General features: G+C 69.4%; 54 protein-coding genes and 3 pseudogenes (1 of these 57 only partly in view). 21 read left to right on the top strand and 36 right to left on the bottom strand.

Going from position 1 to position 55,455, the window contains the following annotated elements; translation table 11 throughout:
* The 3 genes from AB0J16_RS54940 to AB0J16_RS54950 form a co-directional block, all read right to left on the bottom strand.
* On the bottom strand, positions 1–645 hold a 645-nt coding region (locus AB0J16_RS54940), incomplete at its 3' end, for a reverse transcriptase domain-containing protein (protein WP_358555861.1).
* A gap of 676 nt (positions 646–1,321) precedes the next feature.
* Positions 1,322–1,912, bottom strand: coding sequence for a TetR family transcriptional regulator (locus tag AB0J16_RS54945; protein WP_358555864.1), 591 nt, complete (start codon positions 1,910–1,912; stop codon positions 1,322–1,324).
* Positions 1,913–1,968: 56 nt separating this feature from the next.
* Complete coding sequence (locus tag AB0J16_RS54950; RefSeq protein ID WP_358555867.1) at positions 1,969–2,295, bottom strand: multidrug efflux SMR transporter; 327 nt, start codon at positions 2,293–2,295, stop codon at positions 1,969–1,971.
* A 256-nt stretch (positions 2,296–2,551) separates the two neighbouring features.
* On the opposite strand from AB0J16_RS54950, the gene AB0J16_RS54955 reads away from it, so the two are divergent.
* The gene (locus AB0J16_RS54955; RefSeq protein WP_358555870.1) at positions 2,552–3,553 is read left to right on the top strand and encodes a magnesium and cobalt transport protein CorA; all 1,002 of its coding nucleotides are present in this window, start codon (positions 2,552–2,554) and stop codon (positions 3,551–3,553) included.
* 278 nt (positions 3,554–3,831) lie between these two features.
* Here AB0J16_RS54955 and AB0J16_RS54960 read toward each other — a convergent pair.
* Positions 3,832–4,785, bottom strand: a pseudogene (locus AB0J16_RS54960) (sigma-70 family RNA polymerase sigma factor); the annotation flags it as partial.
* 223 nt (positions 4,786–5,008) lie between these two features.
* Between AB0J16_RS54960 and AB0J16_RS54965 the strand changes: the two are divergent.
* On the top strand, positions 5,009–5,335 hold the full coding sequence (locus AB0J16_RS54965; RefSeq protein ID WP_358555873.1) for a hypothetical protein: 327 nt from the start codon (positions 5,009–5,011) through the stop codon (positions 5,333–5,335).
* Between the two features lie 35 nt (positions 5,336–5,370).
* On the opposite strand, the gene AB0J16_RS54970 is transcribed toward AB0J16_RS54965, so the two are convergent.
* Genes AB0J16_RS54970 through AB0J16_RS54980 form a run of 3 tightly spaced genes read right to left on the bottom strand, consistent with a single transcriptional unit; the run spans position 5,371 to position 7,695 of the window.
* Complete coding sequence (locus AB0J16_RS54970) at positions 5,371–6,015, bottom strand: response regulator transcription factor (protein WP_358555876.1); 645 nt, start codon at positions 6,013–6,015, stop codon at positions 5,371–5,373.
* Positions 6,006–7,094 carry a histidine kinase gene (locus tag AB0J16_RS54975; RefSeq protein WP_358555879.1) on the bottom strand — a complete coding sequence of 363 codons (1,089 nt, stop codon included), beginning with the start codon at positions 7,092–7,094 and terminating at the stop codon, positions 6,006–6,008. Before AB0J16_RS54975 ends, AB0J16_RS54970 begins: the two co-directional genes overlap by 10 nt.
* The gene (locus AB0J16_RS54980; RefSeq protein WP_358555882.1) at positions 7,078–7,695 is read right to left on the bottom strand and encodes a DedA family protein; all 618 of its coding nucleotides are present in this window, start codon (positions 7,693–7,695) and stop codon (positions 7,078–7,080) included. Before AB0J16_RS54980 ends, AB0J16_RS54975 begins: the two co-directional genes overlap by 17 nt.
* Before the next feature lie 111 nt (positions 7,696–7,806).
* On the opposite strand from AB0J16_RS54980, the gene AB0J16_RS54985 reads away from it, so the two are divergent.
* Positions 7,807–10,647: an SNF2-related protein gene (locus tag AB0J16_RS54985; RefSeq protein WP_358556044.1), complete on the top strand. Its 2,841-nt coding sequence runs from the start codon at positions 7,807–7,809 to the stop codon at positions 10,645–10,647.
* Here AB0J16_RS54985 and AB0J16_RS54990 read toward each other — a convergent pair.
* Entirely contained in the window at positions 10,630–11,844 is a 1,215-nt protein-coding gene (locus AB0J16_RS54990; protein WP_358555885.1) for a transposase, read from the bottom strand. The genes AB0J16_RS54985 and AB0J16_RS54990 overlap by 18 nt on opposite strands.
* Before the next feature lie 137 nt (positions 11,845–11,981).
* On the opposite strand from AB0J16_RS54990, the gene AB0J16_RS54995 reads away from it, so the two are divergent.
* Positions 11,982–13,088, top strand: coding sequence for an SWIM zinc finger family protein (locus AB0J16_RS54995; RefSeq protein WP_358555888.1), 1,107 nt, complete (start codon positions 11,982–11,984; stop codon positions 13,086–13,088).
* 70 nt (positions 13,089–13,158) lie between these two features.
* Here AB0J16_RS54995 and AB0J16_RS55000 read toward each other — a convergent pair whose 3' ends face one another.
* The 4 genes from AB0J16_RS55000 to AB0J16_RS55015 form a co-directional block, all read right to left on the bottom strand.
* Positions 13,159–13,800 carry a response regulator transcription factor gene (locus AB0J16_RS55000; RefSeq protein WP_358555891.1) on the bottom strand — a complete coding sequence of 214 codons (642 nt, stop codon included), beginning with the start codon at positions 13,798–13,800 and terminating at the stop codon, positions 13,159–13,161.
* On the bottom strand, positions 13,797–14,927 hold the full coding sequence (locus AB0J16_RS55005) for a histidine kinase (RefSeq protein WP_358555894.1): 1,131 nt from the start codon (positions 14,925–14,927) through the stop codon (positions 13,797–13,799). The genes AB0J16_RS55000 and AB0J16_RS55005 overlap by 4 nt, the downstream gene beginning before the upstream one ends.
* Positions 14,928–14,966: 39 nt before the next feature.
* A complete protein-coding gene (locus AB0J16_RS55010; protein WP_358555897.1) occupies positions 14,967–15,641 on the bottom strand; it encodes a hypothetical protein in 675 nt (224 codons plus the stop codon).
* Positions 15,642–15,978: 337 nt separating this feature from the next.
* Positions 15,979–16,455: a MarR family transcriptional regulator gene (locus tag AB0J16_RS55015; RefSeq protein ID WP_358555900.1), complete on the bottom strand. Its 477-nt coding sequence runs from the start codon at positions 16,453–16,455 to the stop codon at positions 15,979–15,981.
* Positions 16,456–16,546: 91 nt separating this feature from the next.
* Here AB0J16_RS55015 and AB0J16_RS55020 point away from each other — a divergent pair, with 91 nt between their 5' ends.
* Positions 16,547–17,494 carry a zinc-binding alcohol dehydrogenase family protein gene (locus tag AB0J16_RS55020; RefSeq protein ID WP_358555903.1) on the top strand — a complete coding sequence of 316 codons (948 nt, stop codon included), beginning with the start codon at positions 16,547–16,549 and terminating at the stop codon, positions 17,492–17,494.
* Between the two features lie 57 nt (positions 17,495–17,551).
* Here AB0J16_RS55020 and AB0J16_RS55025 read toward each other — a convergent pair.
* The 5 genes and pseudogenes from AB0J16_RS55025 to AB0J16_RS55045 form a co-directional block, all read right to left on the bottom strand.
* A pseudogene (locus tag AB0J16_RS55025) lies at positions 17,552–17,881 on the bottom strand (DUF4326 domain-containing protein); the annotation flags it as partial.
* A gap of 153 nt (positions 17,882–18,034) precedes the next feature.
* A complete protein-coding gene (locus AB0J16_RS55030; protein WP_358555906.1) occupies positions 18,035–18,652 on the bottom strand; it encodes an SRPBCC family protein in 618 nt (205 codons plus the stop codon).
* Positions 18,649–19,008, bottom strand: a complete 360-nt coding sequence (locus AB0J16_RS55035) for a metalloregulator ArsR/SmtB family transcription factor (RefSeq protein ID WP_358555909.1) — start codon at positions 19,006–19,008, stop codon at positions 18,649–18,651. Before AB0J16_RS55035 ends, AB0J16_RS55030 begins: the two co-directional genes overlap by 4 nt.
* Before the next feature lie 160 nt (positions 19,009–19,168).
* Positions 19,169–22,927 (bottom strand): S8 family serine peptidase, encoded by a 3,759-nt coding sequence (locus AB0J16_RS55040; protein WP_358555912.1) that lies wholly within the window; start codon positions 22,925–22,927, stop codon positions 19,169–19,171.
* Positions 22,928–23,052: 125 nt separating this feature from the next.
* Positions 23,053–23,883, bottom strand: a complete 831-nt coding sequence (locus tag AB0J16_RS55045; protein ID WP_358555915.1) for an NAD(P)H-binding protein — start codon at positions 23,881–23,883, stop codon at positions 23,053–23,055.
* Between the two features lie 138 nt (positions 23,884–24,021).
* On the opposite strand from AB0J16_RS55045, the gene AB0J16_RS55050 reads away from it, so the two are divergent.
* The gene (locus AB0J16_RS55050; protein WP_358555918.1) at positions 24,022–24,858 is read left to right on the top strand and encodes a pentapeptide repeat-containing protein; all 837 of its coding nucleotides are present in this window, start codon (positions 24,022–24,024) and stop codon (positions 24,856–24,858) included.
* Here AB0J16_RS55050 and AB0J16_RS55055 read toward each other — a convergent pair.
* Genes AB0J16_RS55055 through AB0J16_RS55065 form a run of 3 tightly spaced genes read right to left on the bottom strand, consistent with a single transcriptional unit; the run spans position 24,794 to position 28,831 of the window.
* The gene (locus AB0J16_RS55055; RefSeq protein WP_358555921.1) at positions 24,794–28,213 is read right to left on the bottom strand and encodes a hypothetical protein; all 3,420 of its coding nucleotides are present in this window, start codon (positions 28,211–28,213) and stop codon (positions 24,794–24,796) included. The two genes, AB0J16_RS55050 and AB0J16_RS55055, sit on opposite strands and share 65 nt — an antisense overlap.
* 50 nt (positions 28,214–28,263) lie before the next feature.
* Positions 28,264–28,449, bottom strand: a complete 186-nt coding sequence (locus AB0J16_RS55060) for a hypothetical protein (RefSeq protein WP_358555924.1) — start codon at positions 28,447–28,449, stop codon at positions 28,264–28,266.
* A gap of 19 nt (positions 28,450–28,468) precedes the next feature.
* Positions 28,469–28,831, bottom strand: a complete 363-nt coding sequence (locus AB0J16_RS55065; RefSeq protein ID WP_358555927.1) for a GatB/YqeY domain-containing protein — start codon at positions 28,829–28,831, stop codon at positions 28,469–28,471.
* Positions 28,832–28,885: 54 nt separating this feature from the next.
* Here AB0J16_RS55065 and AB0J16_RS55070 point away from each other — a divergent pair, with 54 nt between their 5' ends.
* The 4 genes from AB0J16_RS55070 (at position 28,886) to AB0J16_RS55085 (ending at position 32,593) form a co-directional block, all read left to right on the top strand.
* Complete coding sequence (locus AB0J16_RS55070) at positions 28,886–29,509, top strand: TetR/AcrR family transcriptional regulator (protein ID WP_358555930.1); 624 nt, start codon at positions 28,886–28,888, stop codon at positions 29,507–29,509.
* A gap of 119 nt (positions 29,510–29,628) precedes the next feature.
* Complete coding sequence (locus AB0J16_RS55075; RefSeq protein ID WP_358555932.1) at positions 29,629–31,140, top strand: carboxylesterase family protein; 1,512 nt, start codon at positions 29,629–29,631, stop codon at positions 31,138–31,140.
* A gap of 31 nt (positions 31,141–31,171) precedes the next feature.
* Positions 31,172–32,170 (top strand): sigma-70 family RNA polymerase sigma factor, encoded by a 999-nt coding sequence (locus tag AB0J16_RS55080; protein ID WP_358555935.1) that lies wholly within the window; start codon positions 31,172–31,174, stop codon positions 32,168–32,170.
* An 18-nt stretch (positions 32,171–32,188) separates the two neighbouring features.
* A complete protein-coding gene (locus tag AB0J16_RS55085) occupies positions 32,189–32,593 on the top strand; it encodes an SgcJ/EcaC family oxidoreductase (RefSeq protein WP_358555938.1) in 405 nt (134 codons plus the stop codon).
* A gap of 18 nt (positions 32,594–32,611) precedes the next feature.
* On the opposite strand, the gene AB0J16_RS55090 is transcribed toward AB0J16_RS55085, so the two are convergent.
* The 7 genes from AB0J16_RS55090 to AB0J16_RS55120 form a co-directional block, all read right to left on the bottom strand.
* On the bottom strand, positions 32,612–33,007 hold the full coding sequence (locus AB0J16_RS55090) for a VOC family protein (protein WP_358555941.1): 396 nt from the start codon (positions 33,005–33,007) through the stop codon (positions 32,612–32,614).
* A gap of 70 nt (positions 33,008–33,077) precedes the next feature.
* Positions 33,078–33,956 (bottom strand): helix-turn-helix domain-containing protein, encoded by an 879-nt coding sequence (locus tag AB0J16_RS55095; protein ID WP_358555945.1) that lies wholly within the window; start codon positions 33,954–33,956, stop codon positions 33,078–33,080.
* Positions 33,957–33,987: 31 nt separating this feature from the next.
* Positions 33,988–34,410, bottom strand: coding sequence for a nuclear transport factor 2 family protein (locus AB0J16_RS55100; protein WP_358555948.1), 423 nt, complete (start codon positions 34,408–34,410; stop codon positions 33,988–33,990).
* Between the two features lie 200 nt (positions 34,411–34,610).
* On the bottom strand, positions 34,611–35,828 hold the full coding sequence (locus tag AB0J16_RS55105) for a cytochrome P450 (RefSeq protein ID WP_358555951.1): 1,218 nt from the start codon (positions 35,826–35,828) through the stop codon (positions 34,611–34,613).
* Between the two features lie 81 nt (positions 35,829–35,909).
* Positions 35,910–36,512 (bottom strand): TetR/AcrR family transcriptional regulator, encoded by a 603-nt coding sequence (locus tag AB0J16_RS55110; RefSeq protein ID WP_358555954.1) that lies wholly within the window; start codon positions 36,510–36,512, stop codon positions 35,910–35,912.
* Between the two features lie 70 nt (positions 36,513–36,582).
* Positions 36,583–38,187, bottom strand: a complete 1,605-nt coding sequence (locus tag AB0J16_RS55115) for a DHA2 family efflux MFS transporter permease subunit (RefSeq protein ID WP_358555956.1) — start codon at positions 38,185–38,187, stop codon at positions 36,583–36,585.
* A 229-nt stretch (positions 38,188–38,416) separates the two neighbouring features.
* Positions 38,417–38,941, bottom strand: a complete 525-nt coding sequence (locus tag AB0J16_RS55120; RefSeq protein ID WP_358555959.1) for a DUF1707 domain-containing protein — start codon at positions 38,939–38,941, stop codon at positions 38,417–38,419.
* Between the two features lie 85 nt (positions 38,942–39,026).
* Between AB0J16_RS55120 and AB0J16_RS55125 the strand changes: the two genes are divergently transcribed.
* Positions 39,027–39,770, top strand: a complete 744-nt coding sequence (locus tag AB0J16_RS55125) for a TetR/AcrR family transcriptional regulator (RefSeq protein ID WP_358555962.1) — start codon at positions 39,027–39,029, stop codon at positions 39,768–39,770.
* A gap of 102 nt (positions 39,771–39,872) precedes the next feature.
* On the opposite strand, the gene AB0J16_RS55130 is transcribed toward AB0J16_RS55125, so the two are convergent.
* Positions 39,873–40,751 carry an aldo/keto reductase family oxidoreductase gene (locus AB0J16_RS55130; protein WP_358555965.1) on the bottom strand — a complete coding sequence of 293 codons (879 nt, stop codon included), beginning with the start codon at positions 40,749–40,751 and terminating at the stop codon, positions 39,873–39,875.
* 86 nt (positions 40,752–40,837) lie between these two features.
* Here AB0J16_RS55130 and AB0J16_RS55135 point away from each other — a divergent pair, with 86 nt between their 5' ends.
* Positions 40,838–41,281, top strand: coding sequence for a helix-turn-helix domain-containing protein (locus AB0J16_RS55135; protein WP_358555967.1), 444 nt, complete (start codon positions 40,838–40,840; stop codon positions 41,279–41,281).
* A 55-nt stretch (positions 41,282–41,336) separates the two neighbouring features.
* Here AB0J16_RS55135 and AB0J16_RS55140 read toward each other — a convergent pair whose 3' ends face one another.
* Positions 41,337–41,717, bottom strand: a complete 381-nt coding sequence (locus tag AB0J16_RS55140) for a helix-turn-helix domain-containing protein (RefSeq protein ID WP_358555970.1) — start codon at positions 41,715–41,717, stop codon at positions 41,337–41,339.
* Positions 41,718–41,865: 148 nt separating this feature from the next.
* On the opposite strand from AB0J16_RS55140, the gene AB0J16_RS55145 reads away from it, so the two are divergent.
* On the top strand, positions 41,866–42,270 hold the full coding sequence (locus AB0J16_RS55145) for a RidA family protein (protein ID WP_358555973.1): 405 nt from the start codon (positions 41,866–41,868) through the stop codon (positions 42,268–42,270).
* Positions 42,271–42,304: 34 nt separating this feature from the next.
* Here the strand turns inward: AB0J16_RS55145 and AB0J16_RS55150 are convergent, their stop codons facing one another.
* Complete coding sequence (locus AB0J16_RS55150) at positions 42,305–42,685, bottom strand: hypothetical protein (RefSeq protein WP_358556050.1); 381 nt, start codon at positions 42,683–42,685, stop codon at positions 42,305–42,307.
* On the opposite strand from AB0J16_RS55150, the pseudogene AB0J16_RS55155 reads away from it, so the two are divergent.
* The 3 genes and pseudogenes from AB0J16_RS55155 to AB0J16_RS55165 all read left to right on the top strand — a co-directional run.
* Positions 42,612–42,812 (top strand): annotated as a pseudogene (locus AB0J16_RS55155) (hypothetical protein); the annotation flags it as partial. The gene AB0J16_RS55150 and the pseudogene AB0J16_RS55155 sit on opposite strands and share 74 nt — an antisense overlap.
* Positions 42,813–42,815: 3 nt before the next feature.
* The gene (locus tag AB0J16_RS55160; RefSeq protein ID WP_358556047.1) at positions 42,816–43,109 is read left to right on the top strand and encodes an alpha-L-rhamnosidase C-terminal domain-containing protein; all 294 of its coding nucleotides are present in this window, start codon (positions 42,816–42,818) and stop codon (positions 43,107–43,109) included.
* A gap of 122 nt (positions 43,110–43,231) precedes the next feature.
* On the top strand, positions 43,232–44,167 hold the full coding sequence (locus AB0J16_RS55165) for an SDR family NAD(P)-dependent oxidoreductase (RefSeq protein WP_358555976.1): 936 nt from the start codon (positions 43,232–43,234) through the stop codon (positions 44,165–44,167).
* Here the strand turns inward: AB0J16_RS55165 and AB0J16_RS55170 are convergent.
* From AB0J16_RS55170 to AB0J16_RS55180, 3 genes are all read right to left on the bottom strand, one after another.
* Positions 44,164–44,853 (bottom strand): type 1 glutamine amidotransferase domain-containing protein, encoded by a 690-nt coding sequence (locus tag AB0J16_RS55170; protein WP_358555979.1) that lies wholly within the window; start codon positions 44,851–44,853, stop codon positions 44,164–44,166. The genes AB0J16_RS55165 and AB0J16_RS55170 overlap by 4 nt on opposite strands.
* Before the next feature lie 142 nt (positions 44,854–44,995).
* The gene (locus AB0J16_RS55175) at positions 44,996–45,874 is read right to left on the bottom strand and encodes a TIGR03619 family F420-dependent LLM class oxidoreductase (protein WP_358555981.1); all 879 of its coding nucleotides are present in this window, start codon (positions 45,872–45,874) and stop codon (positions 44,996–44,998) included.
* 109 nt (positions 45,875–45,983) lie between these two features.
* Positions 45,984–46,361: a DUF2255 family protein gene (locus tag AB0J16_RS55180; RefSeq protein WP_358555984.1), complete on the bottom strand. Its 378-nt coding sequence runs from the start codon at positions 46,359–46,361 to the stop codon at positions 45,984–45,986.
* Between the two features lie 310 nt (positions 46,362–46,671).
* Between AB0J16_RS55180 and AB0J16_RS55185 the strand changes: the two genes are divergently transcribed.
* Complete coding sequence (locus AB0J16_RS55185) at positions 46,672–47,715, top strand: NAD(P)-dependent alcohol dehydrogenase (RefSeq protein WP_358555987.1); 1,044 nt, start codon at positions 46,672–46,674, stop codon at positions 47,713–47,715.
* A 225-nt stretch (positions 47,716–47,940) separates the two neighbouring features.
* Positions 47,941–48,339, top strand: coding sequence for a nuclear transport factor 2 family protein (locus tag AB0J16_RS55190; protein ID WP_358555990.1), 399 nt, complete (start codon positions 47,941–47,943; stop codon positions 48,337–48,339).
* A gap of 237 nt (positions 48,340–48,576) precedes the next feature.
* Here AB0J16_RS55190 and AB0J16_RS55195 read toward each other — a convergent pair whose 3' ends face one another.
* From AB0J16_RS55195 to AB0J16_RS55205, 3 genes are all read right to left on the bottom strand, one after another.
* A complete protein-coding gene (locus tag AB0J16_RS55195) occupies positions 48,577–50,010 on the bottom strand; it encodes an MFS transporter (RefSeq protein WP_358555993.1) in 1,434 nt (477 codons plus the stop codon).
* Positions 50,011–50,585: 575 nt separating this feature from the next.
* Positions 50,586–51,176 carry a TetR/AcrR family transcriptional regulator gene (locus AB0J16_RS55200; protein WP_358555996.1) on the bottom strand — a complete coding sequence of 197 codons (591 nt, stop codon included), beginning with the start codon at positions 51,174–51,176 and terminating at the stop codon, positions 50,586–50,588.
* A gap of 10 nt (positions 51,177–51,186) precedes the next feature.
* A complete protein-coding gene (locus AB0J16_RS55205) occupies positions 51,187–52,026 on the bottom strand; it encodes an oxidoreductase (protein ID WP_358555999.1) in 840 nt (279 codons plus the stop codon).
* A 214-nt stretch (positions 52,027–52,240) separates the two neighbouring features.
* Here AB0J16_RS55205 and AB0J16_RS55210 point away from each other — a divergent pair, with 214 nt between their 5' ends.
* The 3 genes from AB0J16_RS55210 to bla form a co-directional block, all read left to right on the top strand.
* On the top strand, positions 52,241–53,053 hold the full coding sequence (locus tag AB0J16_RS55210; protein WP_358556002.1) for a MerR family transcriptional regulator: 813 nt from the start codon (positions 52,241–52,243) through the stop codon (positions 53,051–53,053).
* Between the two features lie 7 nt (positions 53,054–53,060).
* Positions 53,061–55,109 (top strand): prolyl oligopeptidase family serine peptidase, encoded by a 2,049-nt coding sequence (locus AB0J16_RS55215; RefSeq protein ID WP_358556004.1) that lies wholly within the window; start codon positions 53,061–53,063, stop codon positions 55,107–55,109.
* A gap of 107 nt (positions 55,110–55,216) precedes the next feature.
* Positions 55,217–55,455 carry the start of a class A beta-lactamase gene (gene bla, locus AB0J16_RS55220; protein ID WP_358556007.1) on the top strand. It continues 706 nt past the right edge of the window, so only the first 239 of its 945 coding nucleotides appear in the window; its start codon is at positions 55,217–55,219; its stop codon lies beyond the right edge, outside the window.

Here is a 55,455-nt window from a genome sequence, read left to right on the forward strand (position 1 = left end):
CGGCGACCCGATCCTGGTGGCCTCCAGCCCAAGTCCAGTAAGGACCCCGGCTTTCAGCGCCTTTCTGATCAGGTTCAGGAAGCGCTCGTCACTGATACGCCTGCGGAGCAGTCGAATGAGGATGTCATGATCGATGTTGTCGAAGAAGGATGAGATATCCCCTTCGATGAACCATCGGATCCCCGTCCAAACCTTCTTGATCTCCTTCAGAGCCGTGTGGCAGCTGCGTTCCGGCCGGAACCCATGGGAGGACTCCAGGAACGTCGGGCCTTCGGTCGACTCATAGATCGCCTCCAGCACCATTCTGACTACTTCCTGTACGACCTTTTCAGTCGGAGAGGCGATCCCAAGCGGCCTGGTCTTGCCGTTGGCCTTAGGGATCTCCACCCTTCTGGCGGGGGAGAACCGGAAGCTCTCGTTACGCATGGCGTCCGTGATCCTCCTGATGGTTTCCCTTGAGAAGCCGTCGAGAGTTGATCCATCAATGCCAGGCGTCATGTTCCCGGGCTTGCTCTTCAGCCTCTCATAGGCAGCAAGGTACAAGTCCTCGCAGTACATGAGGCGGTAGAGATCCTTGTTGACCCATGACGGGTCCCGGTTGAGATGTGCGATTACGCCCAGTCGTTTGAGGTCTGCTCCGACCATCCGGCCGAACCCCTTCCCACTTGACGCTCCATTACCTGCCGCCCTTTCCCTTCGCCACTGATTAAGTGGCCGTATCCCGATCGGGGCGGGTACTACGGCGGCTCCGTCACCTTAGCCGTTACCAGCCTTAGGCGATCCCCGAGTTGTCCTGATAAGGCGTTTGTCCACCCTTAGGTCCCCATTCCGTGCTTTCACCCGCCGCTTGCGGTTGTCCCCGTGAAGTGGCTTCGCGCTACTGGTAAAACTCGTATCGCGATCACGGGCCCCTGGTGTCAGATGGCAACCTGGGGAGGTGGTGCGACCCCAACTGCACTTGGGTTCAGACAGTAAGGCCTTGACCATAGGTGGCCTGGCGCACCCTGCATCTCGCCTACGCCATCTTCGGCTCACAGGGCTGGCCCGGCATGCTCTTGTCCCTCCGGGGTTTCCCCCTCGGGTTAGCCGGTCGCCTCCACTACATCGCCACTAGTAGGACTCCCTTCGAAATACCCTTATCAGCACCACACGGGCGCAATTCACCTGCACCACCAGCCTCACAATCGAACACATTATTGTCCGGTCCATGTCACCGCGATAGGAATCCAATCCCGATATCCGCAGGGGCCGCACCGTTGTCTACCGCCTCCAGGCCCATGTGGTCTTCACCGGCGGTGCCGCGGCCCCTGTCTCTCGTCCTCTATCGGGGTGCGTGGTCGCTGGTGCCGATGAGGGCGGACAGGGCGGTGGTGAGGGTGGAGGTGTCGAGGGGCCGGTCGTGGATGAGAGCGTGGAGGAGGACGCCGTCAATGAAGGCCGCGATGGCCTGGGCGGTGGCCTGGCCGGTGCGGGGGGCGAGCAGGTCGGTCAGGCCGTCGAACCACAGGCGGGCGGCGGGCCGGAGTTCGGGCCGGTGGCTGGCGGCCAGATACAGCTCGTCTTGGATGCGGTGGCGCTGGGGCTCGGCGAGGTAGGCGGTGGTGAGCTCGGCCAGGGCGGCGGCCAGGTCCGTGGCCTCCCGCAGGTCACGGGCCATCTCCTCCAGGCCCTGGCGAGACAGGGCGGCGATGTGTTCCAGAGCCGCTTGGACGAGGTCGGCCAAGTCGGTGAAGTAGTAGGTGGTAGAGCCCAGGGGGACCTCGGCGGCCGCGGCGACCTTGCGGTGGGTGAGGCCGCTGACGCCTTCCCCGGCGATGAGTCCGGCGGCGGCCTCGACGATGGCGCGACGGCGGCCGGACGGATCACGGCGGCTCGACGCGCTCCTCCCGGACTCGCGCGAGGTACCTCGCACGGACTCGCGCGACGTACCCCGCCCGGAGTCGCGCCCAACGCCCCTCTCGGAGTCGCTCAATGCGCCCCTCCCAGGTTCAGCGTGACCACTCCGGCGATCACCAGCGCGACTCCGAGCACCTTGGTCGCCGAGATCGGCTCACCCAGGAGCACTACTCCGATCATCACGATCAGCGCCGTGCCCAGCCCGGCCCACACCGCGTAGGCCACTCCGATCTGCAACCCTCGCGCGATCCCCTGCGCCAGGGCCACGAACGACACCGCATAGCCGGCCAGGCAGGCCACTGTCGGCCACAGCCGGGTGAACCCTTCCGTGCTCTTCAGCAGGCTGGTGGCTACCACCTCCGCCGCGATCGCCAACGCCAGGAACACGTACATCACCATGATCAGACACCTTTCCTGTACGTTTGTACATGTACAAACGTACAGGAAACTCGGCGGCGGCCTTCCATCAGAGCAAGGCAGGAGAAGGGCTGCCGGAAGGAGCTCGTCATCAGGGAGGTCGGCGTGGTGCGTCGAGGTGGGCTCTGTCCTGCTAGCAGACCCGGGCACGCCCTCACGCGCCTGAGAGCGGCGATAACCGTAGGGCAGGCCCCGGGGCTCGGCGAAGAAGTTGGGAGGGTAGTGGGGATAGGTCAGAATGCCTGATGTGATTGTGGACAAAGCGATCTACTGCAATGGCGTCCGCGAGACCATCAGCGGCGACATCAGTGACGCCTTTGGTGACGCCCGAGCCAGGGGCGACTGCTTCTTGTGGATCGGCCTGCACGAGCCCACCCAGGAGGAGTTCGACCTCATCACCCGCGAGGTGAAGCTGCATCCGCTGGCCGTGGAAGACGCCATCCACGCCCACCAGCGGCCCAAGCTCGAACGCTATGACGACACCCTGTTCGTGGTGCTCAAGCCGCTGCTGTACGTGGAGGAGAGCTCTGACATCGAGGTCGGCGAGATCAACCTGTTCCTGGGGAGCGACTTCGTCATCAGCGTCCGCCACGGCCAGGCCAATCCTCTGACCGGGGTGCGCCGGCGCATCGAATCCGATCCCGAACTGCTGGCCGCCGGACCCTCCGGGGTGCTCTACGCGATCTGCGACCAGGTCGTGGACACCTACTCACAGATCTCCCACGAGATCGAACACGACCTCATCGTCCTGGAGCGACGTGTCTTCAGCGGCGAGCAGGCCGATGTCACCGAAGACATCTACTCCCTCAAGCGCGAGGTGCTGGAGTTCCGCACCGCCCAAGATCCGCTGGTGCCGGTGCTGGAGGAGATCGTCAAAGGCCGGGTGGAGTTGTGCACCGCCGTCCGCGACCAATTCCGTGATGTCCTGGACCACCTGCTCCGCGTGGACGCCCAGGTCGACGAGCACAACGAACTGCTCACCAGCGCCCTGAGCGCGCACCTGGCCCTGGTGAGCCGGGAGCAGAGCGCGGCGGCCATTCAGCAGAACATCGACATGCGCAAGATCTCCTCGTGGGCGGCCCTCATCGCCGTCCCGACCATGATCGCCGGGATCTATGGCATGAACTTCGACCACATGCCCGAGCTGCACTGGCTGCTCGGCTACCCGCTCAGCCTGAGCCTCATGGTCATCGCCACGTTCATCGTCCACCGGTTGCTGCGCAAGAGCGGGTGGCTGTGAAACCCGCCAGCTTCTCGCTGGGCAGGCTCCTCATGGCCGCGGTTCTCGCCTGAATCGTCTTGCTGACCATCATCATCCTGCTCGACCCCCGCGGCTCCGGTTCTGTGCCCTGAGCAGGGCGCCCAGCCGGTGCGACGGGCGAGGTCTCCGCGGCCCGGCATCGTCTATCGGCGTAGAGGCGAGGGGTTGGCAACCAGGTCGCAGCGATGCCCGTCATCCCGAGGTGCGGGTCCGCCCAACGGCGCGAGCGTGCCCGCATCCGCAGCGAGAAACGCATCCTAGGCAGGGCGGTCGATCGGCAGGCCGAAGGAGGGGAACAGGTCGGCCCGGTGGAATGCGAGCACTGAGGAGACTCCCGCCTTGGTCAGCGTCAGCACCTGCAAATAGCGCGCGTGAAAGCCACCGTCGCGACCGCGGCCGTACAGGGCGAACGCGGGCTGGCCGTTCGCCGAGGTCTCCACCATGATCCGCAACCCCTCGCCAGGAGCCACCTTCGCCGCGAGCAGGCGAAGTACGTTCTCGCGGCCGTGGAACCAGGTCGGGATCGGGGGCATCTCCCACCTGATGTCCTGAGTCAGGAGGCCTTCCAGAGCGACCAGATCCGCCTGCTCGAAGGCTTTGGCGTACTGGTCGAGCAGAGCACGGCGCCCGGGCTCATCCGGCTCGCTGAACTGCTCTTCGGCTGGTGTGACCTTGGCGAGCTCCGCACGCGCGCGCTGGAGCGAGCTGTTGACCGCCGCAGTTGTCGTGTCGAGCAGCGCGGCCACCTCCGACGCCTGCCAGGCAAGGACATCACGGAGAATCAGGACCGCGCGCTGTCGCGGCGGGAGGTGCTGCAACGCGGCGACCATCGCCAGCCTCAGGCTCTGCCGAGCCCCGACGACCAGAGCAGGGTCAGTGCTCAGCAGGTGATCCGGGAACGGCTCCAGCCAGCTCGTCTCCAGCGCCGGCGCATCCACATCGTCCGGATCGGTGCCAGGAGCACCCAGCGCTGAGGGCACCAGGCGGCGACTGCTGTGCCGCAAGGCGTTCAGGCAGAGCCGTGTGGCGATCCTGTAGAGCCACGTCTTGACCGACGAACGCTGCTCGAACTCCGCGAATCCCTTCCAGGCGCGCAGGTATGTCTCCTGTAGTACGTCCTCTGCGTCGTGCGGCGAGCCGAGCATCCGGTAGCAGTGCGCGACCAGCTCACTTCGGTATCGCGCGAACTCGTCCTCCAGGTTCACACCGGCTCCTCGGCTGGCTCCGGCCGAGCACTCGGAGCGCCGGGTACGACGCTACGTCGCACCCAGCGCAGCTCGACGGTCGTCCGACTCTTGCAGCTCACGAGAGGTCCTCCAGAAAGTCGCTGTCACAAGTACTGACAACGGCGAAGGCCCCGGCTCATCGCGGCGATTAGTGTCCGGCGCCCGGGTTGTCCATACCAGTGACAGCGAACCGATCGAGGAGAGCCTGATGAGCTCAGCAGTGATCCGCTACCAGACCAAGCCGGAATCGGCCGAGGCAAACCAGCGACTGATCGAGAACGTCTTCGCCGAGCTGGCCGCCGCGGCGCCGGCCGGGCTGCGATACACCAGCTTCCGGCTGGCCGACGGAGTCACCTTCGTCCATGTCGTGAACGGCGAAGGCCTGCCTGAGCTGGCCTCCTTCGAGGAGTTCCAGCGCGAGCTCGGCAACCGGCTGGCCGGCAACGTCACCCGCGAGGAGGCCAGCCTGATCGGCTCGTACGCCGGCGCGGTGGTGACCACCTCCGACCCAGGGGTCGTCTATAAAGATCGCTAGATGTTCAGCCGGCCGGGAACGAGTCGGAAGTCGGGTCACGATTCCAGGAAGCGCAGCACGGCCAGCACGCGGCGGCTGTAGCCGGTGTGGTGAGACAGGCCGAGCTTGTCGAACAGCGAATTGACGTGCTTCTCCACAGCACTCTGTGACACGTGCATGGCCTGGGCGATCGAGGCGTTCGTCAGGCCCTGGGCCATGCGTTCGAGCACGTCTCGCTCCCGAGGGGTGAGCCGGGCCAGCGGATCGAGCTGGGTGGTGCGAGCCAGCAGTTGGCGTACGACCTCGGGATCGAACGCCGCTCCCCCGGCGCCCACCCGGTCGAGTGCGTCGAGGAAGTCGGCTACCTGTGCCACCCGGTCTTTGAGCAGGTAGCCGACGCCTTCCACGTCACCGCTCATCAGCTCCGTGGCGTACTTCTTCTCCACGTACTGCGAAAGGACCAGGACCTTGACGGCGGGCCAGCGGCGCCTGATCTCCAGTGCGGCGCGCAGGCCCTCGTCGGTGTGGGTGGGCGGCATCCGTACGTCGACCACCACGATGTCGGGCTCGTGCGCGGCCACCGCTTCGACCAGGGCGGGACCGTCGCCCACGGCGGCGGGCACCTCGTGGCCCTCCTCCACGAGCAGTCGCAGCAGGCCCTCGCGCAGCAGCGTCGAGTCCTCGGCCAGGATCACCCGCACGGCAGCTCCGCCACGATCGTCGTCGGGCCGCCCGCCGGGCTGGCCAGCTCGAACCTGCCGTCGAGTGCCGCCACCCGGCGCGACAGGCCCGACAGCCCGCTTCCCGAGGCGGTCGCGCCGCCCCGGCCGTCATCTTCGACCCGCACGATGATCATTGTGCCCTCCCGGTGCACGTCAACGGTGATGAGCGTGGCTCCCGCGTGCTTGGCGGCGTTGGTCACCGCCTCGCAGACGACGAAATAGGCGGCCGTCTCCACCCCCATCGGCGGGCGCGCGGCCAGCTCGCAGGACACCTTGACCGGCACGCTCGATCGCTCGGCCACCCCCGCCAGCGCCTCGCCGAGGCCGAGGGAGTCCAGGCCGCTCGGGTAGACCCGCCAGGCCACCTCGCGCAGCTCGGCCAGCGCCTGCTGCGCTTCCTCATGAGCCTGGTTGAGCAGCTCGGGACGGCCGCGCCGGGATCGGCCGATCAACATCGACAGGGCGACCAGGCGCTGCTGGAGGCCGTCGTGCAGGTCGCGTTCGATCCGGCGGCGCTCGGAGTCGACCGCCGCCACGATCCCGGCCCGGCTCTCGGCCAGCTCGACGATCCTGCGCTCGAGTCTCTCTGTCGGGTCGGGTCCGAGCACGCGCTGGGCCAGCCGACGTTCGAGTGAGTACACGCCCACCAGGCCCGACAGGTTCAGGAAGAGCAGCAGGATCCCGGCCAGGGTGAAATAGAGCAGGATCGGCAGAGTGGGTGCGATGCCGTCGAAGGTGTCGCCGCTCGCCCAGGCCCAGGCGAGCCGGCCGACCATCACCACCCCGAGCAGGAGCAGCCCCACGACCAGCCCGCCCAGCAGGCCCGCCGGAGCGCGGAGGGCCAGATAGCGCGGGGCCCGCCCGCCCACGTCGAACTCCGTCGCGTCCAGGCGCAGGCGCCGTGTCTCCAGCAGGACCAGCCGCCCGGCCGCCGCCCGCGTGTTGGGAGTGCCCAGGAAGGGCAGCGCCACCACCAGGAACACCACGTCGACCAGGGCGGTGGCGGCGCCCAGCGACACCGCCGCCAGCAGTCGCAGGCCCTCAGCGACGGGACGCATGCCGCCCCTTGCGCCGCTCGGCCACTCGCACGCCGATGAACACGAGCACCGCCAGCACGACCACGCCGATCACGACGTTGGTGCCGACTCCCACGTATGCCTCCACCAATGACCAGTTTTCGCCCAGGTAGTAGCCGGCGAGCACGAACACGGTGTTCCAGATGAGGCTGCCGACGGTCGTCAGCAGGGTGAACGTGAGCAGCGGCATCCGCTCCACCCCCGCCGGGATGGAGATCAGGCTGCGGAAGATGGGGATCATCCGCCCGAAAAAGACCGTCTTCTTGCCGTGCTTGAGGAACCACGCCTCGGTCTTCTCGATGTCGGAGATCTTCACCAGTGGCAGCTTGGCGGCGATGGCCAGTGTGCGGCGGCGGCCGAGCAGCGCGCCCACCCAATAGAGCGCCAGCGCGCCGGACACCGACCCCGCCGTGGTCCACATCAGCACCTCGAGCAGGTCCATCTCGCCCCTGCTGGCGGTAAAACCCGCCAGCGGCAGGATCACCTCGCTGGGCAGGGGCGGGAACAGGTTTTCCAGCGCGATCGCCAGGCCCGCCCCAGGGGCGCCCAGAGTCTCCATCAGCGCGATGAGCCATTCAGTCATGTTGTAGAGGCTAATCAAGATCCAAAGTGGCGGTAATGAGGTGGGCGGCAGATCTGGGCTGTGGTAAACCACAGGGTGATTCGTACCGTACACTGTACGGCCGTGAGCCCAATGACGGATCTGGTACGGCAGGCGGTCGTCTTCGAGCCCGGCGATCCACCCAGAGAGGGGCGGATGGCCTTCCTCGACCCGGACGGGGACGCCACGGTGACCGTGGTCGAGGAGCACGACGGTGAGCTGCGGGTTCTGGAGGCCCGGGCCACCCGCGTTCCGGTCGCCGACGCCGTAGCCGTGCTGGCCAGGGCCAGGAGCGACGCGGGCGCCGATCCGGCGGCACGGTTCTGGGGCGCGGTGGCGCTGGTCGCGCTGCAACTGGTCGCCAGGGGGCGGATCCTGCCGGGGGTTTCGGCGGGCGACTTCGACTCGTGGCGGGCGGGGCCGTTCGACGCGGGCGATGTCCAGCGGATCCGGGAGCTGGCCGACGCCATGCCCGCGGCCGCACGGTCCGTACCTCTCGAAGACCGGGCCGTCCAAAGCAGCACATCGCGCCCAACGGCCGCCGAGTCGCTCCAAGGCGACGGACATGACGCGGGAGCAGCGACGTCGAGCGACGCCGAGTCGCGGCAACGCCACGGACGCGGTGCGACAGAGGTGCGGCTGAGGGACGCGGAGTCGCTGGTGCGCGCTTTCCTGGACGCGGTGGCCGACGCGATGCCGCGCTCCCCCGGCGCCGTCCGCGCCACCGGCACCTCGGCGTTCGCGGCCGTCAAACCGGTCAAAGTGCCCCGGCTGCGTGCCTGGGCCGACGAGGTGTCGGCGGGGCTGGACTCCGGTGTACGCCTGTCGCTGCGTCTGGAGGCCGACAGCCTGGAGCAGGCGGAGTTCCGGGCGGTGGTCCAGCTGCACAGCCTGGCCGATCCGTCCCTGGTGGTGGACGCCGCCGACCTGTGGGCGGGCACCGACCCGGGGTTCGGCCCCCGTGCCAGGATCGACGCCACGCTGGCCATCAGGCGGGCCGCCCGCGCCTGGGCCCGGCTGGAACGCCTGCTCGACAGCGCCGTCCCCGACGAGCTGACCCTGTCCGGCGAGGACGTGGAGGACCTGCTGGCCGGGGCCGCGGAGCGCCTGGGCGCGGCCGGTGTCGAGGTCCACTGGCCACGGGAGCTCGTACGCGGCCTGAGCGCCCGCGCCGTCGTCGGCGAGCGCGACAGTGCTCCGTCCGACCTGCCGTCCTTCCTCGGCGGCCATCACCTGACCAGCTTCGACTGGCAGCTCGCCCTGGGCGGCGAGCGGCTGACCGCGGCCGAGATGGACCGGCTCGCCGAGGCGCACCGGCCCGTCGTACGACTGCGCGACCAGTGGGTGCTCATTGAGCCGGACCTGGCCCGCAAGGCCCGCCAGCGCGATCTCAAGCCGCTGAGCGGCCTCGACGCCCTCGGCGCCGCGCTGACCGGCACCGTGGAGGTCGACGGCGAGCAGGTGCCGATCGAGCCGAGCGCCTGGCTGCGGGAGCTGCGCGACCGGCTGTCGGAGCCCGAGGAGATCACCGTGCCCGCCGGTCTGGACGCGCGGCTGCGTGACTACCAGCTGCAGGGCCTGCGCTGGCTGGCCAGGATGACCTCGCTCGGGCTCGGCGCCTGCCTGGCCGACGACATGGGCCTGGGCAAGACGATCACCCTGATCGCCCTGCACTTGCACCGGGGCGGTGGTCCCACGCTGGTCGTCTGCCCCGCCTCGCTGCTGGGGAACTGGGAGCGGGAGATCTCCAGGTTCGCACCGGGCGTCCCTGTCCGCCGATTTCATGGAAATAGCCGGACATTGGCTGATGAGGGCTTCGTACTGACGACATATGGCACCATGCGGATGGATGCGGCGCGGCTCGCCGAGCACCCGTGGGGGCTGCTGGTGGCCGACGAGGCACAGCACGTCAAGAACCCCTCATCCGGTACGGCCAAGGCGCTGCGCGAGATCCCCGCGGCCGCCCGCGTCGCGCTGACCGGCACCCCGGTGGAGAACAACCTCGCGGAGCTGTGGGCCATCCTCGACTGGACGACGCCGGGGCTGCTCGGCTCGCTGGGCAGGTTCCGCTCGCGCTGGGCCAAACCGGTCGAGTCCGGCGACACCGTGGCGGCCGAGCGGCTGGCCAGGCTCGTGGGGCCGTTCCTGCTGCGGCGCCGCAAGTCCGATCCCGGCATCGCGCCCGAATTGCCGCCCAAGACCGAGACCGACCGACCGGTGGCGCTGAGCACCGAGCAGGCCGGACTGTACGAGGCGGTGGTCCGGGAGAGCATGCGGCAGATCGAGAGCGCCCAGGGCATGGCCAGGCGCGGCCTGATCGTCAAGCTGCTGACCGGGCTCAAGCAGATCTGCAACCACCCGGCCCATTACCTGCACGAGGCCGCGCCCAGGCTGACCGGCCGGTCCGGCAAGCTCGAACTGCTCGACGAACTCGTCGACACCATTGTCGCCGAGGACGGCGCGGTGCTGGTCTTCACCCAGTACGTGGCCATGGCGCGGCTGCTCGACCGGCACCTGACCGATCGGGGCGTGGCCACCCAGTTCCTGCACGGCGGCACCTCGGTGCCGAAACGGGAGGAGATGGTGCGGCGCTTCCAGAAGGGGGCGGCGCCGGTGTTCCTGCTTTCGCTCAAGGCGGCCGGCACCGGCCTGAACCTCACCCGCGCCGACCACGTCATCCACTACGACCGCTGGTGGAACCCGGCCGTCGAGGACCAGGCCACCGACCGCGCCTACCGCATCGGCCAGGACAAACCCGTCCAGGTGCACCGGCTGATCGCGGAGGGCACGATCGAGGACCGCATCGCCGAGATGCTGGCGGCCAAGCGCTCGCTGGCCGATGCCGTACTGGCCGGAGGCGACGCCGCTTTCACCGAACTGACCGACGCGGAACTGGCCGCACTGGTGGAGCTGAGATCAACTACCACCGGTTGAAGCTGGTGGTTTGCTCTCGCGGTCCCGTCTGGCGGAAGGGAGGCCGGTAGCGTGTGGCTGGTTGATGACAGCCCAGCCCGCTATGCCGCGTGTGGCGATGTTGCGGGCTGCGATGTGGTCGGCGTGCCCAGCGAGGCCGCACCTTGTGCAGACGAACCGGCCCCGCGCCGGCCGGGTCGCCCTGCTGGCATACCCGCAGTCAGGGCAGATCTGCGAGGTGTAGGCGGGGTCGACCAGGACGAAGGCGACTCCGGCTCGGGCGGCTTTGTAGCGGGTGAAGGTAATCTGCTGGGCGAAGGCCCAGCTGTGCAGGGTGCGTCGCTGGAGCCGGTGAGCCCTTACCCGGCTGCGGATGCCCTGCAGATCTTCCAGGGCGAGACCGCGGCCGGTGCGTTCGGCTTCACGCACCACATATTTGCTGATTTGGTGGTTGAGGTCGGTCATCATCCGGTGCTCACGACCGGACAGACGGCGCAGCACCCGCCGCGCCGCAGACGTGCCCTTCTTCTGCAACCGTCGGCGCTGACGGTGCCGCCGTTCGCGCAGGGTGCGGACGTGGCCGTTACCGCCGACCGGCCCAGGCAGTACCGCCCGGTCGGAGGTGACCGCCAGGTTCGCCACCCCTTGATCCACCCCAAGAAAGCCGCCGACCGGCTCACGCACCACCGGCTTGGGCAGGGTGAGGGCGATCTGCAGCAGCCACATGCCGCGCCGGTAGATCAGGTCGGCCTCGCCGAGCGGCAGCGTGTCGATGGCTTTGAGGTCTTCTGGTCGGCCGGTGTAGGGGAGGGTGACGCGGCCGGTGGGGGTCCACAGCGACACTGTGCGGGCGTCCCGGTTGAAGCTCATCAGCCGGGCGTCGTAGGGGACGGCGCCGTGCGGGCGGAAGATGTGGGCGCGTTTCTTGCTGGCGCGCCGGTTGGCGTAGGCGCCGGCGACCCTGGCGATCGCCCGCACGGCCGCTTGCGCACCCAGCCCAGCCACCTGCCCGCGCACCTCGTAATAGGCCAGCCGATGCAGCTCCAGCACGGTGAAGACGCGGTGCTGCCAGGCCAGCCGGGAGACGAGGGTGGCCGCCTGGTTGCACACCTGCACCGCCGCGGCCAGCGCCTCAGCCTGGGCGGGCGTGGGTGTGAGCCGCAGTTGCACGATCGTGGGCAGGCCGTGGCGTTTGGTGGTGGAGCGGCGGATCGCCATCGCGCACCTCCTGTCACAGCGGCCTCACTCACCGCACATATTACCGAACGTGACCGAGCCTTTCCATTCTGTTTTCGAAAGGAGGGGTGGCGCTTCCTCCCAGCCCTGAAGGACCGGGCCTCCGCGTCACCATGCAGATGAACGCTGTCAGAGGATTCCCCGCGTTCCCCGCGCAACAGGCCGGCGCCCGCTTCGCCACCTCCTGGTGGGGCCGGGCCTGGATCCAGGCCATGGAGGACACCTCCCTCGACCACACGCTCCTGCGCAAAGGCCGCACCTACGCCAAGAGTGGCCAGGTCGGCCCCATCACGGTCAGCCCGGGCCGCATCGCCGCCGTCACCGAGAGCGAGTACGACACCGTCGTCCACGTCGAACAGCTCGCCGCCCCCGACTGGGAGCGCTTCCTCGACCAGGTCGCCGCCAAGGCGGGGCACATCGCGGCGCTGCTCGACCGCGACATGCCGCACGACCTGGTCGAGGCCGCCGAGGACGCCGGAGTCCCGCTGCTGCCGACGGTCGGCGACCTCGAACCGGAGTGCACCTGCCCCGACTGGGGCCACCCCTGCAAGCACGCCGCCGCCCTGTGTTACCAGGCGTCGTGGCTGCTCGACGCCGATCCGTTCGTGCTGCTGCTCATGCGCGGCCGGGGCGAGCAGGAGCTGATCGAGGCGCTCCAGGGCCGCGACGTCCCAGCCCCGGCCGAGACCGGTACGCCCGCCGCGGTGGCGTTCAGCCTGGGCGTGCCGCCGTTGCCGGGGCCGCCGCCGCTCGACATCGCGTACGCGCCGCTCGAGCTGGAGCCCGTGCCCGGGGTCGACGTGGCCGCCCTGGAGGTGCTCGCCGCCTCGGCCGCCGACCGGGCCCGAGAGCTGCTGCTCACCGGGCGGCTGGCCGTACTGACCGAATACCAGGACCGGGTACGCCTGGCCGCCGCCCACGACCTCGACCTCGGCCTGGAGGCGGCCGTACAGGCCTGGCGGTACGGCGGCGCCGACGGGCTGGAGGCGCTCGAAACGGCCTGGACCCCGCCCAAGAAGGACCTGGCCAGAGCCGGGGCACTCCTGCGGGCCGGCTGGGAGGGCGAGCGCCCGCCGGAGGTCGAGGCCTGGCGCAACCGCTGGACCATCGGCGCCCGGCAACTGCGTTACGGCCGCGACGGCCGCTGGTACCCCTTCACCGACCGCGACGGCCAGTGGTGGCCCGCCGGCCCACCGGAACGCGACCCGTCGGCGCTGGTGGGCTAGCGAGCCCACGCTTGGCTGGAGGCCGCGCGCCGAAGCCGCGGCGCCAGGTCCACGCGACCATGGCGTCGGCCTAGCCGGCATCGCGGACGAGGAGGGCGATCTGCACCCGGTTGGCCAGCCCCAGTTTGGCGAGTGAGCGGCTGACATGGGCCTTGACCGTAGTCTCGCTCATGTTGAGTTCGCGGGCGATCTCGGCGTTGGCCAGCCCTCGGGCCACTGCCTGGACGACCTGCCGTTCGCGCTCGGTGAGGGCGGCCAGACGTTCGCGCGCGGCGCCGACGTCTGGTGCCTGCTGCCCGGCGAAGGCGTCGATCATCCGCTTGGTCACCGACGGCGCGAGCATGGCGCTGCCGTCGGCCACCGTGCGGACGGCAGCGATCAGGTCACGGGGCGCGGTGTCCTTCAGCAGGAATCCCGCGGCCTTGGCGCGCAGGGCGCTGTAGACGTACTCGTCGCGGTCGAAGGTGGTGAGCATGACCACCTTCGGCGGGTTCGGGGAACGGTTGAGCTCCTTGAGCGCGGCCACGCCATCCATGCGGGGCATCTGTACGTCCATGAGCACGACGTGCGGCCAGTGGCGCGCGACCGCGGTCACCGCCTCCACCCCGTTCTCCGCCTCGGCGACCACCTCGATGTCGTGGGCGGCCTCCAGGATCATGCGCAGCCCGGTCCGCACCAGGGCCTCGTCGTCGACGACAAGCACCCGGATCACGTGGGCAGCCTCGCTGACACAAGGAAACCGCCGTCCGGCTCCCGTCCGGCGGTGAACCCGCCGCCCAGCAGTTCGATGCGCTCTCTCAGGCTGATCAGGCCGAGCCCGCTGCCGGGCATCGTCGGCGTGTCATCTGATGGAACGGAGTTCTTGATGGTGACCTCCAGCGCCGAAGGCAGGTAGCGCACCACGACCTGGGTGGCAGCCATGCCCGCATGCTTGTGGATGTTGGTGAGGGCCTCCTGCACCATCCGGTAGGCGGTCTGCTGCACGATGACAGGCACCTCCCGCGTCGTCCCCTCATCGCGCCGTTCCACAGGCACGCCGACAGAACGTGACTGATGGAGCAGCCAGTCGAGATCGGCCAGCGTCGGCTGAGGTTCGAGGGCTTCCTCCTCGATCATCGGCCGTCGCCGGGGAACTTCGGCGAGGATCCCGAGAACGGCTCGCAGTTGCTCGAGGGCTTCCTTGCCCGTGATCCGGATGAGTTCCGCCTCCGCCGCGATCTTCTCGTCCACAGCGTTGATTTCCAGTGCCCCCGCCCGCAGGACCATCAGGGATACCCGGTGCGCCACCACGTCGTGCATGTCCCGCGCGATACGGGCACGTTCCTGCGCGCGAGCCTGCTCGGTACGGGCGGCCTGCTCCCGCTCCAGCCGTTCGGCGCGCTCACGCAGCCCGGCCACCACCTGCCGGCGCGCGCCCACCCACAACCCGATCACCAGCGGAAACCAGACGAACAGCGGCGCGCCGCCCAGAGCGGAAAGAATGTCGGCGCCGGGCCGGGGCAACACCGCCAGAAGGCTCGCGGCCACCGTGAAGACCGTCAGGTGCAGGGGCCGCCGATACGTGGTCGCCGCGACATAGGACGCCACGGACAGCAGGAACCCAGGCGACCGCGCCACCGAGTCGACGGCTACGACGAGCAACAGCGGCCAGAGCCGCCGCGGTACCGCCCAAGCCGCGACGGCGGCCAGGAGACCGACCGCCGCGCCTTGGACGTACGAGGGCACCGAGGCGAGGCCGAAGAAGATGTCCGGTTCTGAGCCCGGCACGAAGGCGGCGCAGAAGGCGGCGGCGGGAAGCGCTGCCGCCACCAGCCGATGACGTATCCCCTCGATCCTCACTCGGTCAGCCTAGACAGCCGTATCCGGTGTGCACGCATCTCACCAGCTCACCAGTCGCAGGGGCTTGCGGTCGGGGGTGGGGAGTCGTTCGGTTGCCAATTCGGGGACGGCCTTGCGCAGCACCTGGATGCCGAGCGGCACCAGTACCAGACACAGGAGGCCCGTCGAGACGACGTCGAGGAAGGTGCTCGCCTTGAGATGGCCGGTCCACAGTGTTCCCGCCCAGAGGAACAGCAGGAGACGCCCCACACCGAACGTGCCCGACCGGTAGGCCCCGATGGCCAGCACAAGCGTTCCGATGTACAGGCAGAAGGCAGCCGTGACGGGAACCCTCCACGGTCCATAAGAGACGTCCACATACGTGTTCATCACGACCTTGGTCGTCTGTTCAAGGCCCAGCTGCCCGATCATCTGGAAGGCTGTCTGATCGACGCCCGCCCAGTACAGGCGAGAGAAGAGGCCCAGGACGAGGAGCGTGCCGCCCACGAGGGCGGACCACGGAGATCTCGCGGCGACGATCCGGGCGAGCGTGATGACCGCGGGACACAGCAGGATGGCGCCGAGGGCGAAGCACGCGTAGCCGGCGGTGACCAGCGTGGGGTTTTCCACGTACGCGGCCAACTGAGACGGCGCGGCGAACGGCTGCCTGTCGAACTCCGCCAACTGCTCGGGGGTAAAGGCTCCCGAGTTCAGCGCCAGGTACCGCAGAAGCAACCCGGCCGACCATACGAGAGGGGCAAGGACAAGCGCCACTCCTCCGATGATCCGTCCTGGAAGCCAGGCATTGTGCTGAAGGAGAGCAGGGGTCTTCCATGTGCTGCCCGGTCGGGCAGTCTGGTCTGCTTGCGGCATGACGACCACCCTGGATCACAGATGGCGCGATCACATCCGTCAATCGATACAGCAGGCGTCTCTTTAGTTGGAGCACTCCCGAGTGCCCTGGACCCCGCCCGAGAAGGACCTGGCCAGAGCCGGGGCACTCCTGCGGGCCGGGTGGGAGGGCGAGCGCCCACCGGAACGCGACCTGTCGGTGCTGGTGAGCTGACGAAGCTCATCCGGACGAGGTGGCCGGGGCCCGGGACTCGGCGCCGGGCGTCTGCTGGATCAGGATCGTGGTGGCGCGTTCGAGGAGCGCGCACAACGCGTCGCGCTCGGCCGGGGTGAAAGCCGCGCCGAGTGCGCGCTCCAGCACGATGACCTCTCGATAAGCACCGTCCAGCACGCGCCGACCCTGTTCGGTCAGCGAGGCGATGAGGACCTTGGAATGTACGGGCGAGGCCTCGCGGACGATGAGTTCCTTGTTCTGGAGGCCGGTCAGGACAGAGGCCATGGTCTGCTGTGTGACGCCACAGGAGCGGGCGAGTTGCGCACCGGACCTGCCGTCCTCGCGCGACAGTGTCAGCAACACGGTGTACTGCGTCATGGTGAGGCCATAGCCGCGCAGAACGGCCTCATGGTGAGCCATCAGAGCCTGCTCGGTGCGGCGGATGCGCGTACAGAGGTATTCCTCGGCGGGGACATCGGTCATTAATCAACAGCTCCCTGTGTTGACTCAGGTACCTGATATTCGTAAGGTTTCTCGGTATCAGGATACTGAGTCAACACAGGGAGCTGTAACGATGAAGGCCGTGATTTTCGACGCCGACGACCGGTTCGCCCTCGCCGACATCGACGAGCCCATCCCCGCTGCGGGGCAGGTCGCGATCCGGGTGCAATACGCCGGAATCCAGTACGGCGATGTGCTCGTCCGCAGCGGCCACTTCCCCGTGCCGCGCCCCTTCGTGCCCGGCTTCGAGGCCGCCGGCCGCGTCGTCGCGGTCGGCGAAGGCGTGGACGCGGGCCGTGTCGGGCAGCGCGTGACCGCCCTGACCAGCGCGGGGGCATACGCCGAGGTCGTGGTGGCGCCAGACCTCCTCGCCTTCGACGCCGCCGGCGTGGACCCTCGGACGGCCGCCGGGTTCGGCTGGGCCACCCCGACCGCCTACGACCTGATCAACACCGTCGGCCGGGTACGTCCCGGTGACAGCGTGCTCATCCATGCGGCGGCGGGGGGCGTCGGCACGCTCGCGGCCCAGTTCGCCAAGGCCGCCGGAGCCGCCCGCATCGTGGGAGTGGTCGGCGGCACCGCCCAGGCCGACTACGCCACGCGCTTCGGCTACGACCTGCTGGTGACACGCGAGGACTTCCCCGGCGCCCTCGCCGACGAGCGGTTCGATGTGATCCTGGATCCCATCGGCGGGCCGACCCGTCTGGCCAGCCTGGAGCGGCTCGCGCCGCACGGCCGCCTGACGATCTATGGCAACATCGCCACCTTCGAACCTGTCGAGATCAACACCAACGACCTGCTCATGAGCGGAAGGTCAGCCCTGACCTACAACAGCAACCTCCTCAGCCAGACCCACCCGCAACGCTTGGCCGACAGCGCCACCCAGGCACTGCGACTGCTGGCCGACCACACGGTCCGCGTGGACGTCACCGCCGAGTATGAGATGGCCGACCTCGATACCGCCATCGAACGGCTGGCCAATGGTGACATCCACGGCAAGAGCATCGTCCGCATCGCCTGACCCGCCCGACCATAAGCCGGCCGGCGGAGGCGCCGCACTGGCAAGCTCCAGAAGGACCTCGCCATGGCACGCCTCGCCCTCGGGGCAAGGGCAGCACAGCGACCGACCGCGCAGTTCGTGAAGGTGTTCGCGTATCCATCGTCGATCGAACCGACGATTGCCTACCTGGAGCACGTCCGAGTCCCCCGGAATCGAGCCAAGAATCCACGACCGATACCGCTGGGCACATAGCTCGTGGGCGGCATGCTCGTCATCGGCGATGCCGTCCGCGAGCGCGTCCGCCACCGTGAAGGGATTGCCCCACCGCGAGGTACGGTCAACGATCACCGCACCGGCCGGCTTCCGCCAACCAGGGGCACGGCGCCGCCGAATCCGAACCGGAGTCATCCCCCACCTCGGATCGACGATGGGCTCCAGAGCGCTGAAGACACTGGCGCACCTGCTCACAGATCGCGACGATGCGGCAAGACTCAGAAGTCAAGCGGAACGAAGTGCCACGGCATGCCCTACGTCGTACCCCCGTCGCGCGGGAAGGGATGCTCAGGCTGGCGGGGCGTAGGCGGCGCTGGTGTTGTCGGCGGCGGCCTTCGCCTGGTCGGCGGGGGCGCCCGCCGCCTCGTGAGCCTCCCCCCACAACCGGCTGCACGTCTTGCTGTAGGTACGGCCCTCCTCGCTTCCCTGCCAGGCGATCGGATCGCCGATGGATTCGCCCGCCAGGTGGAGGGCCAGGCCGAGCAGCCCCTGGTCCCAGCCGACGCCCACGGCGCCCGGTCCGAACCGGTCCCAGAACTCGGGCGGCGCGGCGGCGGTGTGCCGGAGCTCGAACAGCGTGCGCTCGGCGCCGTCGGCCGACAGCCGTACCTCGACCTCGGAGAGCCCGGGGGCGTCGCCGAAGATCCAGGAGACCTTGAAGCGGTGCGGCGGCTCGCACTCCAGGACCTCTCCACCGGCGTTGCCTTCGAGCTGGTAGTGGCCGCCGAGCTGAAGGTCCCCCTTGACGGGCAGGAACCAGCGGCTGATGCGCTCCGCGGACGTGCAGGCGTCCCACAAGTCCTCGATGTCGGCGTCGTAGTGGCGGCGCAGCACGACGGTCTTGAGCTCGTCGCCGTCTTCCAGTTGCCGGTGGACGTATTCGATCTGCTTGATGATGTCGATCATGTGTGCTCGTTTCTCGATGATGGGCCGGGAGCGCGGCGTTCCCGCTTGCCCCGAGCCAGCTCGGTGGCCAGCGCGTCCAGCCGCTGCTCCCAGAACCCGCGAAAGCGTTCCAGCCAGAGGTCGACCTCCCGCAGCGGCCCGGGCTCGACGGCGTAGAGCCGCCGGGTGCCCTCGGCTCGCACGCTGGCGAACCCGTTGTCCCGCAGCACCCGCAGATGCTGTGAGACGGCCGGTTGGGAGATGCCGTGCTCGCTCTGGATGACCGCGGTGACCTCGCCGGAGCTCAGCTCGCCATCGGCCAGCAGTTCCAGGATCCGGCGCCGGACCGGGTCGCCGAGGACGTCGAATGCATGCACATGACGGATTATTTCAAGCCGGACTTATATAAGTCAATGTTGATATTCAAGTGGTCGCCGGGCGGATAGGACCGGAGGGGGGTGGCCTATCCGCCCGGCGGGTCTGTGTGTCACCGTGCCAGGTAGGCGCGGATGATCGCCACGGTCCCGCGGATGATCGTCACCGTGTCGCGTAGGCGCGGATGACCTCCTGGGAGAAGGCGTTGCCATCGACGTCAGCGGCCTTGAGCCGCAGCGAGACGAAGCTCCCGGGCCGCCGGTCCAGCGTGGCCTCGTAGGAGTCCGTGCCGCCCTTCGCGCGCAGGCGGCTCGCCCGCCACGTGGCGCCGTCGTCATAGGACACCTCCAGGGACACCTCCTTCAGCGCGCTCCGCGCCGCCCCCTCCTGGCGATGGAAGGACACGCCGAGCTTGGCCGAGCGGGCCTGGTTCTTCAGGTCGACGGGCGCGTCGATCCCGGCCAGGATGAGCGGGATCACCGTGGCGACCCCCGCGTCCACGTGCTCCGAGCCGAACGTCCACACCGACCGGATACGCGTCGACAGCTTCGCCCAGGTGGCCTCGTTGCGCACGTCGTACTCGATCCGGTACGTGGACTTCTCCACCGGCAGGGGCACGCTGCCCGAAGGCAGGTAGTTGGTCTGCTGGAGCAGTGAGTCGCCCTGGTAGAGGCGGAAATCGGTTTTCATGCCGTGCTCGAACGTGCTGGTGTAGGTGTCGCCGTAGTTGCCGCTCGCGTCGACGAAGCCCTGCATGGAGATGCGCAGTTTGTCGCCCTCCCTGCGCAGCGGATTGCGCGGGTTGACGCCCGGCAGCAGCGGCTGCTTGAACCAGGTGCGCTCCACCCGCTCCCCCGCCTTATAGCTGCGGAACTCCGGCGACGACAGAGCGACGCGTGGAGTGTCCACGTGCGGCCACATCGTGTTGTAGTGCCGCTCGGGACTGCCCGCCGAGGAGCTCCAGCGCAGGTCGGGATCGGGGGTGAAGTACTGGACCTGGGTACGCGGCGTCTTGGCCAGCGGCCGGTTCGTGGAGATCGACGAGGTGTCCCACGGCTCGAACACGAACCGCGCCTCGTTCACCGTCACGTCGTCGGCGAGCTGGCTGTGATAGCCCGCCTCGGTCCTGGCCAGGGACCGGTCGCGCACCACGTACCGCAGCGAGTCCGGCACCCGGCCCTTCTCTCGCAGGTACAGGTCGTACACGTAAGGGCTGGCCACGATCCCCTTGGCCAGGACGGGCACGGGCAGCCGCCGCAGCCGCTCGACCAGCTTCAGACCCTCCTCCTGCGTCAACCGTACGGTCGGGACCGTGAGCTTGACGCCGGTGCCGCCCGAGGTGATGTCCGCCCCCGGACGGTCGCTGTAGATCGCCACCATTCTGGCTCCCGCGGCCGCGGCCGCGTTGGACTGGGCCGAGACGGGCACGCCGTCGGTACGGCGGATGACCGCCAGCTTGCCGCGCAGGTCGCGGGCCTTGATCTCCTCGGCCGTGCCACGTCCGGCGTCGACCGCCGCGAGCAGGGCGGTGCCGTCCAGCTTCGGGTATTCCGTGGCGTAGTCGCTGAAGGAGACCGGGTCGTAGTACTGGGGGTTCAGGTCGAGGCCCGGAGCCGTCAGGGTGATCGCGGGTGCCTCCAGCCGCCAGCGGGTGGCGACGGTGAAGGTGCCCTTGGTGACCTTCCTGGTCGGCTGGATGAACAGCCGCTCCTCGACCTGCCCGCCGGGCGAGATGTTGGTGCCGCCGCGCAGCGCCGTCCCCTTCTCGCCGGCGCGGTACCAGGCGAGCTGCGCCGCGGCGCCCATGTTCCGCTTGGTCTTGTGGTCGGGGGTCCGGATCTCGACCTCGACGGCCTTGCGGGCGTCGAGGACCACCTCGGTGTCCCCGGTGATCTTCATCTCGGGGTCGCCGACGAGGCTCTCGTTCAGTGGCTTGCCCGTCGCCGTGCTGTCCTGGGTGGCGGGCATGGTGAAGATGTGGCCGAGCACGGAGTAGGTGCCGGGCTTGACCAGCAGGCAGGTGCCGGTGCCGGACTTCTGCTCGGTGCACGGCTGGGCCGGGTCGCCGGGCAGGACGCGTCCGACCAGGGTGCCCTCGTCCAGGTTCAGCACCGTGAACCCGCCGCGCGCGTTGCGGCCGTCCCTGGCCACCCCGCGTACTCGCAGCTGAACGCGCCGCTGCTCGACGCTCGCGGTCAGCAGGGTCCGTACGGCGGCGCCGCCGGGAACGCTCGCCGACAGCTCCTCCCGCAGTCGGCCGGGCGGTGCGCCCTTGAGGGTCACCTTCACCTCGGCCTGCCCGGCGGCGGGCACGGTCACCTCGCCGGGTTCGGCGGTGAACGGGCCGCCGGCCTTCAGGTCCAGCTCGACGGGCTCCTTGCCGAGGTTGCGGTACGTCATCGTGACGCTCTTGTCGGCGCCTTCCACGAGGCCGCCGAAGTTCACCGAGCCGGCCGAGGCGACGACGGCGCCCTTCAGCGCCGCGCCGACGTCGATCCGGCCGGTGCCCCGAGCGTCGGCGGGCGTGCCCGGCATGGGCTTGGCGCTCTCCATCAGCAAGGATTTCAGCTCGGGCCCGGTGATGCCGGGCCGGGCCTGCCGCAGCAGCGCCGCGGCGCCCGCGACGTGCGGGGTGGCCATCGAGGTGCCCGACATCGTGACGTAGCCGCCGCCCGCCTTGGCGGCGGTGATCTCCACGCCCGGCGCGGTGACGTCGGGCTTGACCGAGCCGTCCACGGCGATCGGGCCCCTGCTGGAGAAGGTGGCCAGCTGGTCGGCGCGATCGACCGCGCCGACGGTCAGCGCGTCGGCGGAGTCGCCGGGGGCCCCGACGCAGCCATCGCAGCCGTCGTTACCCGCCGCCACCACGAACAACGTGCCGTACTGCTGGGACAGCCGCGACACGGCCGAGGAGAGCGGCCCGCCCGCGACGCGGCTGCCCAGGCTCATGTTGACGACCTGCGCGTGCTTCTCCCCCGCCGCCCACTCCATGCCGTCGATGATCCAGGAGAGCTGACCCTTGCCGTCAGCGCCCAGAACCCGGCCGTTCAGCAGCCCCGCCCCGGGCGCCACGCCCTTGCGGCGGCCGTCCGAGGCGGCGCCGGAGCCCGCGATGGTGCTCGCCACGTGGGTGCCGTGGCCGTTGGGGTCGCCGGTGATGTTCTCGCCGGTGAAGTCGCGCTGGTCGGTCACCTTCCCGGCCAGGTCGGCATGGGTGGCGTCGACGCCGGTGTCGAGCACGGCCACGGTCGTGCCCGTGCCGTCGAAGCCGGCCGCCCACGCCTCGGGCGCGCCGATCTGGGGCACGCTGTTCTCCAGCACGGGCTCCACCTTGCGGTCGAGCCAGATCTTCGACACCCCGGCCAACGGGCTCGCCGCGCGGGCTGCGGTTCCGGCGGCGAGCCCGGCCAGCGCGGCGCCGAAACGGGCCGCGTCATGGGTGGCGATCGACACCCCCGCACCGCCGATGCTCTCCAGCGTGCGGAGCTGCTTGACGGCCGGGATGGCGGACTTGGTGGTGTTGCCCTCGTAGGTGAGGATGAGCGGGATCGCGGCGTCGTACCCGTCCTCGGCCAGCTCCGAGACGTCGAACAGCGCCGCGTCGAGACGCTGCGGGACCAGGGCGGCGACGTCGTCGGGGATGACGCTCAGCTGTCCGTCGGTCTCCAGCACCTGGAAGTTCGGCACGAAGCCGTCCGCGCGCGGGGCCGGAGTGATCGTCACCGCCTGGTGCCCGCCGTCGACGGCGCGCAGGTGCACCTGGTCGCCGGTGATGAGCGTGATCTCACCGCCGGACGTACCGACCGCGAGCCCTGAGGTCGAGGCCGCCATCTCGGCGCCGGCCTGGGCACCGGGCACCGACAGCGCGGAGACGGCCAGCACCGCCGCGACGGTGGCCACCGCCCATCGCCCACGCAGCATTGACGACCTCCAGCGAATCGGTAAGTGAAGCTACCGAATTCCTAGTGGTCATGATCTGGCGTTGTCCATGCGAAAGGTGTGGCCAGATCCCGACTTGTCGTGAACTCGCCAGCCCTAAGGAGCGCTCACTCCCCGAACTCGGCGGCATGATCGGCAACCCACTCGGCGAAGGTCCGCGCCGGACGGCCGAGCACGCGCTCCACCTCCCCGGTCACTCGTGCGGGCTGCCCGACACCCCTGGCGTACCTGGCCATCAGCGCCTCGACGAACGGCTGGGGGAAACCGCGCGAAATCATCCCCTGCGCCGCTGCCTCCGGCGGGATCTCCTGGTAGCGCAGCGGCCTGCCGATCACCTCGCCGATGATCGCCACTGTCTCCTCGTGGGTGAGTGAGTGCGGGCCGGTCAGCTCCAGCCTCTGGCCCGCGAACTCGTCCGTGAGCAGCGCGCGGGCGCCGACCGCGGCCAGGTCCCGCTCGTGGATCAGTGCTTCGGCGAACTTCGCGTACGGCCCGCGCACGACGTCGCCGACCCGGATCTGGCCGCCCCACGAGTGCAGGGTGTTGACCGCGAACGAACAGGCCCGCAGGCTTACCCACTCCAGACCACTGCCGATGGCGGCCTCCTCGGCCTCCTTGTTCCTGTCGCCTCTGAAGCGGGACGGCTGGTCCGCCAAGTCGTCGTCGACGTTGCTCGCCGACAGAGCGACCACCCGCCGCACCCCGTTCCGCCGGGCCATATCCAGCAGTTCGACGCCGCCACTGGCCACCGCGCGCGGGTGGAGGAACAGCGCGCTGACACCGTCGAAGACGTCCGGTCGCGCCACGACCTCCACCCCGTCGGGCAACCCGGCGGTCTGCGGTGAACGGCTGACGGCGCGGACCTTGGCGCCCTCCGCGACGAGCAGCTCGATCAGGGGGCGTGCGACGAGGCCGGTGGATCCGGTTACTAAGATCATGAGATGTCCCATCGATGTTGAGCGGTTTCCGAGCTAAGAGCGGTGCCGGGCCCCGGAGTGTGACGCGCTCCCGGAATCTCGGCTGCGGAGCTGGGGTAATGTTCGGAGACTCGGTGCCCCAGAAGGAGACCTCTGCTCTTGTCCGAATCCCTGAAGGCCGACTGCGAGAGCTGCTTCGGGCTGTGCTGCGTGGCGCTGCCCTTCGCCGCCTCGGCCGACTTCGCGATCGACAAGGACGCCGGACGGCCGTGCCCCAACCTGGAGGCGGACTTCCGCTGCGGCATCCACCGCGACCTCAGGGAGCGCGGCTTTCCGGGCTGCACGGTCTATGACTGCTTCGGCGCGGGGCAGAAGGTCTCCCAGGTCACCTTCGCCGGGCAGGACTGGCGGCGGGCTCCGGAGACGGCGACGCGGATGTTCGCGGTGTTCCCGGTGGTGCGCCAGCTCCACGAGTTGCTGTGGTACCTCACCGAGGCGCTGACCTTCGACCCGGCCCGCGAGCTCCACGACGATCTCCGCGCCGCGCTCGACGAGACCGGGCGGCTCAGCCGTGCCGACGCCGACACCCTCCTGCTCGTTGACGTGCCCACGCACCGGCAGAGCGTCAACACCCTGCTGCTGCGTACGAGCGAGCTGGTCCGGGGCGAGACCCCGCGCCGGAAGAACCGCAGGGGCGCCGACCTCATCGGCGCCAAGCTCAAGGGCGCCGACCTCCGAGGCGCCGACCTACGGGGGGCCTACCTCATCGGCGCCGATCTGCGCGGCGCGGACCTGCGGCTGGCCGACCTGATCGGCGCCGACCTCAGGGGCGCCGAGCTGGCCGGCGCCGATCTCACGGGCAGCATCTTCCTCACCCAGCCGCAGCTCAACGCGGCCAGAGGCGACAGCGCCACGAAGCTGTCGTCCGCGCTCACGCGCCCGGCCCACTGGTCGGCCCCGGACCGGCCACGACGGGGTGCCCGGCCGCGCCGATGACGCGCCCCGGCGACGCGTGCGGCGCCGACACCGGAGCGCCTGAAGAGCTGAAGGCGCAGGGCGCCAGGGGTTTCATGTTCGGTACGAGTCGCGCCCACTCCTGCGGCTGGGGCACGGAGGCGATGTCGCAGGCGTGGCGCAGCGCCGTCCCTTCGTCCAGATCCCACCAGCGCACCGTGCCGAGCGCTCCGGTGACGGCCAGCCGGCCATGGCCGGAGGCGAAGCCCAGCGCCCGGACGGAGCCCTGACGGGTGGACAGGGCGAACAGCTCGCGGCGTCCCTGGACCTGCCAGAGCCGCACCATGCCGTCGTCGGAGCCGATCGCCAGCATGGCGCCGTCCGCGCTGTAGGCGAGCGCCGTGATCGGCGCGGCGGCGACCATGAGGAGCCGCCGCGAGGCGGGATCACCCAGTCGCCGCACGTAGACGGCCCGGTCCTCGCCTGTGGTCAGCGTCCCCGCGCCGGGGTCGAACGCGAGCGTGCCCACCGTCCCGCTCGCCGTCCACTTGTCCACTCTGCCGGCTTGACCCGCGGTGATGTGCCACACCAGGATCTCGTTGCCATAGCCGCCCGCCACGAGGTCACCTTCGGGATCGACGGCGACACCGTGCTGGTCTCCGGCTCCGGAGTCGAGCCGGTAGAGCTCGGTGCGGCGCCGGAGACTCCAGACCCGAATCCGCCCCCTGTCACCACCGGCCACCAGCAGGTCTCCGTCCTTCCCGCCCCTGGCCAGCGCGCGGATGTGTGGGTAGGGCAGGGACAACTGCTCGCACTGCCCGGTCGCGGCGGCGGGTCCGCCGAAGCGAACCACGCCGTCGGCGGCACCCGTCACCAGCCCCCAGGGTCCCCATGCCGCCGCGACCGTCTCCGGCTCGGGACAGCCGCGGATCTCCCAGCCCGCGGTGTCCCAGATGGCCCCGGTCGTGTCGGCGGCGGCGCTGACCAGCAGCGTTCCGCTGCGGGGGAAGGCGACCGCGTGTACGGGGGCACTGTGGCCGGTCAGCTCGGCGACCCGGCGGCCCGCCGCCACGTCCCACAGCAGGATCCGCTGGTCCTCACCCGCCGTGGCGAGCAGCTGGCCGTCGCCGCGGAAGTCGAGATCCCACACAGCGCCGCGATGCCCGGTGAGCACGCCCGACGGGTGCCAGTCGGAGGTACGCCAGAGTCGTACGGCACCGTCGTCACCGGCGGCGGCCAGTCGCGTGCCGTCCGGGCTGAAGGCGACGTCGTGCAACGCGTGCGCGCCCGCTGGGAGAGCCGGCGGCGGCCCGCTCGCGCCGTCGGTGCGCCAGAGCCGCAGCTTCCCGTCGTGGCCGGCGGCGGCCAGCAGCGTGCCATCGGGGCTGAACGCGGCACCTTCGATCGCGTCGGACCCCCACGGCGGAGCCGGCAGCGCCCGCAGGTCGCTCACCCGCCACAACACGACCCCGGTCCCGGCCACGGCCAGGACCGCGCCCTTCTGATCGAAGGAGAGACCGCCCATCGCCGTGCCGCCCGGCAGCTCGCGCGTCGCCAGTCTCTTGCCGGTCCCGGCGTCCCACATCCGCAGCCGCCTGTCCTCGCCCGCCCCGGCGACCAGGCGCCCGTCCGGGCTGACGGCGATGGCGGTGAGGCGGGCGGAGAGGTCTTCCAGCGTATGGGTCACGGTCCGGCGGCGGGCGTCCCACAGCAGGGCGCGGCCACCGTGGTCGACGGTGGCGAGCGTCGAGCCGTCGGCGCTGAGGGACGCTCCCCACAGGGCCGCCCCGTGCCCGGCCAGGCGCCCGGCGAACCCTCCCGCCTGCGTGCTCATCAGCGCGCCGAGCGACTGCGGAGTGCGGTCCTGCTCAACGGCCGCCGCGGCGAGCAGCGCCGACACCTCCGGCCGGTGGCCGGTCAGCCGGGCCGCCTCGACCGACAGCCGCCCGGCCAGGGAGCTGCGTTCCTGCCGGTGCGCCTCCGCCGCCTGCCTGACCGCCACCACCGTGCCGACCGCGGTCAGCGCCAGTGTGATTCCGAGGCAGCGGACCAGGCGGCATAGCCGGCGGTTACGTCGTACCGTCTCCACTTGCTCGGCCTCACCGCATTGCCGGCTGGCGCTCAGGAAGGCGCACTCGGCGGGGGTGAGGTTGACGGCGAGTGCCGCGTCGGCCCATTCGCGCAGCATGGTCAGCTGGGGACCGCGCAGCAGCAGGCCGTCGTCGCGGCCCGCGCGTTCCCACGCCTCGGCGGCGTCGGCGAGCTGCCGCCGGATCCGCAGCCCCGCCCGGTCGGCGTCGATCCAGCCTTTCAGCCGGGGCCAGGCGTCGAACAGGACCTCGTGGCTGATCTCCACCCATGCGGCGTTGGCCGTCAGCAGCCGGGCCCGGATGAACGCCTCCAGGACGGCCTCGTCCCCGTCGTCGGTCAGTGCCTGGCGGGCGAGCCGGCGGCGGGTGTCGGCCGTCCCGTCGCCGACCTGGATCAGGCGCAGCAGCATGTGCCGGGCCACCTGCTGCTGCGCCGGGTCGAGCTCCGCGTACGCCTGCTCCGCCGTGACCTCGATCGCCCCCCGGATGCCGCCCGTACGCTCGTAGCCCGCGACGGTGAGCAGCGTGCCGGTCCGCTTCTGCCAGGTCGCCCGCAGCGCATGGGACAGCAGGGGCAGCGCCCCGGCGTCGCAGGCGCCGCTGGTCCGGGCGCCCACATCGCGCAGCAGCAGCTCGACCAGGCCGGCTTCGATGTCCAGCTGCGCCACGGCGGCCGGCTCGCTGATCGCCTGCCGCAGCTGCCCGGCCGCCATCGGGCCGAGCGGCAGGCAACGCGCCCGAAGCGCCGCCAGCAGCGGCGGGTGCGCCACGCACTGGCCGTAGAAATCGGCGCGTACGCCCAGGACCACCGCGAGCCCGGCCGCCGCCCGGTGGCACAGCTCGGCGATGAACGCCTGCCGCGCGGCCTCGTCGCCGCACAGCGTGAACAGCTCCTCGAACTGGTCGACGATCACCAGGGTGCGGGAGTCGACGCCGCCCAGCTCGCGCATCGGCTGGGCGGTCGGCGTCAGGTACGCCACACTCGGCCGGCCCGGCCGGCGACCAGGAAGCGCGCCCCGCAGCACGGCCGGGGCCAGACCGGCGCGCAGCAGCGAGGACTTGCCCACTCCCGATGGGCCGATCACGATCGCCGGATGACCCGCCGTCTCGGGGTCGGCGAGCAGGGCCACCAGGTCGGCCACGGCCCGCTCGCGGCCGAAGAACAAGCGCGCGTCCCCGGTGCGGAAGGACGTCAGCCCCGGATAGGGGCAGCCGGCCGCGGGCCGGGACCGCGCACGGCCCGTCTCGACCCGCCGCCGCGGCTCGGCTCCCAACTCGGCCTCACGAGAATCCGCTGCGTTCGCCACATGGGAAATCTACCGTCACCCAACGTGATGGGAGATGGACTCTTCGTATATCAGGAGATGCTGGTGGCCCTCATGGTCGGGGTAACCCGTAGGTGTCGTCGTTCGGCCGGCTCCTCCGCGCCGACCACGGTCAGAATCGGGGTGCCCGGCAGCGCGAACATGGTCACCACCATCTGCGACCGCGCGTCCGGAAGGTTGTCGGCGCCCTGGAGGTGGATCACGTCGCCCCCGGGCACGGGGACGGTTGTGGGGTGTTCAGACGGTCGGCTCCAGGTACCGGCTCAGCACCTCGGCCTCCGCGCGGAGCCGCTCGGCGTGGTCGTCGCGGCCCAGCCGCTCGTACTCCTGCGCGGCGACCGAGCGCTCCCGCACTTCCTTCTCGAGGATCGACAGCAGATCGGCCTCGGTGAGGAGGCGACGTTCCACGTCGGCGGTGCCCAGGCCGGCGGTCGATCCTGCGAAGTGCTCGTTGTACTCAGGGCCGCCGGGCGACGGGGAGTCGACCGGGACGGCTTCGGCGTTCTCGATCGCCGCCAGGGCGGAGCGGAGGGCGGTGATCGCGATGCGGTCGCGGGCCTTGAGGGCGGTTTTCAGGTCGTCGCGCAGGTTGGCGCGCATGTGCCGAGCTCCTGATCTGGGGTGAGGATAACAATACGGCTGTACGATAGCGGGGTGCCGCGGGTTGCCGATCATGACCAGCGTCGTGTCCAGATCGCATGGGCATTCCAGCGTCTGCTCGCCGCGCAGGGGTTGGCCGGCGTCTCGTTCTCGCGCGTGGCGGCGGAGGCCGGGGTTTCGGTCGGGCTCATTCAGCACTACTTCGCCGGCAAGGACGAACTGCTCCGCTTCGCCTACGACGACGCCGTGCGTCGCATGAGCGAGCGGGTGGGGGCGCGTGTCCGCGAGGGCTCGGATGCCGGTCTCCAGGTCTCGCAGGTGCTGCTCGACAGCCTTGTCGAGCTGTTGCCGCTGGACGAGGAGCGGGAGATCGAGTATCGCGTCCGGCAGTGCCTTTCGGCTCAGGCGCCGTATCACCCCGGACTCGCCGAGGTCGCCCGGCGGGCGGGCGGTGACCTGCTCGGATACGTCACGATGGCGGTCGAGGACGGCAGGAGGCGCGGTGAGGTCGATTCCGGCGTGGACGCCGTGCTCGCCGCCCGCATGATCCTGGCGACCTTGCAGGGCCTGGCCGATCAGGTCGCGCTCTCGGGTGCGGACGCGTTCTCGGCGCGCGAGGTATTGCGCCCGGTCGTCGCCACGGTGTTCGCCGGGCGTCACGATCGCTCACTCTCCTGACTGTGGTGCTTTTCCATCGCAATATGGTCATACTGTTACCGTAGCAATATGACCATATTGCTACGGAGGCCCGGCGGCCGAGGACCCGCGACGCGCACACTGACCACGGAGCTCGCACCATGACCCAGCACGTGACCGTACGGCTGAGCGGCGGTGCCATCCGTGGCCACCGGCTTGACGGCCATCTCTCCTTCCGGGGGATTCCTTATGCCGCGGCCCCGATCGGAGACCGGCGATGGCGGCCGCCCGCGCCGGTCGAGCCGTGGACCGGGGTCCGGGACGCGACCGTGCCCGGAAACCCGGCGCCGCAGCTGGCCCAGTCGTTCGCGGACGTCACCTCCGTGGACGAGGACTGTCTGACGCTCGACATCACTGTTCCGGAGGCCGCCCAGGGCACCGGGCGCCCGGTGCTGGTATGGCTGCACGGCGGCGGCGGGACGAACGGCAGCGCCGCTGCCTACGACGCTCAGCGACTGGCCGTAGCCGGCGACGTCGTCGTCGTGGCACCGAACTTCCGGCTCGGCGTGTTCGGCTGCTTTGGCCACCCGGGTCTGGCCGACGGCGGCACCTTCGGTCTGCGGGATCAGCAGGCGGTACTTCGCTGGGTGCGGCGGGAAATCGCGCAATTCGGCGGCGACCCGGCGAATGTGACCCTGGTCGGGGAGTCGTACGGGGCCCTCATGATCGCCGCGCACCTCGTGTCACCCGCGTCGGCGGGGTTGTTCCACCGAGCGATCCTGCAGAGCGCGTTCTCGGTCCTGGGCACGACGCCGGCACACACTTTCATTCCCGGTGTTCCGGAGCTCCCGCCGAGGTGGGCCTCGGTGGCCGAGCTGGAGCAGTTCGGCGCCGCGATCGCGGCCGAGCGCGGCTGGGTCACACCGGGCAGTGACCCCGAGTCGGCGCTCGCGCAGCTCCGGCGGGTCCCGGTGACAGACCTGCTCCAGGCGTCGGACTCCTTCATCCGGCCCGCCTTCGGCGGGATCACCCTGCCGGAGTCGCCCTCGACGGCGATACCCGCCGGACGCTTCCACCGGATACCGCTGATGCTGGGCGCCACGCGCGACGAGGCGCGTTTCTTCGTCGGGCTCTTCGCCGACATCGTCGGCAACCCGGTCACAGCCGAGAGCTACCCGCGATTGGTGGCCGAGGCGTTCGGTGACTCGGCCGATCAGGTCGCCGCCCGCTACCCTCTCGACGGCTTCCCGACACCGAGCCTCGCCTGGGCCCAGATCGCCACGGACCGGGCCTGGGCGCGGCCGGCCTGGGAGCTGGGCCGCGCCTTCGCCGCGCACACCGCCACCTGGTTCTACGAGTTCGCCGATCGGGCCGCCCCATCGCTCATACCGCTTCCGGGGTTCCCGGCCGGCGCCCAGCATTCGAGCGCTCTCGCGTACCAATTCGACTTTCCCGGCGGCGGTACGTCGCTGTCGGCGGCACAACGTGAGTTCGCCGACCGGATGAACCAGTACTGGACGACCTTCGCCCGCCACGGTGATCCCGCCCGCGCGGACCTGCCGGACTGGCCCGACGTCAGCACCGGTTACGTTCAATCCCTGGCACCCGAACGGATCGGCGGTACGGACTACGTGGCCGAGCATGGCCTCGACTTCTGGGGACGAATGCCCTGAACCTTCCCTTCGATCTGAGAAAGGATGGTCGATGGAGACCACGGCGGAAGGGTTGCTGGCCGCGGCCCAGGCCGGGGATCAGAGTGCCTTCGGCCGGCTGGTGGGGCCGTTGCGGGGCGAACTGCACGCGCACTGCTACCGGATGCTCGGCTCCGTTCACGACGCCGACGACGCCGTGCAGGAGACGCTGGATCGTGCCTGGCGCAAGCTGGCGAAGTTCGAGGACCGAGTGGGCATCCGGCCGTGGCTGTACAGAATCGCTACCAATCGGGCTTTGACCCTCATCGAGCGTCGGGGACGGCGCGAACTGCCCACTGACCTGAGCGGGCCGTCGGCCGAGGTGGCGTGGCTGGAGCCGTACCCAGACCGGCTGGTGAGCTGGACGGCCGAGATGTCGCCCGAGGCCCGGGCGGTGACGCGGGAGAGTGTGGAGTTGGCGTTCGTGGCGGCGCTGCAGCATCTGTCGGCCCAGCAGCGGGCCGTGCTGTTGCTGCGTGATGTCCTCGGCTACGCCGCCCGTGATGCCGCCGACCTGCTGTCGACCACCGTTCCGGCGGTCAACAGCGCGCTCCAGCGGGCCAGGAAGGCCCTCGCCGGCCGCCTCCCCGAGGCCACCCGGCCGAGCGAGGCGGAGCAGCGTCAGGTGGCGCTCCAGTACGCGGCCGCCTGGGAGAGCGGTAATGTCGAGGCCATCGTGGCGATGCTGACCGAGGACGCGAAGTACTCGATGCCGCCGCTGACCGCCTGGTACGCGGGCCACGAAGCCATCCGGGCCTTCCTGCTCGAGGGGCCGCTCAAGCGGCGGTGGCGGTTGCTGCCCGCGCGGGCGAACGGGCAGCTCGCCTTCGGCACGTACATGTGGGAAGAGCACAGAGCCGCCTACGTTCCGGCCGGCCTGGATCTGCTCGTCCTGCGCGGCTCGCGGGTCGCGGAGGTGGTCTCGTTCCTGGATGCCGATTTCGCCATGTTCGGGCTCGCGCCGATGATTTTCGCCGATGGCTCGGGTTGTAGTCCTGGCGGATACACCTGAACCGGAAGGGCAGCCTCCATGTCGATCAACGAAGAGCGGATCCGCGGCCTGATCGAGGCCTGGGCCAAGGCCGTGCACCGTGGTGAGCTGGCGGCCGTTGTCGCCGACCACGCCGAGGACATCGTGATGTTCGACGTGCCCGGGGAGGTGCGCGGCATCGAGACGTACCGGAAGGCGTGGCCGCCGTTCTTCGAGTGGCAGGCGCAAGGAGCGCTGTTCGAGATCGAGACGCTGGAGGTCACCGCCGGTGACGATGTCGCCTTCGCCCACGCCCTGCTTCGCTGCGGCATGCCCGAGGACGTGGCGCGGCACCGGCTGCGGCTGACGCTCGGCCTGCGCAAGAAAGACGGGCGATGGGTCGTGGCCCACGAGCACCACTCGTTCCCCCTCGCCGACCACAGCGCGGGCGACCAGGAGGGCTGATGCCTCTCCGGGGAAGACTCAGCGGAGCTCGCCGGTGATGATCCACAGGTGGCCGAATGGGTCACGGACGCGGCCCGAGCGCTTGCCGTAGGGCCGGTTCTCGATCGGCACGAGCACCTCGGCGCCGTGGGCGATCATGCGTTCGCCGACCGCGTCCGGGTCCCTGACCTCGATCTCCAGGAGTACCGCGGAGCCGCCGAGATCGCTTGGTGAGAGCCAGCCCCACGAGGTGACGGCCGGCGAGACGCGGAAGGATGAACCACCGATGTGGTGGTCGACGACGGCGGGCCGTCCGTCGTCGCCCTGCGGAGCACGGAACACTTGCTCGGCGCCCAGGGCGTCCTGGTAGAACGCCGACGCGTGGTCGGGGTCGGGCACGATGAGACGAGGGGTGATGCGGATATCTGGCGTCATGTGCCCATGGTGAGGTCGGGCGGGCGTGGGGGTCTTGAACATACGGGAACGAACGCGCCCGCATCGGTCGTCACCTGGACGCGCGCTCCTCGCCCAGCGGCCGGTTCGACGTACGCTCCTCGCCCGGTGGCCGGTCGCGGGCCGGCGAACCCCGTACGGCCAGGCCTTCGGCCCGCAGCCACTCGGTGGGCGTGCACCCGGCCATGGCCCGCCACTCCCGGGTGAGATGCGCCTGATCGGCGAATCCCGACGCGGCGGCCACCGCCGCCAGGCCGTCCCCTCCCCCACCGGCGGCGGCCACGAGCCGGCCCCGGGCGGCCTCGAAGCGGACGAGCCGTTGGTACTCCTTCGGCGTCACCCCGAACTCGGTACGAACCCTGCTGCTCAGATGCCGCCGGGAGCACCCGAGCAGCCGAGCCGCCTCCTGCACCCGGGTGGTCCCGGACAGGACCGCGAGCGTGGCCCGCAGCTCGCGGCTGTTGGCGCGGTCGCCGTGCCGGGCCAGGCCGGTGAGCAGCGAGCGTTCGACGAGGGCGCGACGTTGCGGCCAGGACCGGCAGGCCGCCAAGCGCTCCGGCAGGTCCGCCAGCGCCGGGACGACGTCGGCGAGATCGGCGATGTCCCCGGCCACCGCCGACGAGGGAAGTCCCAGCAGCGCGCCGACACCCAGTGGGCTGAGCGTCAACCACACGCCGCGCGTGCACCCCTCTTGCCGCAGCTCGGCCGCGCTCAGATGGAGCCCGGCCACCACGGCCCGGAGCCGTCTGCGCGAACCGGGCCGCCCGACCCAGGCGATCTCCAGCGGGTCGTCCTCGGGAATCGTGATCGACACCGTGGATGAGGGAAGCCCGCGATGAACGCCGCCCGAGCCCGGCCCGAGATCGTAGGCGGCCAGCGTCGCCACGAATGGCGCCAAGGCGGTGGAGATCTGATCGGCAGGCACGGTCACCTTGTCACACTACGGCGGACAAGCTCCACGGCTACTGGCCGCCATCGCTACCGAAACCTCCGAGAGGCGCTCGCCGCGCGATGATCTTGCGGTGGCTGATCCGCCATCCCTGGCCGCCGTACGAGATCACATCGTCGTAGGTCGCGCTTCCGCAGGTGCCACCCGCCATGATGGAGATCCCCTTGGATCGGGCGCGCACCTTGCCGTCGGCGAGTTCGGTGAGCACGACGTTGGTCACGTGATGGGCCACAGGGTTTCGCGCGCCCAGCGTGAGCGCGGCGTCCAGGATCGCCGCCACGCCCTCCAGTGATCCGACGCCGTAGTCAGTGGCGTCGTAGACGACGTCGGGGGTGAACAGCTCGTCCAGCCGGTCGAACTCGCCGTCGTCGAACAGGTGCCCGTGCAGGGAGATCAGCTCTGTGATGGCCGCGCGGTCGTCGGCGCTCAGTGTCATGCCGGCCAGACTAAGTGGGGAACTCCCCATTTAGCAACCGACGCCGCTTCGCTGATTCCGCTCGCTCGGGCACCCGATCCTGAACGACCTGAGCGAGCGCTACGGCCACACGGTCCACCTCGGAGGGCTGGCCGGAGCGGACCGCGACCCTCGTCTGGAACGCCTCGGCGGCCACTGACCGCCACGTACGTTCGGAACTCCTACCTTGTCCCGGCCATGGAGAAGCGCACCGGCATCCGTTTAACGCCGTTAATGAAATCCGACCGCATCCGCTTGACCGGTCCCGCGTGCTCCGCCTCGGGGAAGCGGCGCAGCAGTTCCCTGATCATGCAGTTGATCTGCAGCCGGGCCAGGTTGGCGCCCAGGCAGAAGTGCGGCCCACCGCCGCCGAACGTCATGTGGTCGTTGGGGCTGCGGCGGATGTCGAAGGTGTACGGGTCGGCGAAGACGTCCTCGTCATGATTGCCGGACATGTAGAAGGTCACCACCTTCTCCCCCTCGGCGATCTTCTGGCCGCGGAGCTCGGTGTCGCGCGTGGCCGTACGCCGGAAGTTGTGGATCGAGGAGCCCCAGCGCAGGAACTCCTCGGTGGCGCTGCTCCACAGGCCTTCGTCGTCGAGGCCGGACGCCAGGTCGCGGTAGCTGTCCGGGTGGAGGATGAGGGCGTTCATGGCGTGGGCGATGAGGTTGCGGGTGGTCTCGTTCCCGGCGACGCAGAGGATCACGAAGAAGGAGTCGATCTCTTCCCTGGTCAGCCTGTCGCCGTCGACCTCGCCCTCCACCAGCGCGGTGAGGATGTCGTCACGCGGGTTGCGGCGGCGGTCGTCGACCAGGCCGTCGCAGTAGGAGAAGATCTCGGCCCCGGCGATCTCGCCGTCCTCGGGTGTGGTGCGGAAGTCGGGATCCTGGAAGCCGACCATGCGGTTGGACCATTCGAAGATCAGGTGGTGGTCCTCCTCGGGGACGCCGATCAGGTCGCAGATCATCTGCAGCGGCAGGTATTCGGCCACGTCGGTCACGAACTCGACCTCGCCGTCCCGCTCCCGTACGGCTTCCGCGATCTTCTCGGCGCGCCGTTGGATGGTGCCCCGCAGCCGGGCGATCGTCCTGGGCGTGAAGCCCGCGCTCACCAGCCGGCGGTAGCGAGTCTGCTTGGGCGGGTCCATGTTCAGCAGCATCATGCTGGCGATCTCGATGAACTCCGGCGTCTGGGTACGGATGAACGCGGTCCCGATCTCGGTCGACCAGGTCTGTACGTCCCGGCTGATCGCCTTTATGTCCTGATATTTCGTGACAGCCCAGAAGCCGGTGTCGTCGGGGACGTCGTGCCAGTGGACGGGCGCGTTCCGGCGCAGGTAGGCGAACTGGTCGTGGGGAACTTCGCGTTCCCACGTCTCTTCGAGCAGGTTGATCCGCATGGGCTCCCTTTCGGCGCGAGAATCTAGGAGTCGAGCAGTTCGAGCGGTCGGGACGGCCCGGGGCCCGGGACGTCGAAGGACTCAGGGGTCGGGCAGTCCGAGCAGATCGCGCAGGCTCTCCACGACGGCCCGCTGCTCGACCGCGGCGGGATCGAGCCGGTGCTGGACCGCGCAGCCGATCAGCACCCCGAGCACGGCCGTGGCCGTCCGCTCCGGCGATCGGCGCAGCGGCACGCCCGCCGTCTCGGCCCAGTCGGACAGCCCGCCGGCGAGCCGGGCGCGGATGTCGGCATAACGCCTGGCCAGTGGCTCGGCGATGACGGGATCACGCGCGCCGTGCAGCCACAGCTCCAGCTCGAGCAGGAGCCATGACGCACCGCGATCCTCGTCCTTACGTGTCAGCGCTTCGAACAGGGCGGCCAGCCGCTCGTCGAGTTCGGTGACCTCCTCGAACCCGGCGAGCAACTCGGCCGCGGTCTGGTCCTTCCACACCTCCAGCAGCGCGAGCAGCAGCCCTTCCTTGCCGCCGAAGTGGTTGTACAGCGCGCCGGTCGTGCGATCGGCCACATCGGCCACCGCCTCGGCCGACACCGCGTGGAACCCCTTGCGGGCGAACAGGTCAGCGGCCGCGTCGATCAGCCGGGCCCGGGTCTCGGCCCGCCGCTGATCCTGGGTACGCGCCACCGGGGTGCTCCCGTCTGATATCGGGTCTACTACATATGTTTACCTCTCGATATATATGCCCGAACGAGCGCTAGGTCAACTGCCGGGCGGGCTCGGTCGCCGGCTTCTCACGCGGACTGAACAGGAGACAGGACAGGACGGCGACCACCAGCACCACGGCGCACATCACGAGGGTGGTCTGCATGGCGTGGAGGAAGCCGGTGGCGAACGTGTCGGCGGTGACGCGTTCGTACAGGCTTCTCGTGGCGGGGCTCAGTCCGCCGGGCGGCGTGGGCGGGCTGTAGTCGCGCGCGGCGGCGGCGCTGTCGTCGATGAACCGGGCGCGCAGGTTCTCCGGTAGCTGACCGGCGCGCTTCTCGGCCTCGTCGCGCAGGGTCGAGGAGAGGCGGGCCGACAGCAGGACGCCCAGTACGGCGGTGCCGAGGACGCCACCGATCTGCCGGGTGGTGCTGGACACGCCGGAGGCCGCCCCGGCCAGCCGGGGATCGACACCGTCCATGGTGGCCTGCAGCAGGGGCACGAACGTGGCACCGCCGGCGATCCCGATGACGGTCAAACCGGGTTGCAGGCTCCACGCGCCGCCGGCGGGTCCGGCCATGGCGACCAGCACCAGCAGGCCGACGGCCAGCAGCGTCAGGCCGGCCGTCAGGATGTACTTGCCGCCGAACCTGTCCGACAGCCGCCCGGCGTACGCCGAGCCGACCGCGGTGAGCACGGCGCTCGGCAGGACCACCAGGCCGGTCTCCAGCGCCGAGTACCCGCGCGCCATCTGCAGGTACAGCACCACCACGAACATGATGCCGATCATGCCGAGCTGGAAGACGAACCCGACCCAGTTACCGACCGCGAAGTTGCGCGCGCCGAACAGAACCAGCGGCATCAGGGGCTCGTCCCGCTGCCGGTGCTGCCACAGGACGAACACCACCAGCAGCGTGACGCCCGCGACGATGACCGAGGCGATGCTGATCGGCCCGGTGATGGTGCCCCAGCTATAGCGTTCCCCCTCGATCAGGCCGAACACGATGCCGCTCAGCCCGGCGGTGGCCAGCGCGACGCCGACCAGATCGAGCCGGTGCTGACGCTCCGCGCGCATGGGCGGCGCGAAGGTCAGCGCCAGCACGGCGGTGATGATCCCGATCGGGACGTTGATGAAGAAGATCCAGCGCCAGTCGAGGTGGGCGAGCAGGAAGCCGCCGATGACCGGGCCGACGATCGGGGCGAAGCCGACGATCGACCCGAACAGCCCGAACGCCCGGCCGCGCAGCCGTGGCGGGAAGATCGTCAGGATCGACGAGATGACCTGCGGGAACAGCAGCGCCCCGCCCAGTCCCTGCAGCAGCCGGGCGGCCAGCAACTGGGGTGATGAGTCGGCCAGCCCGCACAGTGCCGAGGCGATGGTGAAGGTGCTGATGCCGATCACGTACAACCGGCGGTATCCGAAGATGTCCCCCAGCCGCCCGGTGGTGATCAGCAGCACCGAGAAGACGAGCAGGTAGCCGTCGATGACCCACAGCACCTGGTCGTAGGAGGCGTCGATGCCATGGATCAGCGTGGGGACGGCGACGTTGACGATGGATCCGTCGAGCAGCGACATGAAGAAGCCGATGCACATGATCGCGAGAACCAGCCACGGACGCCGCGTGACCGGTGGTTCGGTGGCTTTGATTTCCGGCATTCCGGAGACCTCTCTGAGGGCAACCGTCTGCTGGGTGAGGACACGCGCCACTGATGCCAGAACGGCTCAAACCTCGGAGGAGACCAGAAGGGCCGCCGCGCGTCGCCACCATGCAGAACACCCTTGTCCAGGATGTGGTGAGCGACTTCCACCTTCCCCGTGTCATCGGGACCCGGGGGAAGCTGGTAGGCGGGGCGGAAAGCCCAACGGTGAGAAGTCGGTTCGCAGCTTAGCGCCGCGCGTGGCGGATCTTCAACCGTCCTGTCCCCATGGCCCCGGAGATCTGGATTCGCGGTCCGCAGGGTCGTACGCGCCGCGGGGTCTTGTGGAGCGGGGTCTTCCAGCCGGTGCGCAGACCCTCGACGTCGACGATCGCGTCGCGAGGTACCGTGATCTCGGCGCCGCCCGTGCCGAGGTGCAGCTCGATGTCGACCACCGAATGGTCGATGATCGCCCGGGACAGGTCCAGACGCACCCTTCCGAGTGCGGACTCGACCTTGAGGGTCCGAGGTACGCGCCATGCGCCGCGCCGCTGGATCCGTCCGCTGACGGCGGCGATCGTGGCCGTGATGCCCGCGTCCTCCTCCGGGAGGGAGGCCAGAGCCGACCCGAGTTCGCTGTGCGTGTTGGCGGTGAGCACCTGGTGGAGGCGTTCGTCGAGTTCCTCGTACGAGAGGTGCCCTTCGGCGTACGCCTCCTGAAGGCGCCGCACGGCCGTGTCGCGGTCGTCTTCGCTGACCACGATCGGATCCATGACCCCTCCATTGGGTACTTCGTACGCAGTTGCGATGGCCAGGGTAAGTCACTGGGTACTATGTACGCAAGTTGGGGGTGGAACGGTGACCGACGCCGAGTACGTCAACATCTGGATGCGGCCCGAGCGCCCGGCCCGCGGGCCGAAGCCGGCCTACAGCCGCGCCCAGATCACCGAGGCGGCGATCCGGATCGCCGACACCGAGGGGCTGGAGGCCGCCACCATGCGGCGGATCGCCGCCGAGATCGGCGCGGGCGCGATGTCCCTCTACCGCTACGTCCCCAGCCGCGATGACCTGATCGAGCTCGTCGCCGACCGGCTGCAGGGCGAGATCGACGTCGAGGGCATGCCCTCCGGCGACTGGCGCGCGGACCTGACCCGCTACGCCGACGGGATGCGGGCCATGTGGCTGCGGCACCCGTGGATCGCCACCGTGCACCGCTCGCTCCCCGGCTTCGGCCCCAACCAGCTGCGCCTGATCGAACGAGTGATGGGCGCCCTCGACGCCCACGTTCCCATCGACGAGAACCTCGGCCTCATGGCCATTCTGAACGGCTACATCGACAGCGCCGTCCGCGACGAGGTCAGCTGGGCCGAGGAGGTCCGCCGCAGCGGGCTCACCGAGTCGCAGTGGCTGGCGCGGACCTACCCGTACGTCGAGCAGCTGATCAAGAGCGGCCAGTACCCGATCTTCACCAAGATCGCGACGCAGGCCCGCCAGACGCATCTGAGCCGTGACGAGCGGTTCCGGTACGGGCTGGAGCGCGTCCTCGACTGCATCGCCGCGGCCCTCCCGCCAACGGCCGAGCCTCCGAAAACGCGTCAGTAGCAGCTGGGCGGCGACACGCCCAGAAGAGAGCTCACCCACGGCCTGACCCTGGCGTACTGCCTGGCCGCAGGAGTGACCTTCCTCGGCGTCCTGGTCGCGGGCCTAGCCCTCGGCCGCCGGCTTGTCCAGCTCGGCCAGCTCCCCGTCGGAGAGTGAGACTCCCGCGCCGGCGACGTTCTCGCGCAGGTGCGCCGGCGACGAGGTGCCAGGAATCAGCAGGATGTTCGGTGAGCGCCGCAGCAGCCAGGCCAGGGCGACGGCCTTCGGCGTCGTGTCCAACCGAGTGGCCACGGTCGAGAGCGCCGCGGACTGGAGCGGGCTGAAGCCGCCGAGGGGGAAGAAGGGCACGTAGGCGATGCCCGCTTCGGCGAGCGTGTCGATCAGGTCGTCGTCTTGGCGGTAGGCGAGGTTGTACATGTTCTGCACGCACGCGATCGGCGCGATAGCCCGTGCCTCGGCGACCTGTTCCGCGGTCGCGTTGCTCACTCCGAGATGCCGGATCAGGCCCTGCCGCTGGAGCTCGACGAGCGTCTCGAACGGCTCGGCGAGCGAGCCGGATTGGGGTCCCTCGGCGTTGCCGAGCCGGAGGTTGACCAGGTCGAGCACTTCGAGGCCGAGGGTCTCCAGGTTCTCGTGGACGGAGCGGCGCAGCTCGTCGGGCTGCCGGGCCGGGGGCCAGCCACCCTGCTGGTCGCGGATCGCGCCGACCTTGGTCACGATGTGCAGCGATTCGGGGTATGGGTGCAGCGCTTCGCGGATCAGCTGGTTGGTGACGTGCGGTCCGTAGGCGTCGCTGGTGTCGATGTGGGTGATTCCAAGGTCGACGGCCTCGCGGAGGACGGCGAGTGCGCTGTCGTGGTCGGCAGGCGGCCCCATGACTCCGAGGCCGGCGAGCTGCATGGCGCCGTAGCCGAACCGGGTGACGGTCAAGTCGCCCAGGGTCCAGGTGCCGCCGGGGAGTGAAGTGGAAAGCATCCTCATACCTCTATATATGGGGATGTAACTTTCCTGATAGGAAGTAGGCACCTCAAAGTGCGTAAGTCGCCCATGGGTGAGAGGAGCGGTCGATGGCAACCGAGACGGTGGCCCAGAAGAAGGCACAGGCCAAGGCGGAATATGACGCTTTCCTGGCGGTGTGTCCTAGCCGCAAGCTGCTCGATCGCATCTCCGACAAGTGGGTGGCGCTGATCCTGGCCGCGCTGGGCAGCGACGGCCCGCATCAGTTCGGTGCCGACTGCGCCGGTGAGCCCAGGTCGATGCGCTACTCGGAGCTGTCCCGCCTGCTGGCCGGCGTCAGCCAGAAGATGCTCACTCAGACGCTGCGCTCCCTGGAGCGTGACGGCCTCATCACCCGCACGGTGACGCCGACCGTGCCCGTCACGGTCACCTACGAGCTGACCGAACTCGGTCTCTCGCTGCAGGAAATGATGCGCGGCCTCAAGGCCTGGGCCGAGACGCACATGGACGATGTGCTCGCCAACCGCGCGACGTACGACAGCCACGTCGCCTGAACCGGAGCCACGCCGCGAGCGGACGGCCTCGGCCCGGCGCGAGCTACGTGAGCTGTCAGGCGTGGAAGCCGCGGCGGGCGGCTTCGATGTGACCGAAGTACTGGTGGGTCCAGTCGCAGATCAGGTCGACCGTCGCTCGCAAGGCTTGGCCCGGCTCGGTAAGGGTGTACTCGACCCGTGGCGGCACTGTGGGGTGCACCTTCCGTTCCGCCAGGCCGTTGCGCTCCAGCATGCGCAGGTTCTGGGTGAGCATCTTGTGGCTGATGCCCTCGACCTCGTCCCGCAATTCGCTGAAGCGCAGGGTGCGCTCGCCGAGAGCCTCGATGATCAGCAACGCCCACTTGTTGGCGACATCGGAGAAGATCTCCCGCGCGAGGGAGTCCGCTCGCCGCAGATCGGCTTCGTCGGACGAGTCCCTGAGCTGCTTGGTCACCATCTGGTTCCCCAGTCACTAAAAAGTTCGTTCTTCCATGTCAGCGCACACTCTCCTATGGTTTCTGAGTAACCGCAAGAGACCACAGGAAGGTCAACTCGTCCGTTGCCTTCGCGCTCACGCGACCGAACGAAAGACTGATGGGAAACTCATGACCGTCTCACTCATCAACCCTGACAAGCATGTCCGAATCCCGCTCTACCACCACGTCGCGGTGGCGACGGGTAGCAGGCAGATCCACATCGCGGGACAGGTCGCCTGGGACGAGAATGGCGAGCTCGTGGCAGCGGGCGACCTCGCCGGACAGGTGGCCCAGGTCTACCGCAACGTCGCCAAGGCGCTCGACGCGGCAGGAGCGACGTTCCACGACGTCGTCCGCTTCACGTGGTACGCAGCGGGCTGGAAGAGAGAGATGTACGACGCCTTCAGCGCGGGAATCGACCAGGCGGCCCGCGAGTTCGATCTCGCTACGCCGCCCGCCGCGCTGATCGGGGTCGACATCCTCTTCGAGCCCGGCATCCTCGTGGAAGCCGAGGTCACCGCGATCATCGACTAGGGCTTCGTCATCGCGCACCGGAATTTCCGGCCGGTCAGTACGTGATGAGGACGGGCCGTTCGGTGATCTGGACAGCGTCGCCCGGCCGGACTGGACTGCCGGAGCCGTCGAGCCGCCATACGCTCCCGGCACCGGGAACGGTGACGGAGGCCGTAGCCTGGTGCGTCCACCGCAGGACGGCGGCGTGCTCGCCATCCGGCCCAGCGACGATGAGCTCACACTGCCAGACGTTGGCCGGCAACCCCACAGGCAGCCCCTGCCCGCAGGAGCGGAGCCGGGCGTGGGCGAGCCTCCTCGAACCCGTCGAACAACCTTGTGCCGCCGTACGCCTGGCCGCGCTCATCGAGGAGAACGGCGGACACCTCGCGACGGGCTTTCTCAGCACACCGATGCTGTTGTCCGTACTGGTGGACATCGGACGCGACGACCTGGCCTATCGCGTTCTGCTGCAGTCAACGCCTCCATCGTGGCTGCATCAAATCGAGCGAGGCGCCACAACCGTCTGGGAAACCTGGGAGGGTTCTGACCGGAAAGGTGCCGCTCGGATGTCCCACAACCACTACGCGTTCGGGTCAGTGGCCGGATGGCTGTTCGAGCACGTGGTCGGCATTCGCCCTCTCGAGCCTGGCTATCGGCGCTTCGCCGTAGCGCCCACGCCGGGCGGCGGGCTCGCGTCCGCCGGCGGGACACTGGAAACCGGCTACGGAACGATCGCGGCGAGCCGGCACGTCACCGGCGCGGACTCCACAATCGAGGTCACCGTGCCGCCGGGAACAGAAGCCGAGATCCACCACGCGGGACACGCTCACCACTTCGGCGCCGGCACCCACCGGCTCTAGTAGGCATCTGCGGCGCGTCCAGCGAGGTTCCGGGACCTTCGCCCGGCGAACCGGAGCCGGGTCCGGTTATAGTGAGGCTAACCGGAGCCGGGTCCGGTTATCCCTACGTGAAGGAACATCACATGGTCACCATCCCCTTCGGGCCGGCCACGACCGCTGCGGAAACCGTCGAGGGCGTCGACCTGTCCGCCAAGAAGGCCATCGTGACGGGAGCGTCGTCGGGAATCGGCGTGGAGACCGCGCGGGCGCTCGCCAAGGCCGGCGCCGACGTCACCCTCGCGGTCCGCGACACGGCCGCGGGAGAGAAGGTCGCCGCCGACATCGTGGCGTCCACTGGCAATGCGCGGGTACAGGTGGCCTTTATGGATCTATCGGTCCGCGACTCGATCGATGTCTTCGTCGCCTCATGGCGAGGCCCGCTCGACATCCTGGTCGACAACGCCGGCATCATGGCCACCCCCGAGCGGCGTACCGCCGAGGGCTGGGAGATGCAGTTCGCCACCAATCATCTTGGCCATTTCGCCCTCACCGCCGGACTGCACGACGCCCTTGAGGCCGCCGGGCGCGCGCGGGTCGTCGTCGTGAGCTCCGTGGGCCACGTCAATGGGGACATCATCTGGGACGACATCAACTTCGATCGCCATCCGTACGACGAGTGGAAGGCTTACAGCCAGTCCAAGACCGCGAACATCCTGTTCGCCGTCGAAGCCGCCAGACGCTGGGCCGACGACGGCATCACGGTCAACGCGCTCAACCCCGGCCGTATCTGGAGCACCGGCCTGTCGCGGCACATGACCGCCCCACCGGCATCGTTCGAGCCCGAATCCAGCGACGGTGTGACGGTCAAGGACATCCCGCAGGGGGCGGCCACCTCGACCCTGCTGGCCGCCTCGCCGCTCGTCGAAGGCGTGACCGGACAGTACTTCGAGGACTGCCAACCAGCCGTCCCGCACACACCCGGACTCCGGCGCGGCTTCGCGGCCTACGCCGTCGACCCCGACGCCGCCGCCCGCCTCTGGCAGGTGTCCCTCGACATGATCGGCAAGGCAGCCCGCTAAAGGGCCTTGAGCAGCCGTTCGGCCAGGACGGCCGCCGACGCGGGGTTCTGCCCGGTGAACAGGTTGCGGTCAACCACCGTGTACGGCTTCCACATCTCGCCCTTGGTGAAGTCGACGCCCAGGTCGATGAGCTCGTCCTCCAGCAACCAGCGGGCCTTCGAGGCGAGCCCGACCGCGTTCTCTTCCTCGTTGGTGAACGCGGTGATCTGGTAGCCGGCGAAGGGCGACACGCCGTGGATCCTGGTGGCCAGCATCGCGGCCGGGGCGTGGCAGACGATCGCGAGGGGCCTGCCGGAGGCGAGCGCCTCGGTCAGCAGCCGGCCGGCGTCCGCGTCGATGTACAGGTCTTCCATGGGGCCGTGGCCGCCCGGGCAGTAGACGGCGTCGTAATCCTCCAGGCGGGCGTCCGCCAAGTGGATCGGCCGCCGCATCACCTCCGCGGAACGGATGATCGCCTCCAGATCGAGAGCGATCTGCGCGCTACCCGCCATCTCGGGGCGCAGGCTCATCATGTCCACGGTCGGTACCACCCCGTTGGGAGTGGCGACCACGACCTCGTGGCCGGCCTCGGTGAGCGCCTTGTACGGGGCCGCGAACTCCTCGGCCCAGTAGCCCGTCGCATGCCTGGTGCCGTCCTTGAGCGTCCAGTACGCCGTGCCGGTCATCACGAAAAGTAGCTTCGCCATCGGGCAACCGCCCCCCGTCTGCATCTGCTGCGGTTGGCTCAGGCCCTTCCTGGAAGCAGCCTATGTCGGGTGTTATCGAGGCCATGTGGCGGGGTGGATGCCGCACCGCAGGCGTCCACGCCCGCCCGCTCCCCCGCGATGATCACCTGCCGTGGCTGAGGGAGGTGTCGAGGAGGGCGAAGCGCTGGGCGAACGCGGACATCTGATCGCGTTGCCGGTCCAGGTCGGGGGCGGTGGGGTTCACGACGAGGCGGGTCACGCCTTGCGCGGCGAGGGCTTCGACCCCCTCGGCGGACATGTCGATCGACCCCCATCGCGTGTACTCCAGCGCTTCCGGGCTGCGCCCTGCCTCGACGGCGGTCGAGCGGGCGAGGTCCAACTGCAGGGCGCGCTCGTCCGGACCGAGCGCGCCGCCGGGGAAGTAGCCGTCGCCGCGTCGCCCGGCGCGGCTGGCGGCCGCCCGGCTCGATCCGCCGATGTGGATCGGCAGGTGGGTGACACCGACGGGCTTGGGGAATTGGCACAGGTCGTCGAAGGCGAAGAACTCCCCCGCGAAGCTGACGCCGTCCTCGCCACCGGCCCAGAGCAGCCGCATGACATCGATCGCCTCGTCGGCGCGCCGGCCCCGGGTGCTGAAGTCGACCCCCACCGCCCGCGCCTCGCCGGGCAGGGAGCCGAGCCCCACGGTCAGCAGCCGCATCCGCCCCTTGGACAGCACGTCGATCGTCGCCAGACGCTTGGCGAGGACCACCGGGTGGTGGTACGGCAGCAGCAGCACACCCGTTCCGAGCTGGATCCGCTCCGTGGCCGCGGCGACGAAGCTCAGGCAGTCGAGCGGATCGGCGTAGGGCAGCGACGGCGAAAGCTCCATGGTCCCGACCGTGGCGCCGGGGTACAGCGCGATGTGCTCCGGCAGGTACAGCGACTCGAAGCCGCTGTCCTCGGCATGCCGGGCGAAGGCCATGATCCTTTCGGGATCGACGCCGAAATAGGCCATGTTGTAGCTGATCCCGAACTTCATCGTCATTCCTCCGATCGGCGCACGGAGGATCGGCCTGCGCCCCCCGCCTGTCGCCGACACGCTAGAACGTTGCCGCCAGCGTCAAGGCAAGTCTTGGGGGCCGCAAGGTTCAGCGAGGCTCGAGCTTGCGGGTCGTGGCTCGCACCTCGGGCGCCACCATGGCGTCGATGTACGTCGGACCGTAGCGGCCGTACTTGGCGCGGTAGGCGGCGTCGATCTGGAGGTCGATGTCAGGATCGGTTTCCGCCTCGATGGTGACGTCCTTGTCGACGCCGCCGGCCCGGATATGGCCTTCGTGGGTCTCCTGGACCGTGCGGAACCAGGCACCCGCGCCCGCCTTGTAGGAGCGGACATAGAGGTGGTCGCCATGGCGGACGACCCAGATCGGCACCGGCTTGCCCAGCGTGCCGTCGCCGCGCCGGGGCTCGATCCGCAACTCGTCGGCCGCTTCGATCCTGCTGAGCTCGTCGCTCGTCCACGTAGTCATCGGCTTGTCTCCTTCGTCATATCGGTGGTGGCCGCAGTCTTGAGTACGGCACCGATACCCAAACCCGCGCCGCCGACCCGGCGCCTGGGGGGCCCTGTCACACCCCTGAACACCGCTCCCCGGCACACCCCGCCCTGCCGCGCAGCACGCGGCGGTGGCACAGTGGATGGGGGAAAGAGACGTTTTCCCTGCTCAGAACGGCTTCAGAAGAGCTCAGAACACGCTCGCTACGGCGGCCTCGCCACGCGCCGCCGTCAGTCATAGAAGCAGTCGTAGAAGCACTCATAGAAGCTTCAGCACGGAGAAGAACATGCTCACCGTCAACTCCTACTCCGCCACGTCCGCGACCGAGCCGCTCGCCCCGGCGAGGGTCGAGCGTCGCGACGTCGGCCCGCGTGACGTCCTCATCGAGATCAAGTACTGCGGCATCTGCCACTCCGACATCCACTTCGTACGCGGCGAATGGGGCACCGCCCCCTATCCCGTCGCCCCCGGCCACGAGATCGCCGGAATCGTCGCCGCGGTCGGCCCAGAGGTCACCCAGTACGCCGTCGGAGACCGGGTCGGCGTCGGCTGCATGGTCGACTCCTGCGGCGAGTGCTCCAGCTGCCGCAAGGGCGAGGAGCAGTACTGCCTCAAGGGCAACACGCTCACCTACGGCTCCACCGACAAGGACGGACGGATCACCCAGGGCGGCTACACCACCCACATCGTGGTGACCGAGGACTTCGTCGTACGAATCCCCGAAGGCATCGAGCTCGACTCCGCCGCGCCGCTGCTGTGCGCCGGCATCACGACGTACTCGCCGCTGCGCCGCTGGGGCGCCGGCCCTGGCAAGAAGGTGGCGGTCGTCGGGCTCGGCGGGCTCGGTCACATGGCCGTCAAGCTCGCGCACGCGTTGGGCGCCGAGGTGACCGTTCTGTCGCAGTCGCTGAAGAAGAGGGAGGACGGCCTGCGCCTGGGCGCGGACCACTACTACGCCACGAGCGACCCGGAGACGGTCGAGCAGCTCGCCGGCTCCTTCGACCTCATCGTGAACACCATCAGCGCGAAGATCGAGCTCGACGCCTACCTGTCGCTGCTGGCCGTGGACGGCACGATGGTCAACGTCGGCGCTCCGGCCGAACCACTGGCGTTCAACGTCTTCCCCCTCATCATGAGCCGCCGGTCGTTCGCCGGTTCGGCGATCGGCGGCATCCGCGAAACCCAGGAAATGCTCGACTTCTGCGCCCAGCACCACCTCGGGGCCGAGATCGAGGTCATCTCGGCCGACAAGATCAACGAGGCGTACGAGCGCGTCCTTGCCTCCGACGTGCGGTACCGGTTCGTGATCGACATCTCGACCCTGGCCTGAGCCACTTTCGAGAAGGAGTACTTCAGGAGTACCGCCAACTGGGACGCACCGGCGTCTCGGTCGGCAAGCTGGAGGCCGCCGAGCAGCTCGCGGAGCTGGCCGACAAGGCGGGGGTCCCGCTGATCGAGATGGCGATCGCCTTCGTCCTGCGCCACCCCCCTTGTCGTCGGACATCGTGGCGATCACGCGAGCTGCCCGCCGCCGCCTGATCAGGAGACCATCACCATGGCAGACACCGCACAAGCGATGGCCGTACCCGGCTGGGTCCTGAAGTTCATGGAAGCCATCGACACCCTGGAGTTCGGCGAGGGCTTCGCGCCGCTGACCGAGGACACCGACATGTACTTCGGCACTGAGCACATCCACGGAGTCGAGGCCATCCAGGCGTTCTTCGTCAAGATCGACGAGCCGCTGAACATCACCCACGAGGTGTTGGAGTTCTGGACCGCGGGCGACGGAGTCCGCCTGCTGCGCGGTGAAGCGACCATGGCCAAGAAGGCTGAACCGGACCGGGTGGTGCGTGCCCCGTTCATGCACATCTTCTACCTCGACGAGGGAGAACCGCTCCAGATCCGGACGGTGCGCATCACCGCCGGGCCGCTGAAAACAGACGCGGTGATGTGACCGTTCCAGGCATCCTGTCGTTCGTCTGACCCACCTGAGTCGTTCACTTCAATCCGACATGGTCTACATGTCGGCTCAGGGAGAAGAAACCGTGACGACCGATCAGAGACGCCTTGGCCTCAGCAGCAGCTGGTGCGTGTGGGAATTCGTCAAGTCGCCTATGCGTAGGGCTTCGGTCCTGCCGAGCTCGGCGCGGGGAAGGGCCGCGGATGACCCAGCAGGCCTACGCCGAGCGGCTCAAGACGTGGGCCGACTGGGAGGAGCTGTCAGCGGCGGCTCGCTGACTGCTTGGCCTCCTGACTGTTCGGCCAGGACGCCCCTCGGCGTCCGGCCCGCGGTCAGCCACAGGCTGGTGAATACCGCGCAGGCCAGCGTCACGGCACCCGCCGCGAGGAAGGCGCTGTTGAGGCCGGATTCGAAGGAGGCGCCGCCGGACGCCCGCGTGTGGACGATCGCCCCGAGCACAGCCACGCCCAGCACCGCGCCGATCTGCCGGGTGGTGCTGCTGACGCCGGAGGCGAGGCCGCCCTCCTGCGGGCTGACCGCCTGGATGGCGGCCCCGGTCAGCGGCGACATGGTCAGAGCGAATCCGATGCCGACGACCGCCAGCCGCCACCACACGTTCCCGTAACCGGTATCGGCGTGGACGAAGCCCAGCGCCAGCAGCCCCAGCCCGGCCAGCGCCAGGCCGCTGCTGACGACGACGCGGAAGCCGTACCTGGCCGCGAACCGGCCCGCGTACGGGCTGACGATCACCATGGCCAGCGAGGCGGGCAGGGTTCGCAGCCCGGCGACCAGGATCGAAGTGCCCTGGACGTAGACGAAGAACTGGGAGAAGAAGAACGACGACCCCATCAGCGCGAACCCGACTACGACCATCGCCGTGTTGGACACCGTGAACAGCCGCTGACGGAACAGTCGAAGCGGCAGTATCGGCGTTGACACACGACCTTCGACCACGACGAACGCGGTCAGGAGCGCCAGCCCGGCGGCGAAGCCGCCCAGGATCACCGGCGAGGTCCAGCCTCGGGAACCGCCCTCGATCAGGCCGAAGGTCACAGCGCCCACGCCCGCGACGGACAGGACCGTGCCGGGGACGTCGATCGGCGGCGCGCTCGGGTTTCGGGATTCCCCCAGCACGCGCAGCCCGGCCAGCAGCAGGACCGCTCCGATGGGCACGTTGACCAGGAAGATGGCGGGCCAGCCGAAGGCCTCCACCAGGATCCCGCCCGCCAGCGGTCCGGCGGCCAGGCCGATGCCGCTGAACCCGGCCCACAACCCGATCGCTCTGACGCGCTCCCTTGGGGCGGGATACGCGGCGGCGAGCAACGCCAGCGAGGCGGGGCTCAGCGCCGCGGCCCCGACGCCCTGCAGCACCCGCCCGGCGATCAGCCAGCCGATCGAGGGTGCGAGCGAACACACCACCGACGCGGCCGTGAACACCACCACCCCGGCCAGGAACACCCGCCTGCGGCCGAACCGGTCGGCGAAGACGCCGCCCGACAGCAGCAGCATGGCCACCAGCAGCACGTAGGCGTCGACGATCCACTGCAGGCCGCTCAGCCCGGTGTGGAGCCGCTGCTGCATGTCGGGCAGGGCGGCGCCGACGATCGTGTTGTCGAGCAGCACCATGAACTGACCTGCGCAGGTCAGGGTGAGCAACGCTTTCACGCAGATCCCTCCAAAAAGCAGTTAATGACTGGTCTCACGCTTTTGACCACCTTGTCGTCCCGCTCGATGCGGGGATCGCCTCGTCGGTCAGTTCCGCCGAGGTCACTCACCGGCACGCGTGGCGGCCCGCGAGTTCTTCGGCCGATCGAAAAGTCGATTCCATGAATGTGCACCCTAATGGCAAGCCACAGGTGCTCGAAAAGCCGAAAAACTGCTTCCGAGATGTCGCGTCCCAGGTCAGTGGGGTTAGCGATGGGGAGGCCATAAAACGGCGCTCCGCACAATGAGATAGATGTCTCCATGCTCATCGGCGCATGGCCATAACGAGCGGGATTTGTCCAGTAGTGGAATAACTCTTTTAAAGTCTTCCCGTGTCAACGGGTGTAGGCCAACAGATGTCGACATCGAGCGCGACCAGGTCGACAAGTGTCGGCATACGACGGAAGGAGCCTTCCAGCTCTCCCAAGCCTCCGGCCACAACCGTGCCGAACTGGAGCGCCGCCTGGCCACGCGCACCTCACGGGAAACGGGACCTGACCGCAAGGTCCGAGTCCCGCGACGTGTTCAGACCCCACTCAATCAACGAGCCTGTCAGTGTCGCTGGCCGGTTGGGTGAGGAGGCCGGTGAGGGCGGCGTTCGCGATGGCCTCCGCCTCGGTGGGTGTGAGGGGGGCGTGGCCGCTGACGAGGCGGAAGATAATGGCGCCGAACAGGACGTCCTGGGCGACTTCCACGTCGACGTCGGTGCGTAGTTCACCTCGTTGCACTCCGCGTCGCCACATCTGGCGAATCAGCTCGCGGCGGCCCTCCAGGAAGCGCTGCCGCAGGAGTTCGGCGGCCCCTGGGTCGGTGACGGTGGCCGCCAGTAGCTGGGCGTAGACCTGGCCGACCGGACCGGCATAGAACGCGGCGACGTTGCGTACCTGCTGGGTCAGGTCCTCGCACGCCGAGCCCGTGTCGGGCACCGGGGTCGCCTCGGCCATGTGCAGGGCGAACGCGTCGATGGCCACGCAGATGCGGTTGGACCAGTGCTTGTAGATGGTCGCCTTGCTCACCCCGGACCGGGCGCTGACGGCGTCGACCGTCGCTGCCGGCAGCCCGCCCTGCGACAGCAGCTCGGTGGCGGCGCGTAGCACCGCCTCGCGCACCCGGCGGCTGCGGGGCATGAGATCCTTCTCAGCCGGCATTGTCGTAGGCCGTCGCCACGGCGACCTCGCGCCACTGGTCGAGCTCGGACTTGACCAGTTCGAGCTTGGCCTCGACGCGGGCGACGCAGTCAGCGCCCAGCTGAAGCCGGACCGGCGGATCGCCGGCCCCGGCGATGGAGACGATCGCGGCGGCCGCCCTCGCCGGGTCACCGGCCTGGGCGTGGTTGTTCTTGGTCCGCCAGGCCCGGGTCTGACCGGCGGTCTCCGCGTAGTCCTCGATCACCTGCTCGGTCGTGTGCAGCGATGAGTCGTCGAGGAAGTCGGTGCGGAAGACGCCGGGCTCGATGATGATCACGTCGATGCCCAGCGGGGCGAGCTCGGCGCGCATCGCCTCGCTCATGCCCTCCACCGCGAACTTCGTCGAACCGTACACGCCCCACCCCTGGCCCGCGGTGAACCCGCCCACCGAGGTGATGTTCAAGACCCGCCCGGAACGCTGGCGGCGCATGACCGGCAGCACGGCGCGGGTCACCGCCAGCAGGCCGAACACGTTGACGTCGTAGACCGCTCGGACCTCGGCGTCGGATGCCTCCTCCACCGCTCCCAGCAACCCCCGACCAGCATTGTTGACGAGCACATCAATACGGCCGAACGCCTCCACCCCGGCGGCCACGGCCTCCTGGACGGCGGCCTCGTCTGTGACATCCAGGTTCACGGCCAGCAGCCGATCACCGGCGCTCGCGAGTTCGACCTCGACCTGTTCGGCATTCCGCGCGGTGGCGACCACCGCATCCCCCTCGGCCAGAGCCTTGCGTGCGATCTCCAGACCGAACCCACGCGAGGCACCCGTGATGAACCAGATCCTCATGGACACCCTCCACTAAGTGAACTGAACGTTCAGTTTAGATGATGAGGATCGCTCCCACCACTCGCCCCCCGACGGAAGCCGACCTCTCTTCGGGAGTCAGGCGGCCACGGGCTACCGAGCCGCGTCCCACCGCCTCGACGGCCACCGGCCACGATGAGACGGGCGGGAGCTCTGGCTTGAACCTCCCGTGGCGGGAGGATCTACCGTCGACTCCGTGACCGGAAACGACGGTATCGAGCGTCGATGGACCATCGGAGAGCTGGCCAAGGCCACCGGGGTCACCATCCGTACGCTCTACCACTACGACGAGATCGGCCTGGTCCGGGCCGGCGAGCGGACCGCGTCGGGCCACCGCCGCTACACCGAGGCCGATCTGCGGCAGCTGTATCGCGTGCGCGCCCTGCGCGGACTGGGACTGTCGCTGGAGGAGATCGCGAACGTCCTCCGGCGGCCGGCCGACGACCTGGCGGCCATGCGCGACCTGCTCGGCGCCCAGCTCGCCGAACTGGAGCTGCAATCGGCCCGGATGGCGCAGCTCAAGACGAAGATCGGCGGGCTCCTCGGGCTGCTCGACCAGTCGGTCATGCCCGATTCCGAGCACTTCATGACCGCCCTCGAAGAGATCTCGGTGTACGAGACGTACTTCGCCCAGGAGTTGCGAGACCACCTGGCCCAGCGCCGGTTGCAACTCGGCGAGGACACGCTGCGGGACTTGCGGGCCGAGTGGCTCGTCCTGCTCAAGGAGGCCCATCAGAACATGCTGGCGGGCACGCCCGTCGACGACCCTCAGGTGCAGGCCGTGACCGCCCGCTGGACGGCGATGGCAGCCGCGCTCCAGAGCGGCAACGAGCGGCTCGACGAACGGCTCAAGATCGCCGGCACGGCGTGGTGGCGCGACAACAGCGCCGGGGTCAGCGAGGAGGTCAGCCGCCAGATCGAGTGGCTGGACGCCGACGGCCTGCCCGCCATCTTCGACTACCTCCAGCGGGCCGTGATCTGGGCCCGCGAACACCAATCAGGAGAGTGACGCGAGAATGCGATACCCCGAGGCACCGATACGGCCGGAGCACAACGAGGTCGGCGGCCTGGTCTTCGACGACCCCTACCAGTGGCTGGAGGAGGACGACGGCGAGGGTGTGGCGGCCTGGCAGAAGGCCCAGGACGAGCTGGCCCGCTCCTACGTACACGGCTGGCCGCACCATGAGGCGCTCGCGGCCCGCGTCGATGAGCTGGTCGAGCAGATGGACGCCCGCAACCTGGTGGTTCCGGTGCGATACGGGCCGCGGTGGTTCCGCGGGCGCATCCCCGACGGCCGGGAGCTGATGGTCTTCGAGACGGCCGACGCCCCCACGGGCCCATGGCGCATGGTGATCGACCTCAACGAGCTGTCAGACGGTACGCCACTGCGCATGAGCCCGCAGCCCTCCCCTGACGGCAGCCTGCTGGCGTACTCCCTGGACGCCGGGGGCCGCGAGCTGCCGGCGCTCAAGGTGATCGAGATCGACACCGGGAAGGTGCTGCTGGACGGCGTACCGCAGCAGCGGCCGGGGCTGGTGGCCTGGCTCCCCGACGGCAGCGGATTCTTCTACATGGCCAACGAATCGGGGGCGGCGCAGGTACGGTGGCGGCTGTTCTTCCACCGGCTGGGGCAGCCGGCGCCCACCCAGCCAGAGCCGCTGGACATCCCCCACATGTTCGCCATCCCCAAGATCTCCCGGGACGGGCGCTGGGCGCTGGTCCAGGTCGACCATCTACGGCCCCGGCCGCACTTCATCGCCCGCCTGGACGGCCCCTGGGAGTGGCGCGAGTTCATCACCGACGCCGCGCACCTGTACAAGGGCGTGCTCGTCGACGACTCCTACGTGGCCGTCACCACGGCGGGCGCCCCGCGAGGCCGGCTGGTCCGCATCCCGCTGGACAGCCCCGGTGACCCGGACACCTGGACCGAGCTGGTGCCGGGCGGCGACGCCGTGCTCACCGGCGTGACCCTGGTCGGCGAGCGGCTGGTGCTCGGCGAGCTGGTGGACACCGTCTCGCGCATCCGTATCCTCGGCCTGGACGGCGCGGATCTCGGGGAGGTCCCGCTGCCCGGCCAGGGCTCGGTCAGCTCGATCGCTCAGGGAGTCGTCGCCCTGGGAGTGATGGACCAGGTCGTGGGCTGCGAGAACGCCATCACCTTCGGCTACACCTCCTACACCCAGTCCCCCACGGTGTACCACTACGAGCTGGAGTCGGGGGCCCTGACCGCCCTGCAGGGGTCGGGCCACACCCTCACCGGGCTGGTCACCACTCGCGTATGGGCCACGTCGGCCGACGGCACGCGCGTGCCCTGCACCCTGGTCCACCGCGCCGACCTGGACCGCTCGCGGCCACAGCCGACCCTGATCCAGGGGTACGGCGGGTTCAACATCGCCGTGCTGGCGTCGTACCTCGGCCCCCTGGCCGCGTTCGTGGAGGCGGGCGGGATCTACGCCCACGCCCATGTGCGCGGTGGCGGGGAGTTCGGCCTGGAGTGGTGGGAGGGCGGGCGGCTGCACGCCAAGCAGAACACCTTCAATGACCTGTACGCCATCGCGGAGCGGTTGATCGCCGACGGGGTCACCACGCCCGACCGGCTGGCGGTCCAGGGCGCCTCCAACGGCGGGCTGCTCACGGGCGCCGCCGTGACCCAGCGGCCGGAGCTGTGGCGGGCGGTGGTCTGCGGCGCCCCGAAGCTGGACCTGATGCGCGTCGCCCGCGACCCGCTGGGCACCGCCGCGACCCTCTCCGAGTACGGCAATCCCAACGACCCGGCCGACGCTCCTGTGCTTATGGCCTACTCGCCGTACCACAACGTGAAACCGGGCACGGCCTACCCGGCGATCCTGCTGGACGCGGGGGCCAACGATCCTCGCTGCCCGGCGTGGCACTCCCGCAAGTTCGCCGCCAGAACGCAGGCCGCCACCACCTCGTCCCATCCTGTCCTGCTGCGCGTCTGGTCCGACGCGGGCCATGGGGGGACGAGCTGGAGCACGATCGTTCAGCAGCAGAGCTTCTGGCTGGCGTTCGTCATGCGGGAACTGGGTCTGGTGCCTGACCTTTAGTGATATTGGATGCGATATCGCTAGATCACCGATATCGCTATTAGACAGCGGATGATCACATCTGCTTTGCTCCAAGCTTCTGACAGATGAGAAGCAAGGATTTCGGCATGCGACACTTCCGCGTCCGCCGCGTCAGCGCAGCGCTCCCCGCGACCTCGTTGGCGCTCTCCCTCCTGTCCGGCAGCGCTCTCGGCGCGGGCTCGGCCTCGGCCTCGGCCGTCGCGGCGTCCCCGGCCGTTTCGGGCGAGGCTCAGGTCAGGAAGGAGTTGCGGGCGCTGGAGGTGTCCTTCAAGGGCCGCATCGGGGCGTACGCCATCGACACCGCCACCGGCAAGACGGTGACGTA

Origin of the sequence: Nonomuraea sp. NPDC049750, assembly GCF_040659625.1 — a bacterium.
Lineage (GTDB): Bacteria > Actinomycetota > Actinomycetes > Streptosporangiales > Streptosporangiaceae > Nonomuraea.

Bases quoted from the DNA above. Each gene is read 5' to 3' on its own strand.
- AB0J16_RS54950 (WP_358555867.1), bottom strand. From the start codon at position 2,295: ATGGTGATGTACGTGTTCCTGGCGTTGGCGATCGCGGCGGAGGTGGTA.
- AB0J16_RS54955 (WP_358555870.1), top strand. From the start codon at position 2,552: ATGCCTGATGTGATTGTGGACAAAGCGATCTACTGCAATGGCGTCCGC.
- AB0J16_RS54965 (WP_358555873.1), top strand. From the start codon at position 5,009: ATGAGCTCAGCAGTGATCCGCTACCAGACCAAGCCGGAATCGGCCGAG.
- AB0J16_RS54975 (WP_358555879.1), bottom strand. From the start codon at position 7,094: ATGCGTCCCGTCGCTGAGGGCCTGCGACTGCTGGCGGCGGTGTCGCTG.
- AB0J16_RS54980 (WP_358555882.1), bottom strand. From the start codon at position 7,695: ATGACTGAATGGCTCATCGCGCTGATGGAGACTCTGGGCGCCCCTGGG.
- AB0J16_RS54985 (WP_358556044.1), top strand. From the start codon at position 7,807: ATGACGGATCTGGTACGGCAGGCGGTCGTCTTCGAGCCCGGCGATCCA.
- AB0J16_RS54990 (WP_358555885.1), bottom strand. From the start codon at position 11,844: ATGGCGATCCGCCGCTCCACCACCAAACGCCACGGCCTGCCCACGATC.
- AB0J16_RS54995 (WP_358555888.1), top strand. From the start codon at position 11,982: ATGAACGCTGTCAGAGGATTCCCCGCGTTCCCCGCGCAACAGGCCGGC.
- AB0J16_RS55015 (WP_358555900.1), bottom strand. From the start codon at position 16,455: ATGACCGATGTCCCCGCCGAGGAATACCTCTGTACGCGCATCCGCCGC.
- AB0J16_RS55020 (WP_358555903.1), top strand. From the start codon at position 16,547: ATGAAGGCCGTGATTTTCGACGCCGACGACCGGTTCGCCCTCGCCGAC.
- AB0J16_RS55030 (WP_358555906.1), bottom strand. From the start codon at position 18,652: ATGATCGACATCATCAAGCAGATCGAATACGTCCACCGGCAACTGGAA.
- AB0J16_RS55040 (WP_358555912.1), bottom strand. From the start codon at position 22,927: ATGCTGCGTGGGCGATGGGCGGTGGCCACCGTCGCGGCGGTGCTGGCC.
- AB0J16_RS55045 (WP_358555915.1), bottom strand. From the start codon at position 23,883: ATGATCTTAGTAACCGGATCCACCGGCCTCGTCGCACGCCCCCTGATC.
- AB0J16_RS55065 (WP_358555927.1), bottom strand. From the start codon at position 28,831: ATGCGCGCCAACCTGCGCGACGACCTGAAAACCGCCCTCAAGGCCCGC.
- AB0J16_RS55075 (WP_358555932.1), top strand. From the start codon at position 29,629: ATGACCCAGCACGTGACCGTACGGCTGAGCGGCGGTGCCATCCGTGGC.
- AB0J16_RS55080 (WP_358555935.1), top strand. From the start codon at position 31,172: ATGGAGACCACGGCGGAAGGGTTGCTGGCCGCGGCCCAGGCCGGGGAT.
- AB0J16_RS55085 (WP_358555938.1), top strand. From the start codon at position 32,189: ATGTCGATCAACGAAGAGCGGATCCGCGGCCTGATCGAGGCCTGGGCC.
- AB0J16_RS55090 (WP_358555941.1), bottom strand. From the start codon at position 33,007: ATGACGCCAGATATCCGCATCACCCCTCGTCTCATCGTGCCCGACCCC.
- AB0J16_RS55100 (WP_358555948.1), bottom strand. From the start codon at position 34,410: ATGACACTGAGCGCCGACGACCGCGCGGCCATCACAGAGCTGATCTCC.
- AB0J16_RS55105 (WP_358555951.1), bottom strand. From the start codon at position 35,828: ATGCGGATCAACCTGCTCGAAGAGACGTGGGAACGCGAAGTTCCCCAC.
- AB0J16_RS55115 (WP_358555956.1), bottom strand. From the start codon at position 38,187: ATGCCGGAAATCAAAGCCACCGAACCACCGGTCACGCGGCGTCCGTGG.
- AB0J16_RS55120 (WP_358555959.1), bottom strand. From the start codon at position 38,941: ATGGATCCGATCGTGGTCAGCGAAGACGACCGCGACACGGCCGTGCGG.
- AB0J16_RS55130 (WP_358555965.1), bottom strand. From the start codon at position 40,751: ATGAGGATGCTTTCCACTTCACTCCCCGGCGGCACCTGGACCCTGGGC.
- AB0J16_RS55135 (WP_358555967.1), top strand. From the start codon at position 40,838: ATGGCAACCGAGACGGTGGCCCAGAAGAAGGCACAGGCCAAGGCGGAA.
- AB0J16_RS55140 (WP_358555970.1), bottom strand. From the start codon at position 41,717: ATGGTGACCAAGCAGCTCAGGGACTCGTCCGACGAAGCCGATCTGCGG.
- AB0J16_RS55145 (WP_358555973.1), top strand. From the start codon at position 41,866: ATGACCGTCTCACTCATCAACCCTGACAAGCATGTCCGAATCCCGCTC.
- AB0J16_RS55150 (WP_358556050.1), bottom strand. From the start codon at position 42,685: ATGTCCACCAGTACGGACAACAGCATCGGTGTGCTGAGAAAGCCCGTC.
- AB0J16_RS55160 (WP_358556047.1), top strand. From the start codon at position 42,816: ATGTCCCACAACCACTACGCGTTCGGGTCAGTGGCCGGATGGCTGTTC.
- AB0J16_RS55165 (WP_358555976.1), top strand. From the start codon at position 43,232: ATGGTCACCATCCCCTTCGGGCCGGCCACGACCGCTGCGGAAACCGTC.
- AB0J16_RS55170 (WP_358555979.1), bottom strand. From the start codon at position 44,853: ATGGCGAAGCTACTTTTCGTGATGACCGGCACGGCGTACTGGACGCTC.
- AB0J16_RS55175 (WP_358555981.1), bottom strand. From the start codon at position 45,874: ATGAAGTTCGGGATCAGCTACAACATGGCCTATTTCGGCGTCGATCCC.
- AB0J16_RS55180 (WP_358555984.1), bottom strand. From the start codon at position 46,361: ATGACTACGTGGACGAGCGACGAGCTCAGCAGGATCGAAGCGGCCGAC.
- AB0J16_RS55185 (WP_358555987.1), top strand. From the start codon at position 46,672: ATGCTCACCGTCAACTCCTACTCCGCCACGTCCGCGACCGAGCCGCTC.
- AB0J16_RS55190 (WP_358555990.1), top strand. From the start codon at position 47,941: ATGGCAGACACCGCACAAGCGATGGCCGTACCCGGCTGGGTCCTGAAG.
- AB0J16_RS55200 (WP_358555996.1), bottom strand. From the start codon at position 51,176: ATGCCCCGCAGCCGCCGGGTGCGCGAGGCGGTGCTACGCGCCGCCACC.
- AB0J16_RS55205 (WP_358555999.1), bottom strand. From the start codon at position 52,026: ATGAGGATCTGGTTCATCACGGGTGCCTCGCGTGGGTTCGGTCTGGAG.
- AB0J16_RS55215 (WP_358556004.1), top strand. From the start codon at position 53,061: ATGCGATACCCCGAGGCACCGATACGGCCGGAGCACAACGAGGTCGGC.